This is a genomic window from Qipengyuania pacifica, assembly GCF_019857205.1.
Taxonomy (GTDB): Bacteria; Pseudomonadota; Alphaproteobacteria; order Sphingomonadales; family Sphingomonadaceae; genus Qipengyuania; species Qipengyuania pacifica.
Window position 1 is genome coordinate 307,501 of the sequence record NZ_JAHWXO010000004.1, and the last position, 54,250, is coordinate 361,750.

The window sequence follows — 54,250 nt, forward strand, 5'->3', positions numbered from 1 at the left end:
ATCGACGAACACATATGTTTGCGCATCCGGCGCATCGTCGAGGACGAACCTGTTCCAGCTCCGTGATTTGCCGCCTTCGGCATAGTCAACCAGCCGCACACCGCGTGCGGCATAGCCTCGGACGATCTCAGCCGTGGAATCGCTGCTGCCGTTGACCACCACCCAGATCTGCACATCGGGATCTTCCAGCGGCAGACTGTCGAGACAAAGGGCAATCCTCGCCTCTTCATTATGGGCAAGGACAGTGACGAGAACCGGTTTGGATTTTTCAGTCATGAAACGAATGCGCCAGGCTGCCGAAGGCATGGCCAATACGCGCGGCAGAGGGCGGCGTCAGCAAATATCCATGCACCTGTCCCAGAGCGGTTTACGTTCATCCCGTAAAGGCGGTGTACCTTGCCCTGCCCGTGCCGCGCCCCCAAGTATGCGCCCGAATGCCACCCGATACTGCCAATTCCGCCCAGCGCGACGATCCGGAAGGCTGGGCAACCGTCCAGCGGTTCCTGCCGTATCTCTGGCCAGCCGATAATCCGGCCCTGAAACGCCGCATCGTCGGCGCCATGATGTTCGTGCTCGCGGCCAAGGCGACCACGCTCGCCCTGCCGTTCGCCTATAAGAGAGCGGTCGATTCCATGACGACGCCGGCCAATCAGGCGGTCATGGTCGCTCTGGCATTCGTGATTGCCTATGCAGCCGGGCGGTTCGCCGCGGTCGCTTTCGACAATCTGCGCAATATCACCTTCGAGCGTGTCGGACAGGATGCCACGCGCAAACTTGCCGAAGACACGTTTTCGCGGCTGCATCAGCTATCGCTGAGATTCCACCTGTCGCGCCGCACCGGGGAAGTGACCAAGACCATCGATCGCGGGACGAAGAGCATCGACGTCATGCTCTACTTCCTGCTGTTCAACATCGCGCCCACAGCGCTGGAACTGACTGCGGTAGGAGTCATCTTCTACCTCAACTTCGGATGGGAACTGGTTGCCGCCACCGCGCTGGCAGTAGGGGCGTATATCTTCGTCACGCGCACGATCACCGAATGGCGCAACGAATTGCGACGGCAGATGAACGAACTCGACGGGACGGCCCTCGCCCGGTCGGTGGACAGCCTGCTGAATTACGAAACGGTCAAATATTTCGGCGCGGAAACGCGCGAGCGCGACCGCTACGCCGAATCGACCCGTGCCTTCGCCGAAGCGGCGATCCGGTCCGAAAACTCGCTGGCCCTGCTCAACATCAGCCAGGCGGTCATCATGAACCTGCTGATGGGCGCAGCGATGGCCTTCACCGTCTGGCAGTGGAGCAAGGGCGCGCTGACCACCGGCGATCTGGTGCTGGTGAACACCTATCTCATCCAGCTTTTCCGTCCGCTCGACATGCTGGGAATGGTCTATCGTACAGTTCGCCAAGGTCTGATCGACATGGCAGAGATGTTCCGCCTGATCGATACCGACGCCGAGGTAAAGGATGCTCCCGGCGCCCCTGCCCTGCTGATCCGCAAGCCAACCGTTGCCTTCGACAATGTCGTGTTCGGGTATGAGCAGGACCGGACGATCCTGCACGGGCTGAGCTTCGAGGTTCCGGCGGGCAGTCATGTCGCGATCGTCGGCCCTTCGGGCGCGGGCAAGAGCACGATCGGGCGATTGCTGTTCCGGTTCTACGACCCGCAGGAGGGCCGCATCCTGATCGACGGACAGGATATTGCAAAGGTTACCCAGCACAGTCTGCGCGAGCAGATCGGGATCGTCCCGCAGGATAGCGTGCTGTTCAACGACACCATCGGTTACAACATCGCCTATGGCCGCGGCGGCGCCGGGCGCGAACAGGTGATCGCCGCGGCACAATCGGCAGCAATCATGCCGCTGATCGAGCGCCTGCCCGAGGGGCTGGATACCGAAGTCGGCGAGCGCGGACTGAAACTGTCCGGCGGCGAGAAACAGCGCGTCGCCATTGCCCGCACCCTGGTGAAGGATCCGCCGATCCTGTTGCTGGACGAGGCGACAAGCGCGCTCGACAGCCGGACCGAACAGGAAATCCTGGCCACGCTCCGCCGGGTTTCCGAGCATCGTACCACGCTGGCCATTGCGCACCGGCTGTCGACCATCGCCGATGCGGACAAGATCCTGGTGCTGGAGCATGGTCGCCTGGTCGAAAGCGGTCACCACACGGATCTGCTGCGCCGCAAGGGCCTTTACGCAGAGATGTGGGATCGCCAGCGCGCAGAGAAGTCGGATAGCGACTGAACAGCGCCGCCGACCTTGCGGCTTGTGCCGCGATGCAACATTATTCATAATGCGCTGATCAACGGCGCCGATGCCGCGCCATTCCCGGATTAGACGAACGGAATTCTCGCATGCTCGACCGCAGCACGCTTCATCGCGACTGGTTTTCAAACATCCGGGCAGACCTGCTCGCCGGCCTGGTGGTGGCGCTCGCCCTGATCCCCGAAGCAATCGGCTTTTCGATCATCGCAGGGGTCGACCCGCGGGTAGGCCTCTATGCCTCGGTCGCAATTGCTATGGTCATCGCTTTCACCGGCGGGCGACCCGGCATGATCTCTGCCGCGACGGCGGCAGTCGCCGTCGTGGTGGTGCCGCTGGTACGCGATTACGGTGTCGATTATCTCTTCGCGGCAACGATCCTGATGGGCGTCTTTCAGGGCATCGCGGCGCTGTTACGTCTGGACCTGCTGATGCAGTTCGTGTCGCGGTCGGTCATCACCGGCTTCGTCAACGCCCTGGCCATCCTGATCTTCATGGCCCAGTTGCCCCAGCTCGACCCGACGGCAGCGGGCATCGGCTGGACGACCTATGCCATGGTCGCGGCGGCGCTGGCGATGATCTACCTGATCCCGAGACTGACGTCAGCCGTTCCGAGCCCCCTCATCGCCATTGTCGTGCTCACCGCGCTGACCATCTGGCTCGATGCTCCGGTCAATACCGTTGCGGACATGGGGAAGCTGCCGGAAGGCCTGCCCTATTTCGCCCTTCCGAACGTGCCTTTGACGTGGGACACCCTCCTCATCATCGCGCCCTATTCGGCGACAATGGCGGCGGTCGGCCTGCTGGAATCGCTGCTGACGGCGCAGATCGTCGACGACATGACCCACACGGGCAGCAACAAGCGCAGGGAAAGCGCGGGGCAAGGCGCCGCGAACGTCGTTGCCGCGCTATTCGGCGGCATGGGCGGCTGCGCGATGATCGGCCAGTCGGTCATCAATGTGACGAGCGGGGGACGCGGCCGGCTATCGACCTTCACGGCGGGCGCAGCGCTGCTGATCCTGCTGGCGTTGCTTGGCGACCTCGTCGGGCAGGTGCCGATGCCGGCGCTGGTAGCGATCATGATCATGGTTTCGATCGGTACCTTCAGCTGGAATTCGATCCCCAACATCGCAAAGCACCCGTGGCAGAGCAGCGTCGTCATGCTCACGACCGTCGTCGTGGTGGTGGCGACGCATAATCTCGCACTCGGTGTGCTGGCAGGCGTGATCCTGTCGGGCGTGTTCTTCACACACAAGGTGATGACCATGTTCGAAGTAGTGCGCGAGCGGGAGGGAGATACCGCGACCTATCGTGCCAAGGGGCAGATCTTCTACGCCAGCGTCGAACGGTTCGAAGCCGCGCTCGGCCCAGAAAGCATCCAGCCCGATCCGGCACCGCATGTGATTATCGATGTGCGCAAGGCACACTTCTGGGACATCAGCGCGGTCGGCGCGCTCGACAAGGTGGTCGAACGAATGCGCCGCAACGGGCGCAGTGTGCAGGTCATCGGGCTAAACCGGGCAAGCGCTGATCTGGTCGACAAGTTCGCCCTGACCGACAAGACCGGTGTGGAAAGCGGGCTGGCCCCGCACTGAGAAAGATATGAACCTCGAAGCGATCATTGCGCAGTACGGCATCTGGGCGGTTGCGCTGGGTGCCGGCCTAGAAGGCGAAACCGCGCTCGTGCTAGGCGGGATCGCAGTCCATCGAGAGCTCATTGCCTATGCGAGTACAATTCTGGCCGGAGCAGCGGGATCGTTCATCGCTGACCAATCCTTCTTTGCCATCGGCCGAAAGTTCCGCGACGGGCCGCGGATCAAGCGTTTCAGGCAGAAGAAAGGATATGCCCGCGCGGTGGCTGCATTCGAACGACATCCGACGCTGTTCGTTTTCGCGTTTCGGTTTCTCTATGGAATGCGCACGGTGAGCCCGATTGCGATCGGCACCACCACCCTGCCCGCGCGGCGCTTTCTCGTCATAAATGCGCTCGCTGCGCTTGTATGGAGCGCTGTCTTCGTGAGCCTTGGCTATGTCAGCGGACAGGCGATTGAAGCTGCATTCGGGCGAGTACGATCCTTCGCCCACGTGCTGATGCCGGTCGTAGTGATCGCGATTGTCCTGGCCCTGGCGGCACGCGCACTGCTGCGCCGCCGCGGCACGAGCAAATAGGGTCCCCGCCGCAGGAGCGGCAGGGACCCTGTCTTACAGGATATACTTGCTAAGGTCGGTATCGCCCGCGAGCGTTTCCAGCCGTTCCCGCACGTAAGCAGCATCGATCATGATCGTTTCGCCAGCGTGATCTTCCGCTTCGAAGCTGATTTCTTCGAGCAGGCGTTCCATCACGGTCTGCAGGCGGCGGGCCCCGATATTCTCTACCGTTTCGTTCACGCGAGCGGCCAGCTTGGCAACTTCGGTGATGGCATCTTCGGTAAATTCGAGAGTGACGTTTTCGGTACCGATAAGCGCTTTGTACTGTTCGACGAGATTGGCCCGCGTTTCCTTGAGGATACGCACGAAGTCTTCTTCGGTCAGCGCACGAAGTTCAACGCGGATCGGCAGACGTCCCTGAAGTTCAGGAAGCATGTCCGAAGGTTTGGAAACGTGGAAGGCGCCGCTGGCAATGAACAGAATGTGGTCTGTCTTCATCGGGCCGTATTTTGTCGCGACCGTCGTGCCTTCGATGAGCGGCAAGAGATCGCGCTGAACGCCTTCGCGGCTGACGGATCCGCCCCGCACATCGGAGACTGCGATCTTGTCGATCTCGTCGAGGAATACGATCCCGTTCGTTTCCGCATTTTCCAGCGCGACGCGATTGACGTCATCCTGGTCCATACGTTTTTCGGCTTCTTCGTCGACGAGGCGATCCCAGGCATCGGGCACCTTCAGCTTGCGACGCTTCATCGAGTTCTTGCCCATGGCCTTGCCGAGCATATCGGACAGGTCAATCATGCCCACTCCGCCGGGCATTCCGGGAATATCCATCTGCTGGCCGGGCTGGTCGCGAACCTCGATTTCCACTTCGGTATCGTTCATCGCATTTTCGACGATACGCTGGCGGAAGGCTTCACGCGTCGCTTCGCTGGCATTTTCGCCAACTAGTGCATTGAGAAGGCGGTCCATCGCCGCCTTGCTGGCCGCATCGCGCACCGCTTCGCGGCGGCGTTCCTTTTCCAGACGGATCGCCTCTTCTGCCAGATCGCGCGCGATCTGGTCGACATCGCGGCCGACGTAACCGACTTCGGTGAACTTGGTCGCCTCGATCTTGATGAAGGGTGCCTCTGCCAATTTGGCGAGACGACGGCTGATTTCGGTTTTGCCGCAACCGGTCGGGCCGATCATCAGAATGTTCTTGGGCGTGACCTCGTCGCGCAATTCCGGGCCGAGACGCTGGCGCCGCCAGCGATTGCGTAGCGCCACGGCGACGGCGCGCTTGGCCTCTTTCTGGCCAATGATGTGTTCGTCCAGTGCAGCGACGATGGCTTTGGGGGTGAGGTTGTCGGTCAATTCATTTTTTCCAATATCGCGCTCGTGCACGAGGCTTGAGCGGGGTTATGTGGAGTTGCCCGTGGGCTGATCCATCACACCGTTTCGAGGGTGACGTTGCCATTGGTGAAAACGCACACGTCTGCGGCGACCGCCATGGCCTTGCGCGCGATGGTTTCGGCATCGGTTTCGTAATCGACGAGAGCCTTTGCGGCTGACAGCGCATAGTTGCCGCCCGAGCCGATTGCCGCGATCCCGCCTTCGGGTTCGAGCACATCGCCATTGCCGGTGAGGACGAGGAGGTTTTCCTTGTCCGCCACGATCATGAGAGCTTCGAGATTGCGCAGATATTTATCGGTGCGCCAATCTTTGGTCAGCTCGACCGCGGCGCGCAGGAGCTGGCCATTGTGCTGTTCAAGCTTGCGTTCCAACCGTTCGAACAGAGTGAAGGCATCGGCGGTGGCGCCGGCAAAGCCGGCGACGACCTTGCCGCCTTCGCCGATCCGGCGAACCTTCTTGGCATTGGGTTTCATCACCGTATTGCCCATGGAGACTTGTCCGTCCCCGGCAATCACGATCTTGTCATCGCGCTTGACGCCGATGATTGTGGTTGAATGCCACTGGGCCAGGCCGTGGCGATTGTCGTTTGCGTCCATGCCGCGCGATATGGGGGGCATGAAGCGGGGGTCAAGCGGCAGGCGTGTCAGCCCGGCCCCTGACCACCCACACCCGGCGCGCCGACCGCACCGATATTGCCGAACAGGTCTTCGAGGAACGTGCGCTCCCGGCCCAGGGTCGGCGTGGTTGCGCCATCGGGGCTGAGATTGACGACCCTGTCCATCCCGGTGCGTTCGGCGGACACGACGTTGCCTGTCTGGTCGAACTTCACTGCCAATACGGAATGTTCTTCGATGCGCGGACGCACGAACGGCTTACGCCCGGTGGTGCTGGACACGTAGTACCAGGTTTTTTCGCCATACTGGCTTTCGAATGTCGGGCGGCCCAATGTGCCGGCCACGCTCTGTTCGTTATCGATGCCCGGCTGAACCGACTGCACCAGCGCCGCATCGACGATGTATCCGCGCGGTTCGCGAATGGAGGTGCAACCGCTTGCGGCCACGGCAGCCACGCCAATGGCGGCGAGACCCAGAATTTTCGACCTGTTCATGGGAACAGCAAATCTCCGTATTCCGGCAGGTGCTTGGCCGCGAGCGGCCACCTGCCTATATGCTCGGGCAACGCCTTAATCCCAAAGCGTCACCCCATGCAACTCGGCAATGCGGGGCGCTTGGGGATCGCGGCCTGTATTGCCGCTGAACGGAGTAGTCTCTTGTCTTTCCTCGCCCGCCTTTTCGGCACCAAACCCGACCCGCGCGAAGAGTGGCGCGTTCTGTGGCACCGCACCGTTGCCGAAGCCCGCGACCCCGACTGGTATCGCATGTGCGGCGTCGCCGATTCCATCGAGGGTCGATACGACATGATCACACTGGTGTTGACCCTGGTCATGCTGCGGCTGGAAGACGAAGGCGGCCAAGGACCGGCGACGGCACGGCTGACCGAATTGTTCGTGGACGATATGGAAGGACAGATGCGTGAGGCGGGGATCGGCGATCCGACTGTGGGCAAGAAGATCAATGCCCTGATGGAGAGCATGAACGGCCGCATCGGCGCCTATCGCGAAGGACTGCGCAGCGATCCCAAAGTGCTGATCGATGCCGTCCGCCGCAATGTGACGATGGCCCAGCCCGACGAGGCCGAGGCGCTGGTGCAACGCATGGCCGCGCTCCACGCGCGGCTGGCCCGATCGAACCTCGATCAGTTGAAGGCCGGGGAGATCGCGGCATGAGCGCACCCGAACTGAGCCGATTGGTAAAGCCACGCGCCCTGCCAAGTGAACCGATGCAAGTGGACACCAGCGAAGCCGAGCGCGCCGCGCTGGCTGAAAGGTTTGGCGTGACGTCAATTCCCGCACTTCACGCCGCCATCGAGTTCGGCATGAAGGACGAGGCCGTCCTGGCGAATGGCACCCTGACCGCGACGATCGAACAGCCTTGCGCCGTTACTCGGGAGGAACTGACCTACGAGGTCGCAGAGCCGCTGACACTGCGCTTCGTTGCAGCGGGATCGACGCCCGATTTCTCACCGGACGAGGAAATCGAGCTGGAAAGCGAGGACCTCGACGAGATCGAATACGAGGGCGAAACCTTCGATCTGGGCGAAGCAATTGCCCAGACGCTGGCGCTGGCCATCGATCCATATCGCGAAGGTCCCGGGGCCGATGAGGCACGCCGGAAGGTGGGGATCAAAAGCGATGAGGATCGGGTCGCAAGCGGACCGTTGGCCGAAGCACTGGCATCGCTGACCACGAAAAACGACTAGGGCGCCGCGTCGAAGCAGATTGACAATTTCCGCAGACTGTAAATATACGAATCATATATGTTTTGTATAAGGGCGATGACGTGGGCTTGGTAAAAATCGACGATGAACTACACGAGAGCGTGCGCCGGGCGAGTGCGGTCATGTGCCGCTCGATAAATGCGCAGGCCGAGTTCTGGATGAAGATAGGCCGCCTGGCCGAAGCCAATCCGACCCTGACTTTCAGCGAGATCGTGAAGCGCGAAATGGCGCACGTCCACGACGACGCAGAAGGTGTGGCCGAAGCTGCCTGAAATGGTCAAAACCGCAGACGAAATCACCCTTATGCGCATATCGGGCCGACTGCTCGGTTCGGTGTTCGAGATGCTGGACACGATCAAGCTTTGCGGCATGTCCACGATGCAGATCAACGACCTCGTCGAACGCTTCATTACCGAGGATCTGGCGGCCCGCCCGGCCAGCAAGGGGCAATACGGCTTTGCTTACGTCCTCAACTGCTCGATCAACGATGTCGTCTGTCATGGGGTGCCGTCGGAGGATGAGATCGTAAGAGACGGCGACATCATCAATCTCGATATCACGCTGGAGAAGAACGGCTTTATTGCGGATTCGAGCAAGACCTATGTCGTCGGCAACGCCCCTGCGCCTGCCAAGCGGCTCGTGCAGATCGCGGAAGGCGCCATGTGGGCCGGCATCCGGAAAGTGCGGCCCGGGGCGCATCTGGGCGACGTCGGTTACGCAATCGAGAAACATGCCAGAAAACACGGCTGTACGGTCGTGCGCGAATATTGCGGCCATGGCATCGGCCGGGAGATGCACGAAGAACCCCAGGTGCTGAATTTCGGGCGCCCCGGAAGGGGATTACGGCTGCGCGAGGGAATGACCTTCACAGTCGAACCGATGGTCAATCTGGGTAGTCGCCAAACCGTCACCCTGGACGACGGCTGGACCGTGGCGACCCGGGACGGAAAGCTGTCGGCGCAGTTCGAACATACGGTCGCCGTGACGGCAAGCGGCGTCGAGGTTCTGACGTTGCGAGAGGGCGAGCGAAACCGCGCCTGATCCGCCCGAAAGTGACAAAAGGACTATGGGTCCGATCAGGACAGCTAATATTATCCAACCGGATGACTGAATGGCACGCTTTACGTTTCGGCCCCGCGCCGCAGAGCTGAAACGGGAGACTGCAGCCTAGAAGGGAATATCGTCATCCAGATCGTCATAATTGGAACCGCCGCCGGAACTGCGCGCGCCGCCACCCGACGATTCGCCGCCTTGGTTCCAGCTGCCTGAGCTTCCGCCCCCGCCCTGATCCCACGAACTGCCACCGCCACGCTGGCCACCGCCGCCACCGCTGGCGCCCTGTGCGCCATCGAGCATGGTCAGCGAGCCGTTCATGCCGCGGATGACCACTTCGGTGCTGTAACGATCGTTGCCGGATTGGTCCTGCCACTTGCGCGTCTGCAGCTGGCCTTCGATGTAGACCTTGCTGCCCTTGCGCAGAAAGCGCTCCACCACGCCCACGAGACCTTCGGAGAAGATCGCGACAGTGTGCCATTCGGTCCGTTCCTGGCGTTCTCCGGTGTTACGATCCTTCCACGTTTCGCTGGTTGCGATGCGCAGGTTCGCGACCTTGCCGCCGTTCTGGAAGCTGCGGATTTCCGGGTCTGCGCCCAGGTTTCCGATCAGCATGACTTTATTGAGGCTTCCGGCCATCGAATCGTCCCTTCGTATTCTGTTGGCGAAGGGCCTAACCGAGCCTTCGCATCGCTTCTAGGCCCGCCACCGAATTTCCACGGGTGTAGATGGGGTTCGCTATAACCCCAGCGCGGTAGCAATCCAGAAGGTCAGCCCGGCGAACACATAGGCCAGGACGAACAGATAGCCGACCATGAAGGCGGGCCATTTCCATCCGTTGGTTTCCCGCCGGGCGACCGCAATGGTCGATATGCATTGCGGCGCAAAGACGAACCACGCGAGGAAGGCAAGCGCCGTGGGCAAGCTCCACGATGCAGCGATCCGGTCGGTAACACCTTCTGCAGCAACATCTTCATCCGAGGCATCGACCGCGTAAGTCGTGGCGAGCGCGGACACCGCAACTTCGCGTGCGGCCATTGCCGGCACAAGGGCAAGGCTCATCTCGCGGTTGAAGCCGATCGGCTCCAGCACGGGATGAAGCCCACTCGCGATCATGCCAGCAACGCTGGCATCCATCTGGCTTTCGCCCGGCTCTGCCTTGGGAAAGCTGAGCATCAGCCAGAGGGCGATAGTGACCATGAAGATGATCGTCCCGGCACGGCGCAGGAAAACCCAGGCGCGCTGCCACAGACCGATCGCCAGGTCCTTGAGGCGGGGGAGCTGGTAGCGCGGCATCTCCATGATGAAGCCGCTCGCCGCGCCCTTGGCGACCGAGTGACGCAATACCAGAGCCACCACCATCGCACCGACTATCCCGGCAAGGTAGAGCGCAAAGAGCACCAGACCCTGAAGGCCAATGCCGGGGCCGATCGTGGTAGACGGAATGACCGCGGCAATGATCACGGCGTAAACCGGCAGGCGGGCCGAACATGTCATGAGCGGCGCGACGAGAATGGTCGTCAGCCGGTCTTTCGCATCGGGGATACTGCGCGTCGCCATGATGCCGGGGATGGCGCAGGCGAAGCTGGAGAGCAGCGGAATGAAGCTTTTGCCCGACAGGCCCACGCCCGCCATCAAGCGGTCCATCAGAAAGGCCGCACGGGCCATGTAGCCTGTCGCTTCCATGATCAGGATGAAGAAGAACAGGATCACGATCTGTGGCAGAAAGACGACGACGGAACCGACGCCGGCCAGTACGCCTTCGGTCAGGAAGTCCCGAACGAAGCTGGATGGCATAGTGTCGACAACGGCGCTCGAGATTACCCCGACTCCGCCTTCCAGCGCATCGGCGAAAGGCGTGGCCCAGGCAAAGACCGCCTGGAATATGACGAACAATAGACCGAACAGGATGACCGGCCCGATCCAAGGATTGAGCAGGATGCGATCAGCGCCATTTTCAACCGTGTGACGCGCCGATTTCGACAGGATCGCGCCGCGCGCGATATGCTTGGCAGCCAGGCGGCGTTCCGGCAGCGTGATGTGCCAGCGCGTATGCGCTTCCTCGTCCGCATGGGTTTCTGCCTCGGCAATGGCGGCGGCGAGATCTGTCAGACCTTTGCGCCTGACGGCTACCGTGGGGACAACGGGCACGCCCAAAGCTTCGGAAAGTGCGGCAGGATCGAGCACCAGCCCGTCACGCTCCGCCAGATCGACCATGTTAAGCGCCACGACTGTCGGACGCCCGAGCTCAAGGACTTCCTGCGCGAAGACAAGGTGCTGTTCGAGATTGGCCGCATCAATGACGAGGACGATGACGTCGGGAAGCGCTTCGCCATCGAATTCACCATGGATGACCTTGCGGGTTACCTCCTCATCCGGGCTGGCGGCATCGAAACTGTACGAACCGGGTAGGTCGATCAGTTCTACCGGCTCGCCGCTGGGAAGGGTCAGTCGCCCCGCCTTTCGCTCGACCGTGACGCCCGGATAGTTGGCGATCTTCTGACGCGCGCCCGTAAGCGCGTTGAACAAAGCCGATTTGCCCGCGTTGGGATTGCCGACGAGTGCTGCGGTACGCTTGCGGCTCATGCGGGTTCCACCTCGATCGCGAGGGCGTGCGAGCGCCGCAGGGCAATTGTCATCCGCCCGATTCGAATGGCGATCGGATCGCGCGTGCCGAAAATACCGCGGTGGATGACGGCGACCTCCGCGCCTTCGTCCACGCCGAGCGCTTTGAGACGCTTGCCTTCATCCTCAGCCAGCGCAGTCCAGTTAACCGCGACGATACGGGCGGTCTTTTCGTGATCAAATCCGTCGAGCGTCATGCTGGAGCCGCTGCCAGATGCGCAGCTTTATTGCAACCGATTATCAATAGCGCGCTAACGAGCTGGATAACGCAATCGTCCAAGAAAACGTGAAACACTGAAATGCTCGCGATCGGGGCTAAACCACTTCGCCTTCGTCCGCTCGAACTTCATGACCCCTTCTATGCGCCGATCGAGAAAGGCTTTGGTCTCGGCCTTTTCCTCGCCCTCGTCCTCGACGAACACGGCCAGCGTGGCCGCGTAGATAGAAGCGAGGATCGCGCGCTTGGTGTAGTGATTGTAGTCGGTGGCGGTATCCCCGGCGAGCCGCCACATCACATCGGCGCTGTGCCAGCCGGCCTTCAAAGCGCGCCTCGCATTCTGCGGCATAGCCATGATGGAGAGGGCGCGGCGGAGGGATTCTTCCTGCCCGTTCACCGCTTCGAGACGGAATTGCAGAAGGCTGCGGATACGCTCGCGTATCTTCATCGCAGCCAGTTTTTCCGGCGGAAGGTCCAGAATCATTTGCCGATCGATGGTTTCGATCCAGGCGCAGATCATGCCCATTGCGCCATCGTCCTTGAACGCCAGTCGCGCTACGTCGCGATCCGCGCCAAGCTGATCGGCCGCCATATCGAGCGCATCGGCACTCCAGCCATCGAACACGGCTGCTTGCGCGATGCCAGGGGCAAGTGCCAGGCGCAATTCGTCGAGCGTGAGATCGGCAATATCCATGAATCAGCTCGGTCCGTACGATTTTGTCTGTTCGCCGCGCGAGGATTCGGCGCGTTCGATTTCGTCCAGCATGGCCGAGCGCGCGCCCATGAGTGCGGCATAATCGCGCGCCGTACGGCCTGAATTATCAGCCCGGTCGGGGCTAGCGCCCTTTTCCACCAGCAGGCGAACAAGGCCTGTGTCGCGGCGATGGACAGCGGTAATCAGCGGGGTTTCCCCGGTGCTGTTCGGAACATCGAGTGCTGCCCCGCGATCAGCCAGGATTTCCACCCCCTCGGCAAAGCCGAGTTGGACTGCGAGCTGCAGCGGCGTGCCACCACTCCTGTTGGCGATGTTGGGGTTAGCGCCTTTCGCCAGCAGGAACCGCAGCCAAACCGGATCGCGCCGCTGCGTGACGATGTGAAGCGCGGTGTCGCCACTGGATATATCACGGGAATTAACGAGGATACTGCCAGGTTCTTCGAGAAAACGGGTAACCTCGTCACCATTGCGCTTTTTGACTGCCTCGAGGAATTTGTAACCGTCGCTCTGGGATTGCGCATGGAGAGGCGAAGTTGCCATCATCCCCGCAAGCCCAGCCAGAAGTATGTTTGTCGCGAAACGCTTCACAGTGCGAAAACCCCTATTATTCGCAAATGGATCGATGACTCGCCCTTGCCGAAGGACGGTTAGCAGACCATGAACCGTCAGACCATGCTACACAACCGAACCCTTGTTATAGCGGGCCTCCTTGCCTTGGCTGCCTGCAACCAAACCCCGCCCGCCGAACCGCCCCTGGCAGGTGCCGCCATCGGCGGAGATTTCACACTTACGGGCGAAGACGGCAAACAGGTCAGCTGGGAAGATTTCGACGGCAAGTATCGCACTGTGTATTTCGGCTACACCTATTGCCCCGACGTCTGCCCCGTCGACACACAACGCGCGATGGCGGGGCTGAAAGCGTTCGAAAAAGAAAATCCTGCACTGGGTGCGAAGATCCAGCCGCTTTTCATCAGCATCGATCCCGATCGGGATACGCCGCAGGCACTCACAGAATTCACCGACAATTTTCACCCACGCCTGATCGGCATGACTGGGACCAAGGAACAGCTCGATAAGGTAACGGACCAATTCGCTGCCACCTATTCGATAGGCGAGAAGCAGGAAGGCGGCGGCTATCTGGTCGGCCATACCAATATCACCTATCTGTTCGGCCCCGACGGCGAACCCTTGGCCATGCTTCCGACCGATGAAGGCGCAGAGGCGGTCACAGCGGAACTGGAAAAATGGGTGCATTAAGGGACCGCTTCTGGGAGCGACCGCTAGCCGATCTCAATACGGAAGAATGGGAAGCCCTGTGCGATGGCTGCGGGCGCTGCTGTCTGCACAAGGTAGAATATGAAGACACCGGCGAGATCGAGCACACGAATGTGGCGTGCAAGCTGCTGGATACCAAGACGGCAGCCTGCACGGACTATCGCCGGCGCAAGACTTTCGTGCCGGAGTGTCTGCGGCTCACCCTGAAAATCGTTGACAAGGTAAGCTGGCTACCGCCGACTTGCGCCTATCGCCTGCGCGCGGACGGGATGCCGCTCCCGCGCTGGCACTACCTTATCTCGGGCAGTCGCGAGGATGTGATAAGCGCGGGCATGTCGGTAGCCGGGCGCGTGATCAGCGAGGATGTGGCCGGCCCTTTGGAGCATCATGTCGTCGACTGGGGCGACGATGATGAGGAGGCAGCATGATCGACTGGCTCCGCCGTGAAGCACTGGAGCCTACGATCAAGCTTATCGGGCGCGACGTACCGATCGATCTGGTCCGCAACCGCCGCGCAAAGCGGCTGACCCTTCGACTGGCGCACGATGGCAGCGCCGTGCGCATAACCCTTCCCCAATGGTGCCGCAGTGCCGATGCGATCGCCTTTGCCCATGCCCGGCAAGAATGGTTGAGCGCGCAGCTCGCCAAGGTGCCCGAGCGGCGCGATCCCGCCCGCGATGGCACGATGCTCTTTCGCGGCGAAGACATCGCGGTCGAATGGCGTGAGGATCTGCCCCGCAAACCGGATTTCAAAGATGGCGCGTTCAGGGTTGGAGGCCCGAGGGAAACACTCGGCGCACGCCTGCAGCGCTGGCTCGAACGTGAGGCACTGGATTTATTCGGCGAGGATGCGGCGCAATATTGCACACGCGGCGACCTTGATCGCGCCGATGTGAAACTGACCCGGGCCAAGCGCCGATGGGGCAGTTGCTCTTCCGAAGGCGTGCTGCGGCTCAACTGGCGGCTCGTCCAGGCCCCGGATTTTGTCAGGCGTTCGGTCGTTGCTCACGAAGTCGCACATCTGGTCCATTTCGATCATTCGCCCGCGTTTCACGCGCTGCTAGACCGGCTGTACGAGGACGACATCGAACGAGCGAACCGTTGGCTGAGCGTACACGGCCGGACGCTTTATGCGACATTCGGATAGCCTATACTGGCGCGGTTCATCGAAAACCTCTATCTTGAACATCATGCGCCTCAAGACACGTTTCGATGCCAAGGCCGGGGCCGCCGACCTGTGGGACTATATTCGCGAACCGCGGCCGTATCGCTGGACCTTCCTGACGATTTCCATTTTGATCCCGCTTGCCGGGATCGCAATGCTGGCTCAGGAATCGCATTTCCGCCCGCCGGACGCCCCCAAGGTCAGCTTTATTTCCACCTTCGCCGAAGGCCGAAGCGACGAGGAAATTCGCCAAAGCAACCTTGAGAACCAGAAACGCAAGGACGCTCGCGAGGCGGAGTTGGCCGAACTACGCCAGCAGAAGGTCGACGCCTACAAGACCCTCGGACGCGCAACCGGGCTCGACGTGGATGAGATGGCACGTCAGGCGGCCATAGAAAACGCTCGCGAAGCGGCGGAAGCCGAGGCTCGCCGCCGCGAGCTATATCGGGCGGGTTCGACGGTTGACGACAGCGGCGAGTGATTGGCGCTGGCTGGATGCGGCCGCGCGGCTTGCCTGTCGCGCGCGCCCCGCAAGCTATCCCAACCCCGGTGTTGGGTGCATCCTTGTAAAAGATGGCATGGTCGTGGGCCGCGGATGGACAGCCGTGGGTGGGCGCCCTCACGCCGAAGCGGCTGCCCTGGACCAAGCTGGGAAGCGCGCTCATGGGGCAACCGCCTATGTAACACTGGAGCCTTGCGCACATCGCTCAGAGCGGGGTCCGGCCTGCAGCGAACGGTTGGTCGACGCCGGTGTGGCCCGCGTTGTCGCAGGAGTAGAAGATCCTGACCCGCGAACCGCAGGGGCCGGGTTCGCTCGGCTTCGCGACGCCGGCATTTCCGCCGAACTGGTCCATCATCCCGCAGCCGAGGCCAGCCTCGCGGGTTATCTCAAGCGCGCGCATACCGGTCGCCCGCATGTCACGATGAAGCTGGCCATGTCGCTTGATGGCTGTATCGCGACGGCGGGTGGCGAGAGCCAGTGGATATCGGGCGAAGTGGCGCGTGCACATGTGCATTCGCGCCGCGCGATTGCCGATGCAATACTTGTCGGCGGCGGCACGTGGCGGGCGGACAGACCGCGGCTCGACGTGCGGCTGCCTGGGCTGAAAGATCGTGGCCCACAGCGAGTGGTCCTCACCCGCGGAATAGCGCCGGACGGGGTCAAAGTCATCAACACCCCCGATCAGATTGCGCAACTCGATGCACTCTACCTCTACATCGAGGCAGGTGCGAATATCGCGGCGAGCTTTATGAAGGCCGATCTCGTCGACCGCCTGGAAATCTACCGCGCCCCTATTGTGATCGGTGGCGGCCGCGGCGCAGTGGCCGATGTCGGGCTGACAAAACTTGAAGATGCGCATGATCGCTGGTGTCAGGTCGAGCGGCGTCAGCTTGGCAGCGACACCTTCGCAGCCTACAGCCGCACGCGTTAACCAGGAGCACTCATGTTTACCGGGATCGTAACCGCCATTGGCACCATCACCAAGGTCGAGAACAAAGGCGACTTGCGCGTCGTAGTTTCGTGCCCCTGGGACCCGGCAGGTATGGACATCGGCGCCTCCATTGCCTGTTCGGGTGTCTGCCTGACTGTCGTTGAAAAAGGTGGCGAACCGGGCGATGCCTGGTTCGCGGTGGACGTGTCGGGCGAAACGATCAGCCGGACACCCCAAGACCAGTGGCGCGCCGACCGGCGCCTGAATCTCGAGGCGGCTCTGCGGCTGGGCGATGAACTGGGCGGGCATCTCGTTACCGGTCATGTGGACGCTGTGGGCCGAATTGCCCTTGCCGAGGATATCGGTGGTTCAACCCGTCTTGAAATCCTCGCCAGCGAAGAGATCGCGCCTTTCATTGCAGAGAAGGGTTCGATCACCGTCGATGGCGTGTCGTTGACAGTCAACGATGTCGAGGACGAACCCAATGGCGATGTCCGCTTCTCGCTCAATATCATCCCGCATACGGGTGAAGTGACGACGTTGGGCGACCTTTCCGAAGGCGACGCCGTCAATCTGGAGATCGATGTACTTGCGCGGTATCTAAAGCGCATGCAGAGCCTCGCTGTCTGACACTGCGGGCACACATGTGTTGAAAGCTGCCGCAAATTCCCGCCCTGTTTTGTGTTTCGTCCTGGCGCTGCCGGGATTGTGGATTGCCTGGCGCTGGATCGCGACACCCCAGCTCTACGGCTATGGTCATGCGATCGGCGACAGTGGCGATTGGGCTGCCTGGTTACTGATGGCGACGCTTGCGGTAACTCCGCTGCGCCTCATGTTCCGCAAGCAGGCCTGCACGATCTGGCTCATGCGCCGCCGCCGCGATTTGGGCGTTGCAAGCTTTGCTTACGCGCTGGCCCACACAGTAATGTATCTCATCAGGAAGAGGTCGCCCGAATTCGTGTTCGCCGAACTCTCGACACCTTACATCCTTGCCGGCTGGATAGCGCTCGCCCTCTTCCTGCCGCTTGCCATGACCTCAAACGATTTCTCGGTTCGGCGACTGAAGCGATCATGGAAGCGGCTGCACCGACTGGTCTATCCAGCGGCGATACTGGCCTTCCTTCATTGGGTCTGGTCGGCATTCGATCCGACCACGGCCTGGATACACGTAGGCATCCTGGCCGCGATCGAGATCGTCAGAGTTGCCTTGCAGCAGCGTCAGAGAGTGACGTAGTTCCGGAAGCGTGCGACTTCCGCTTCGTCGACATATTTGCCGATTTCGCGATCGAACACACCCATGTCGGCATAGGGACGATACTCTTCGAATTCGTGTACCATCTTGTCGGTCATGCCGGGGATCAGGCGAATTTCTTCCTCCGTACCGGTGTTGAGATTTACCGGTACGAAGACGCTGACCAGAACATTTGCGGCCTCGTCCTGACTTAGGGTTTCAAGCAGTTTTGCATTGAGATCGGTCACGCTGGCATAAGGCTTTCCGGCTACGATTGCTTCGGCGAGTTCGGGAGTGACACCTGCAGTGCCGGCGAGTTGTTCAGCGGTAGCGGTATTCGCATCCACAACAGTCGTGGCCTCGCTCGCCATGTCGCCGGCAGCCGCTTCGCCGGTCGCCACGGTGTCGATTGGTTCGTTCGCGTTATCCGCGCTGCCGGAACAGGCGGCCACGGTAGCAAGGCTGCCAGAAAGGGCAGCAGCAAGGATGAGTTTACGCATAAATCAGGTCCTCCTTTTGAGAAGGGCTCGCACTAACAGGTTGAGGCTCGATAGGAAGGGGTTCGGTCAATCGTCTTGATTTGAAGAGCTTCCTTTGGTTGCCGGAGCGTTATCTGTCCGCCAGTAGCTCGCGTTCAGCATCCGCGATATAATCGCGCGTTACAGGAAGCGCCCGGCGATCCCGCGCGAACTGGATCTGGTAATTTACCATTCCGCCCCACTCAAACGCCGCTGTCGCGCCAGCCAGATAGAACGTCCACATTCTGTAGAAACGTTCGTCGTGCATGGCGACGATCGCCTCGCGATTGGCTTCGCAGTTGGCATACCACGCCCGCAGGGTCTTCGCGTAATGAAGGCGCAGCGTTTCGATATCGGTATGGATCAGGCGAGATTTCTCGCTTGCCCGGAGCGTTTCCGAAAGCGCAGGAATATAGCCGCCTGGAAAGATGTATTTGCGAGTGAATGCGTCGGTCGTGCCCGGCCCGCCGATGCGCCCGATGGTGTGGACCAGCATGACGCCATCATCTTCGAGCAAATTCGCGGTGGCCCGGAAAAAGGTTTCAAACTGCGGACGTCCGACATGTTCGAACATCCCGACAGAAACGATCCGGTCGAACCTGTCCCCCCGCAGTGGCAAGTCGCGATAGTCGATCAGTTCGAAGGTAACCCGATCCGCGACACCGGCGGCCTGTGCCCGATCCCGCGCAAGAGCCAGTTGCTCTTCTGAAAGAGTGATGCCGCGAACGCGCACGTCGAAGTGCCGCGCGAGGTAGATCGCCATGCCGCCCCATCCGCAGCCGATGTCCAACACGTTTTGCCCACCGGATAGCGCCAGTTTGGCAGCGATATGGGCAAGCTTGGCTTCCTGTGCGGCGCCGAGCGTTTCGGTGCCGTCATCCCAGTAGGCACAGCTGTACTGCATGTGTTCGGGATCGAGCATCAGTCGATAGAGATCGTTGCCGATATCGTAATGGTGCGCGACATTGCGTCTCGATCCAACGCTGTTGTTGACCGATTCCATTGCAAAGGCCGCCCGATTGCGCAGTCGCTTGGCCAAACTTGGCGCGCGTAACTGACCGCCCCTTTCGAACGGAGCATTGGACCGCAGGAGCTGAACCAGTTCCATGATGCCGCCCCGGGTCAATTGCAGTCGGCCATCCATATAGGCTTCGGCCGCCCCGAGCCGCGGGTCGAGCAGAATATCGCGCGGAACCTTCCGATCTGTCAGCCGCAGGGCAACGTCGGGAAAGCCGCTTTCAGCCTGGCCCATCGTCACGACCTCGCCGTCGGCAAAGGTCATGCTCAAGGTTCCACGTTCGATGACCCGCCCCAGGAAGCGCTTCAGCAGGCGTTTGCTCATCACCTTTTCTCCAGCATGTGGCGTTCAAAACGGTCGCGGGTGATTTCGTAAACGAGGTGCACCACGCGTTTCCCTTGATACTTCTGAAGTTCGTAACGGTCGCTGCGCATGGCTCCGATTGCTTCCAGAGCATTGCGCGAGCGATAGTTGGTGTCGCCGACACGAAATTCCACAAGTTCTACGCTGGCGAAAGCATGGGCGAGCATGGCACGTTTCATCTCGGAATTGATGCCCTTGCCCCAGTGGCGCGTTGAGAGAAAGGTCCAGCCGATTTCGACCACACCGCCCTCTTCAGGGTCGAATGGGCCGAACCGGGTCGAGCCCAGAAGCGAGCCGGTCGTTCTGTCTTTTACGGCCAAGGCACCGCCGCTCGCCATCCCGTCAGCGAAGAAAGCATCGAACACCTCACGCCGCCAGCGGTCATGAATGGGATGCTGCTCCCACACTGCCGGATCTGAAGCGATCTGATAGAGTGCCTCGTAATCGGTCTGCACCAATGGACGAATGATCAGCCGATCGGTCTGTAAAATCGGCTGGCGGTTCATGGTGGCTTATCCGGCGGTCACGTCCGCCAACGCGGCGATGAATTTGTCCGTGTTGCCAGCGTGGAGACCGGCCACATTGATTCGGCCTGAGCCGGCCATGTATACGCCGTGGTCTTCGCGCATGCGCACGATCTGCTCTTTGGTGAGCGGCAGCATCGCGAATAGACCATTCTGTTCACCCAACGCGGCAAGGTTGAGACCTGGCACTTCATTGTCCGCTGCGGCCAACCGCTCGCGTACGCGGCGCATTCGCGCCCGCATTTCGTCGAGTTCATCCAGCCATTGCTGGGTCAGCTCTTCGTCGGTCAAAACCGTGCGCACCGCAGCACCGCCGTGGTCCGGCGGCATCGACCAGTTGGCCCGCGCCAGCGCATTGGCGTTGGAAACAATTGCGGGCAAGTCAGCAGCCTGCTTCGCAATCATGTAGAACGCGCCGACGCGATCACGGTAAAGGCCGAAATTCTTGTCGCAACTATATGCGACAAGCGCTTCTGGGACCTTGGCCAGGACCTTGCGTACACCCGCAACGTCTTCTTCCAGGCCCTGCCCCAGACCATGATAGGCCACATCGAGGATCGGCAGGATTCCCTTGTCGGCAAATGCATCTGCAATTCGGCCCCACTGTGCCTCGCTATAATCGACACCACTGGGGTTGTGGCAACATCCATGCAGCAGAACCGCATCCGTATCGCGCGCATCGGCAATTGTTTGCAGCAAGGTATCGATATCGGCGGCCCCATCTGCTTTCGCGTGTTGAAAGGTGACAGCTTCGAGACCAACATCCTGCAGGATTTGCGCATGGTTGGGCCAGCTCGGCACACCAAGATGGATGCGTGTGACACCGGCTGCTTTTGCAAGTGCGGCCGCAAGACGCACCGCGCCCGTGCCCCCGGGCGTCTGCATCCCTTCGACCCTTCCCCCCATCGTCGGATCGGCTCCGAACACATATGGTTTCAGAGCATCGACAAAGCCCAGGTCGCCTTCGGGGCCGAGATAGCTCTTGGAATCCTGCGTATCGACCAACCGCTGTTCGGCAGCCTTGATCGAGCGGAAGACGGGTGTTGCCCCGTCATTCGTGCGGTAGACGCCCACCCCGAGATCAATTTTGTCGTCGCGCGGATCCTGCGCGTACATCTTGATGAGCGCGAGCAGCGCGTCGGGGGCCTGGGCTTCGAGTTGGTCAAGCATGCCCGCCTAATTGCCGGATATGGAAAGGGCCGCAACAGGAAATCCTGCTGCGGCCCCGGAGCTCTTCAGGAATTATCGTTGGGCGACCCGAAGGGCTCCTTTCGCCAAACTCTTAAAAAGGCAGCCAGCGCTGCTTCTTGGAAAACTTCATGTAACCCGCATTGATGCCCAACCGCAACCCTGCACCCATCCTTATAGGTATGAGCACTACGTCGCCCTTGCGCATATAACTCGCCGTAAGACCGCCGATCACATAGGCCTGACCTTCACCCGCAGGATACCGCTCGTAAAGCTCCTCGCTATCGTAGAGGTTGTAAACCAGGACGAATGTGCTGCCCGCGTTGGCCCCCGCGTCAAATCCGATTGACGGTCCGGTCCAGTAAACGGGCCGTTCGCCTTCGACCTTGTGGAATAGTGTGCCCGATCCGTAACGCGCGCCGACGATGAATGCGCCGCCCGCTTCGCGCCCGACGATATAGGCGTTGGGTTCGCCCTGCTTCGACAGCAGATTCTTGATCATGTCCGCGACACCCTTGGCGCCTTTACCGAAGACCCCTTCGGCGGCACCGATAAGATCGTCTTCGCGATAGGTCGTGGCGGGATCATCGGTACCCGCCGTTCTCACAGCCTCGCCAGCGGCTTCTTCGGCGGCCTTTTCCGACCACTGAGGCTGATCCGGATAGGCATCGACCGGAGCAGCAGCATCGGGTTCTGGCGTATAAGTCGTGCCAACATCAGTTTGCTCAGAGTAGGAATTACCGGCATCAGGCTCGGCGTATACCGGCTGATCGCCGGGCTGCTCCATCAAGTCGCCATCGATCGCCGAGTTGGGATCGATTGTTTCGACCTGCGCGGCCAACGGGCTGGTTGCCATGCCGAAAGCGGCAATTACCAAGCCAAAGCGCGGTAGTTTCTTGTTGAATATCGTCATCGATCCCTCCGTGTCGGCGATCCGAGCGCAGACAGCTGCGCCACGAGAAGAATCCTCTTTGAGCAGAGGGGCAATGAAACGGCGATGAACCGAATCGAAAATGCGGCGAGGCGAGTCGTTCAGTGCGGTGAACCACCTTTCGCAATCGAGCGTAAAACTCCCCTTGATGGCATGCAGGGCCATGGCTATAGGGCGCCCCTCGCAGTGAACGCTTCCTCATTGCGACATGCGGAGACGTGGGTGAGTGGCTGAAACCAGCTCCCTGCTAAGGAGCCATACCTGGTAACGGGTATCGAGGGTTCGAATCCCTCCGTCTCCGCCACCACCCTTTCCCCCATTTTCCACCGATGACCTGAAAAAGCCAAGCATTTGCGCGGCTTATCAGGTGATTCGGGTCCCACACTGTCCTTGCTCATCCATCGGTGTCCGATTGGATTTGTGGGAATAAATGTGGGAGAATTTGCAGCCATGGGTAAGCTTTCGGCAACAGCGGTAAAGGCCGCCTCGAGACCCGGCAAATTAGGCGATGGCGATGGGCTTTACCTCGTGGTGAAGTCGTCGGGCACGAAGAGCTGGATGGTCCGGGTGCAGAAAAACGGCAATCGCCGCGATTTCGGTCTCGGAGGCGCATCGAAGATATCGCTGGCGGTCGCACGTGAGCGGGCCCGCGAGGTTCGAACCTGGGTCGAACTGGGACTGGACCCGCTGTTCGAGCGCCGGAAAGCGGAAGGCATTCCCACATTCCGGGAAGCTGCCGCCAAGGTACTCGCCCAGCATCGCGCGACATGGCGCAACGAGAAACACGAGAAGCAATGGATCAGGACGCTGGAGGCCTATGCCTTCCCCCATCTTGGCAACGTGCAGGTCAACGACATCACGGGGCCGATGATCCGCAATGTGCTGGCCGAGATCTGGCTGGCAAAGCCTGAGACGGCGCGCCGGGTGCGTCAGCGGATCGGGACCGTGCTCGACTGGGCCTATGCCTCGGGATACCGCGACAGCGAGGCACCCATGCGCGCGATCACCAAGGGCCTGCCGCGCCAGCCGAAGAAGGAAGGCCACTACGCGGCCATGGCCTATGCCAAGGTGCCGGACTTCATTCCGCGGCTACGCGAGCGTGAAAGCTACAGCAGGCTGGCGCTGGAGTTTGCGATCCTGACGGGGGCCCGCTCGGGCGAAGTGCGCCATGCTGTCTTCGATGAGTTCGATCTCGATGAGAAGCTATGGACCATCCCGAAGGAGCGGATGAAAGCCAATCGCGAGCATGTCGTGCCGCTGTGCGATCGGGCAGTACGGATCATCGAGCGCTGCATGGAACTGCGCGTGAGAAACTGCGAGCTCGTCTTTCCCGGCATGCGAGGGAGGAAGGCGATGTCCGATATGACGCTGACCAAGCTGCTGCGCGAGATGAAAGAGAGTTGCACGGTTCACGGCTTCCGCTCGGCGTTCCGCGACTGGGCGAGCGAGGAGACCAGTCACCAGAGCGATGTCGCAGAAGCAGCGCTGGCGCATGTGGTGAAGGACAAGACCGAGGCGGCCTACCGGCGCGGTAATCTGCTGGAGAAGCGCAAACTGTTGATGGAAGACTGGGCTGCCCACTGCTGCAAGGGAAGCTAAAGCGATGAAACGTAGCCCAATGCAGAAAATCATGCACCGTGAGGCATCCAGGTCGCCTTCGATCAGGCCGCCTTTTCCACTCTCCCGTTACCGCATAGCCACGCCGGTCCCTGTGGATAAACCTGTCACCTGTTCGGACTATCAGGAACCGCAGCGTTCGGACTATCAGGAACCGAAAGTTCGGACTATCGGGAACCGAAACAGGCGGCAAACCCGCAGGATTGCTGGGCTCCAGCGTCCTTTAACTATCCTAACGACAATCCTTACCGGATTGTTGCTAACGTGGAGCGCTCCGCGCGCGGCTCCTCAGCGCTATGGATGGCGCCGTCGCCGCGCGCTGCTGCACTCGGCACGTGCAAGCGGCCGAACAGCTTGCTAGGGTTTGACCGATGAAGACGGACCTTGATCATCTTCCCCCTCAAAAGCAGCGCGAGATCGAACGCGTCGTGCAGCTCATCTTTGAAGAGTTTGACGATGCCTTCGCGCTCGCCAAGCACGAGTGGAAGAAAGCCGGACGGATACTCAAAGTCATTCTCTACGGAAGCTATGCTCGCGGGACCTGGGTCGATGAGCCGCACACTGCCAAAGGCTATCAGTCGGATTACGACCTGCTCATCATCGTCAACGACAAACGGCTGGCCGACAGGGTCAAATACTGGTCGAAGCTCGACGACCGCTTGATGCGCGAATACGGTGTGACCAGCACACTCAAGACGCCGGTCAACTTCATCGTCCACACGCTTCAGGAAGTGAACGATGGACTGGCGCACGGCCGCTACTTCTTCATGGATGTGAAGGCCGAGGGTGTAGCGCTCTACCAGTCCGACGACACCGAGCTGCACACGCCCAAGCCCAAGACGCCGACACAGGCGCTGGGCATGGCGCAGGAGTATTTTGAGGAATGGTATCCTAGCGCCATGAAGCGCTTCGAAAGCGCGCGATTCCTGATAGGCAAGGAGTACTCGAAGCAGGCTGCCTTCGATCTACATCAAACGACTGAGACGCTTTATCACTGCGTCCTGCTAGTCTGCACATTTTACACTCCCCACGTTCACAACCTCGGCTTCTTGCGCACGCAGGCCGAGCGCATCGATCCCCGCCTGACCTACGTGTGGCCGCGCGAGCTAAAGCGGGATCGCGCGCGGTTCGAGAAACTCAAAGAGGCCTATGTGAAGGCACGCTACTCGAAGCACTACCGCATCACGAAGGAAGAGCTCGAATGGCTTGGCGAGCAGGTCGAGCAGCTTGGACGCGTCGTGCACGAAGTTTGTATGGAACGGCTGGAGAAACTCAAAGCCGAAGCGCTCGCGAGCTCCGACAAGGCATAGCGACTTCCAATGACCGCCCGGAGGACGGCTTTTCACTCCCACTGCCCTAAAAGCTGCCATTCCGCTTACGACGCCATTGCCGACGTCGGCAAACTGCGCCAGTGTGCACCCGTTAGAGGTGCCGGTTGGGGGTCAAAGTGGGGTTTCTTGCGAGGTTTGATGGCTGGATCGAGCAATGGGCAATCCGCGACGAGGTCGTTCGAAAAGAGCGAGCTTATTGGAAACAGATGTTGCCCCATGCTGCGTTTTGGAAGTTGTTCGGCACCTTTGTTTTCCCCAGCATCCAAATAGTGCTCGCACTTCAATACTTCGCTGGCGATCGGGCGGGCACGATCTTCCTGTTCATTATAGGGTCGTTTTTTTCTTCTATATTTATGTGGCGTTACCTTGTTCACTTAAGGTCGATCCGATCCGAGGCGTGAGAGGGCTAGTGTAAGTGTCGGACCGCTGACCGGTTTCCACCCCGTTCTTGCCATCTCCGCCCGGCGGAATGATCACCAAATCCGGACCTTCCGCTGCCGACGCCGTTTACGACATCTTGGCAACGCGCATCAGTTTCCGTCCAGTAGCCCTACCGTGTTTCCCTCTGGATCGCTGAAATCTGAATAGCGGAGGGCTTTGTATCCATCGATTTACTCGGCTTCGGAACACTTCTTCGGCCTCGTTTCTCTTGGCCCAGGGACCTCGCACAATATCTAGCAAATGTCCCCGGCCAAGATCCAACTCAGCTATCCTGCCTTGATCACTGAAAGTCGAATGTCGCGAAAAAGGACGTTCGTAGACCTTCCACAATTAGGTTTCGGATCATAGAAAATTGCCTTTCAGTACCGGATTTGGAACACTCTTTATTGGAGTCGCCCTAAGGTGCGACTTCCAGCAACTCGTCATACTTGCAACCGTATTCCCCGCGATCGGGTGTCGCGAGAAGATCGCCAGTGAAGGTCAGTCTCTGACCCAGTTTGAGCTCAAGGTTCCTGTAGCGCAATACGCGGCCATCGAAGGAAGAATTCGCCGGCAGTATCAGACCGGAACGCCCCCCGTCCCGTTCGACAAAAAGGCAGCCTTGCTCATATCCGAGAACGCCCTCTGCGCCCTCAAGAGCGGATTGGCCAGGCGTTCCGTCGGCGGCGCTCAACGCGCCGTGACGGTCGAATGGGTATTGCTCTTCTGCGGTGTTAACGGGCGCCTCTTCTGACGCACAGGATGCGAGGCCCAAGGCGAACGCGAGACTCAGAATTTTTTTAGTATGCAAGGCGATAATCCCACGAATATACGTCGTCGATGCTCGTATAGGTGATGCTGAGCGACTGCGCCGAACCGAGATAATGCGCGGAAGTCAGCAACTATTCCGAAGTTGCGCAATCGGGTGAACGTCCGCTTCCTTAACCCAAGATCCTAAAAGCAGCCTGTCGGCAAACCACCCCAGTTCTCGCCGTTAAGACCAAGTGTGGATTGTGCCAGAAGCGGACCAGCAGATTGCAACGCCAAAGCGGCCATGTGAGACAGCCTCCTGCTTCCCGATATCTGCCGTCGACTCAGCTTATGCGCTTCAGCCATTTTGGGGCCGCTTCGAGACAGTCTGGTTTCGGGCGTTTTCCTAAGGAAACGGACAATCCGTTCGCAACCCAAATCGCATTCAAAGGCAACCCCGTAAAGTTAACGACATAACTCACGTCCCGGCCATTTCGAAGACAATGCCTGTCGCAATGAGGTGCAAGCGATCGCTGCCTTACTGATTTTTATCGGAATGGTTGCGCCTATCCGGTTTCGGCCTGTGCGTTACGGGCAGCAGCAATCGCCGCTGCAAGCTCTTTTGCTGGACCCACTCCCCAGTAGTGGAGGAAGTAAAACATCGGTTCACCGCCGATCATGTGGTTATGCAATGCTACGATATGGATATCCCGCTCGCGCAGTGCGCGGAGCACGGGCTGGACTTCGTCCTCGGTCATGATGAAGTCACCATCCACGGCGGCAAGGTCGTTGGTGCCCGAGAACGCCGCCCAGGTCGTAAGCCCCATCGAACCACCGATCTCAACGCCGTGCATGCGGCCTTGGCGAGCGAAGGTGTATTTCACGACACCATCGGCGATGCTTGGCTCGGTGCCCAAGATTTCGCTCAGCGCCAGGGCTTCGATCGTGCCGTTTGCATCCGGCGTCATGCCACCGAAACTGCGCTGCGGCGTCGGCGAGGCGGCGCGCACTTCCTTGATGGCATCCCAGACGGCTTTTACACCCGCTGCCATCTTGGCGGTTTCCCCATGCCCGCCGATATGCATAAAATAGACCGGCGGATCGTCGAATATGAAATGATTGTGCAGCGCGGTGACGGTCAACCCGTTGGCGAGGGCAGCGTCCATCGCGGCTGTTATCTCATCCTCGAATACGACCGTGTCGCCCATGACCATCACTCCGCCATCGACGGGTTTGAAGGCAGCCCATGAGCCGAGACCTGCCGGGGGATCGAGGCGCATGCCGTCGACCATCACCGGCACGTCGGCGCGCGTCCAACCGATGCGTGCGACCCCATCGTCGGTCATGGTGACCTCCGAGTGCGATGCCTCGAAAATCAGTGCCTCGAGATTGCCGAGATTATCCTGCGCGTGAAGAGCCGCCGACATCGCTGATAGCGATAGAGCCAAGCCGCCGACGAACAATGTTCTGGGTAATTGCTTCATCTTAGTTCTCCTTGGATGTGATTTCAGGTGCCAGCCATCATTGCGAGGTAATACAGCGACCCAATGAGTGCGCTCACGAAGAGAACGAGCAACATCCCGATCTTGAAGCGCAGCATGGCGATCAGGGCCGCAGCGGCAATGACGACGGAGGCGACGTCGATCGTGGCGAAGTCCGGCACGAGCAGACGTGCGCCGTAACCTCGAACCTCGTCAAGCCGTGCGAAGGCAACGTGCAGCGCAAACCAGATGGCAAGGTTTAGGATCACACCGACGACTGCTGCCGTCACCGCCGAAAGCGCCGCTGTCAGAAGCTTCACGCCGCGCAGTTTTTCGATAAATGGCGCACCAAGGAAAATCCATAGGAAGCACGGCACGAACGTGACCCACGTGACGATGACCGAAGCCGCGATGCCCGAAGCCACCGGGCCTAACATGTCTGCTTCGCGATATCCCCCCATGAACCCCACGAATTGGACGACCTGGATCAGTGGACCCGGCGTGGTCTCCGCCATGCCCAACCCATCGAGCATTTCACCGGGGGCAAGCCAGCCATGCGTCTGCACGGCTTCCTGCGCCATATAGGCCAGCACGGCATACGCGCCCCCGAATGTCACGACCGCGAGCTTGGAGAAGAAAACCGCCAGTTCCGTGAACACGTGATTTGGGCCAACAAGAAGGATCAGCGCAATTATGGGAGCTGCCCAGATGCTGCCCCAGATCAAGGCCGTGCGGACTGCTCCGCGCCATGTAGGCTGCGCTTTCGCCATACCGCCTGTATGAAGCACGGCTTCCGGCTCGCTCTCCCCGTCCTCGGTCGTTTCACGGGCGCGAATGACCAGAAACCGTGCAGGATCGAAATGCCCTCCAAGAAAACCAACCAGCGCGGCGGCCGCGATAATCAGCGGGAAAGGTGCATCGAATGCGAATATCGCCACGAAGGCTGCGGCGGCAATCAGATACATGGGCCAAGTTTTCAATGCCCTTTTCCCGATGCGCAGCAGGGCCTCGATGACTATGGCGAGCACCGCCGCCTTAATGCCGAAGAAAATCGCCTGGACGAAGCTGGCCTCCTGAAAACTGGCATAGAGCACGCTAAGCGCCATAATGCTGAGGAAGCCGGGAAGGACGAACAGGCATCCTGCGACGAGGCCACCGCGAACGCCGTGGAGCAACCAGCCAATATAGGTGGCGAGCTGCATGGCTTCCGGTCCGGGCAGGAGCATGCAGTAATTGAGCGCATGCAGGAACCGGTTCTCGCCGATCCAGCGCTTTTCATCGACTAGAATGCGGTGCATCACCGCGATCTGGCCGGCTGGCCCACCAAAGCTCAACGCGGCTATGCGCGCCCAGACACGCACCCCATCGGAAAACGGGATCGGAGTTTGTTCTACGGAACCTGAATTAGCGGGAGAATTCATCAACGCGTCCTTCGCACACAGCTCATCGAGCCGGACTTGGGCGCATTGCCTTACCGGGCGCCGGAATAAGTGCCCGAAGTCAAACTGCTAGATCATTGATCTGGTGTTGTCAAAAGCCTTACGCGAACAGTCTGCCTTGCCCTTGGAGAATGTCGGCTTTCGAAATCTGGATCTGTATCTTCAATTTCCGGAATGAGGGCGCGTAGCTGCCGGGGCTTGCTACTTGCCTCGACGGCGGCTTTCGCGGCTTAGCCTCCTGAAAGCGGACCGGAAGCTTTCCACCCCGTTGCGGACATTCGCCTGGGCAGAATTCCTTACCGCAAGCTGCCGTCAATTAGGCTCATCCTGATCGAATTCGCTGGCATCCGAGCTCGAGTAGACTTCCTTGGCGGCTTGCATCCCGTTCAACGCTGCTGGAAATCCGGCATACACGCTCATCTGGATGATAATTTCCTCGATCTCGCTCTTCGTAAGACCGACATTGAGTCCGGCTTGGATGTGGACCTTCAACTGGGGCTGTGCCGTGCCCATCGCCGTAAGGGCTGCGATCGTCGCGATCTCTCGTTCGCGGAGGCCAAGACCGGGCCGTGCGTAGATATCGGCGAACGGGTATTCGATGGTGTAGCGGGCAAGATCCGGCGATATGTCCTTTAAGCTTTCAACCACCTTCTCTCCGGCTTCACCGTCGATTCTGCGAAGATTCTCGAGGCCTCTTTCGAACCTGTCAGTCATGACCATTCCTTCATTAAGCGAGTTGCCAGCGAATGCATCGCTGGAGCAAGCAGCAGACTGATGAGGGGAACAAGGATTGCCGTCAGAATGAGTGTCTGAAATCCAAGCGCCATATCGCTCGCGATGAACCTCAGCAGCTTGAGCATCCCGGTCACAAGCGGCCATACGACGAGCCAGACGAGCATGGTCCGCAATATAACGATCCGGAATGTCATTTGTCGGCTGCTGGATCGGGACGGTGAAGGATGGCGAAGTATCCCGGCAGAACCTCGTCGAGCTTGGCTTTCCCCGAGAGAGTAAGGGTCACGTTCCGGGAGCGAGCATCTTCTGAGTTTTCCGAAATCGCGATCAGGCCAGCCCGTTCCAAGCCCTGCAAGGTGCGCGTGACGACGGGCCGCGATACGTCCAGCCTTTCGGCAATTTCACTTGCAGCGAGGCAGTTTCGCTCGGGTTCGCGGTCGATAAGGATCATCATCAAAAAGCGAAGCTGCGAGAGGTCATGGCGCGCGAAGTATGCTTCCAGCTCGCGGATCAGCAGGCTCGCGCGTCGCATCAACCGAAGCGCGTCGAGCACTCTGTCGACATCGACATCGGCGAATTGGTCGGCATAACCGTCGACCATTTGTCGGCTGGGAAGTTCTTTAAGAAAGAACATCAGCCTTACCGAACCGGACGGAGATGAAGGATTTGCGGCTCTTCTGCCAGCCAGTCCCGGTAGGCTTCAAAGACGGCCCGGGTGTATGGTTGATCGTGGTGCGATGCCAGTGCCGCCTCGTCTCGCCATTCCTCATAGAGATACAGTGTTCCGTCCTGTGCATTTTCGCTGAGACGAAACTCCATGCAGCCGGGTTCGGCGCGCGTCTGTTCGATGATCTCGCAGATGGCCTCGCGCGCCTTGTTGTAGTGCGTTGGATGCGGCGCGATCCGTGCGATGATGTTCAACTGATGGATCATGACATTCCTTTAGTTATCATGCTAACTATATAATTCAGGGTGATGGCTGGTCAAGTCCAGAACTTCCTGAAAGCAGACCGTCCGCTAACACCCAATTCACGACATTAAAGCGTCACGATTATTGACCCAAAAGCTGACACAAAGGCCGTCCACGAGCGTGGCTGCAACCAATCGTCGAACATCCAGTGTGCGCTCGCAATGCGAATATCTGGCTCTTGGTGTGCGATGACCGCGTCGTTTTGCTGCCATGGCGTTGCATCATTCAGCGACGCTCTTAGACACTGCCGCTCCAGAAATTTTGCCGCTTGGTTGCAGATCAGAAGCACACCCGCGACCCTATCACGGCAGGTCGCTGGCAGCGCCGGATGCAGTCGCGATGCATTCCGCTTGCAGGCGTAATCGGAGTAATTATTCGTCCGTAAGCGTCTGATTTGAAGCGAGAAAATGAGGGCGAGATAAAAGCGCCGCCGTCGGTCGGGGCGCAGGTGGTTGGTTTCGTTCAGTAATATGCGACGGCACCCGTAGTGCTCCTGCGGCGCTCCTTTCGAAAAGTTCTTTTTTATCAAACAGATTGGCGACGGCGCTTGGCGTTCTGTGCTGTTTTCGTTCGGAAACCCGCTTTCGCCCGGACGTCCTTTGCCGTCCAGATGAGCATCGGTGCATTTGACTGGAGTGCTTGCCCCAGGCCTCTGCGCTGCGGCGAAAGAACGGCAGCTGCAGCGTAGGAACGTCATGTGGCCCAGGGTGCCCTAATCGGCCGATACTCGGTGCCGATGGCGGGCCGGCCTGTCCCCTCCATGCTCCCCAAGGTCGGTCCGTCATCACCCGACAGATGAAAGGATCGACCGCTATGCCATCTGCAAGCACGACAGAGCATCTTCGCGAGCAATGCGGGCCCCAGGCCATCGAACCGATCGCCATGCGCGTACCCGAAGCCTGTCGCTATCTCGGGATCGGACGCAGCACACTCTATGTGCTCATTTCCAGAGACGAGATCGAGATCATCAAGATGGGGAGCGCAACCCTCGTGCTCACCGCCAGCCTGCGCTCGCTGGTTGAGCGGCTGCGTCGTCCTGCCGATCAGGTAACGGGGACCACTTTATGATTACGGCGCATCCTGACTTGCTGAAAGCTGTGGTGCTTGCCGCAATCGTGAGCATGCCAGATCATTCCAAACGTCAGCTGGTCTCGAAGATGAAAGAGCGGCGTGCAAACGCAGAAGAAACACTGGCCGCCAGATTGGTGATTGCGCTTTCGCAGCGGTCCTAGGCTTTCTGACTATGGCAGCTACGCGCCCCATCTCGGTCATTCAACGTTCTGTGATCGCTGCCCGATAGCTGCCTTTCGAACGCGCGGACGATGCCACTGCACCCTTCGCACTTGCAACATTTTTGCTTAGCCGCTAAGTGCCCGCAATCCACCGGACCCGGCCGCGCCGGGTGGCTCGGCCCGGCGCCTATCCCCGGGACAACCTTTCAGACCGGCATTCTGGCCGCACAAAGTGTTCGCAGCTGAGCGATGCTTCCGCGCATCGTGCCGGTCGTGTGAGTCGTGTTAGGGTTCACATGTTCGATATTCCCACGCTTAGGCGTGAATGGCTTTCCAATCCCCGGCGCGACATTCTCGCCGGCATCGTCGTCGCGCTTGCGCTCATTCCCGAGGCAATCGGCTTCTCCATCATTGCCGGGGTCGATCCGAGGGTCGGCCTTTACGCGTCGTTCTCGATCGCGGTCATCATCTCGCTCGTAGGCGGGCGACCGGGCATGATCTCGGCAGCCACCGCAGCTATCGCCGTTCTCGTTCTGCCGCTCATCCAACAATACGGCGTCGAATACCTCTTCGCAGCAACGATCCTGATGGGCGTCATTCAGGTCATCGCAGGTTTCCTACGGCTGCACCTGCTGATGCAATATGTGTCGCGCTCGGTCATCACAGGGTTTGTCAACGCATTGGCGATCCTGATCTTCATCGCACAGCTGCCGGAACTCACCGGCGTGCCGATGCTGACCTACGTGCTGGTCGCCGCGGGACTGGCGGTCATCTACATCCTTCCGCGCCTCACGAAGGCCATTCCCTCGCCGCTGGTCGCGATCATCATCCTGACGACGGTAGTCTACTACATGGGCATGGATGTGCGCACGGTGGGCGATATGGGTGAGTTGCCCTCGTCGCTGCCTTCGTGGCTCATTCCCGACGTTCCGTTCACGCTTGAGACGTTGCAGATCATCCTGCCCTACTCGGCAACGATGGCGGCGGTCGGCCTGCTCGAGTCCATGCTGACCGCGCAGATCGTCGACGACCTGACCGATACGGGGTCCGACAAGCGGCAGGAGATGAAGGGCCAGGGCATCGCAAACTTCTTCACCGGCTTCCTCGGCGGGATGGGCGGCTGCGCCATGATCGGCCAGTCGGTCATCAACGTGAAGTCGGGCGGCGAAACGAGACTTTCGACCTTCGTATCGGGCGTCTTCCTGCTGTTTCTTCTCCTGGTGCTCGGCCCGCTGGTCGCGATCATTCCGATGGCATCACTGGTTGCGGTCATGATTATGGTATCGATCGGCACCTTCTCGTGGCGCTCGATCAAGGACATCCGCACCAATCCCTGGCAGTCGTCGGTGGTCATGATCGTCACGGTAGTCGTGGTCGTGTGGACGCATGACCTGGCGCAGGGCGTGCTCGCTGGTGTGATCCTTTCGGGCCTGTTCTTCGCCAGCAAGGTGAAGCGGTTGTTCACGGTCGATACCGACCTGTCCGCCGACGGCACGACGCGGACCTATCGCATTGGGGGCCAGGTCTTCTTCGCTTCTTCCGATCGCTTCGTCGAAGCGTTCGACTACAAGGAAGTGCTCGACCGGGTGGTGATCGACGTCAGCCGCGCGCACTTCTGGGACATCTCGGCGGTGGGCACGCTCGACAAGGCGATCCTCAAGTTCCGCCGCGAGGGCACCGCGGTAGAGGTCCGCGGCCTGAACGAGGAGAGCGCCGGGATGATCGAGCGCTATGCTATCCATGACAAGCCCGGCGCCGATGCGCAGCTGGGAGGACACTGATGGGAGATACAGCAATGGAAAACGTCCTCGCGGCGATAGATGCCTCGGCCTACGCCACCAGCGTTTGCGGTTATGCCGGGTGGGCGGCAAAGCGGCTGTCGCTTCCGGTCGAACTGCTCCACGTCGTCCAGAGACAGGACGCCATCACGGCGCGCAAGGACCTGTCCGGTGCCATTGGCTTGGGCGTCAAGAGCGACCTCATGGAAGAGCTTGTCCGCCTTTCCGAAGAAGGCAGTCGGACCGAGATCGAGAAAGGCCGCGTCATGCTAAAAGCGGGCGAACAGTTGCTGCGTGAATCGGGCATTACGGACATCTCGACGCTTCATCGCCACGGCGGGGTGGTCGAGACCATTCTCGAGCGCGAAGATCACGCCCGCGTGGTTGTCATGGGCAAGCGCGGCGTCGGCCACGAATATGCCTCGGACCATATCGGCTCGATGATCGAGCGCGTGGTGAGGTCGAGTGAAAAGCCGGTGCTGGTCGCATCGCGCGAATATGCAGAACCGGAGCACGTCGTCTTCGCCTATGATGCCAGTCCCGCCGCGGAACGCGCGCTGGAGCGTCTGGCCAACTCACCGCTGTTCGACGGTCTGCCGGTCACCATCGTCATGGCAGAGGCGGATGGCGAAGCGCAGCGTGAGATGCTGACCAGGGCAGAAGCGGGATTCGCTTCCGACCACCCCGTTACCGTCGTGATGGAGCGGGACAAGGCCGAAAAGGTCATTCCCGGCGTCGTTGCCGCCACCGAGCATTCGCTGCTGCTTATGGGTGCCTATGGGCATTCGCCAATACGTCGCATGATTGTGGGCAGCACGACCACTGAAATGGTTCGCACCGTCAAGGCTCCGGTGCTGATGGTGCGCTGACGTGTCGATCGATCCTGCAACGTTCCGCAATCCTTTGCTGCAAAGGCTCGCCGAACTGGACGAGCAGGATCGCATCTCCGCGAAGGATCGCGATCCGGTGACGCTGGACCAGGAGAGCGTGGGCCGACTTTCTCGCATCGATGCGATGCAGGTGCAGGCAATGGCGCTGGCGCAGAAGCGGCGGCGGAAGGCCGAACGTGCAGGCATCGCGGCAGCTCTCCAGCGGATCGAGGAAGGGGAGTTCGGCTATTGCATCGAATGCGGCGACCAGATTGCCGAGGGTCGGCTGCGGAATAATCCGACGGTGATAAAGTGTCTGGAGTGCGCTGCCGGGAGTGCCTGAGACGAGCGGTTTACGGTAGGTTTACCCGAGCCTGTCAGGTTCTCCAACCATGACAGCCTATATCGAAAGCGACGGATTACGGCTGCGCCGCAAGGTGCGGGCCCTTGTATTGAACGAGAACGACGAGGTGCTCCTCGTGCGGCCGCATGGATATCGCGATGGGGAATGGACCCTTGCGGGCGGCGGCGTGGAAGAGGGCGAATCTCCCGTCGAGGCTATGCGCCGAGAGCTAGCGGAAGAATTAGGCGTCGGGCTGGAGGCCGAGTTATCGGAACTGCCGGTAACCAACCGGTTCATTTACTCGGCAGAGCACAAGGTGAAACGCAACCTTGACCATGACGGGCAGGACGCGGTGATGTTCGCGTGCCGTATTGATCGCAGCCACCCGCTCCACTTGCAGGCTGAAGAGATAGCCGACGCCCGCTGGTTTCCCGCAGATGATGCTCTTGCAGCGTTTCCCGTGCAAAAGCAGCGCGACATTTACATCCGCTGCCTCAGCGAGCTTTCTCGCTCTGCTTAACGGTCGGTCGGCTTAATCTTCGGACTGTGAATGTGGAGCGCATGCTCGCCGCGGATACTGGTCCTGATCTCCGAGCAACTCTTGAGCCGGAGCAATTCCTTCATCGCCGTCAGATTGGCTGCTTCCACAGGCGTGGCGCGAAGGTCTTGAAAACCAGCCCCGCGCCAATCAATCCGAGGCCCAGCACCCAGATATCGACCGGAACCCAGAAGGCGAGAAAAAGGCACGAAGCGAGGCCCAGGACGGAGATCCATCTCGGATATAGCCGCTGATCGTCGGGCAGGCGCAGCGCCGCGAGGTTGGAGATCGCGTAATAGATCAGGACCGTGAAGGCGCTGAACGCCCAGACCGTCTCGACGCTGCCAATTGCTGCCAGCCCGGTTACGAGCACACCAACCAGTATGACTGCAGAAGCTGGTTCCTTTTCCGCTTCGGTCAATCGGCCGAAGACTGGCGGAATATCGCCTCGTCGCCCCATGGCGAGCACCACGCGCGACAGTCCGAGGATCAGGTTCAGCAACACGCCAAGCATCGCAGTGATAGCGCCTATTGCCACCAACAAGGCAAGCGAACGCGACCCCATGGCGGTGGCGGCGGTCTGGAGGGTAGTTGCCTGCCGGTCCGGCGCGTCCGCAAAAACGGCAGTTCCAACGATGCCCACGACCACCGCCGCCACGCATATGTAGAGGGCCGCCGTCACCGCAACCGTGACGATGATGGCCCGGGGGATCGTCCGATGCGGCTCCCGCACCTCCTCGCCAAGAGTGGCAATGCGACCGTAGCCCGTGAAGGCAACGAACATTAGCGCTGACGCATAGAGGAACGCCGATGCTGGAGATTCTTCACGGTCCGAGAAAAAGGGCGTCCAATTTGAACTACCGGTTGCGAACGCACTCGGAGAACCGAAGAGGATGAAGCCGCCCAGCGCCGCGAGCGTCACCGAAACGATTGCGATATTCACCCAGCTTGAGCGCTTGATTCCAGCGAGCACCAAAAGCGTGAAAAACAAGACCGAACCCATCGCGACCCAAGGCATTGCCGCCGCACCTCCGCCTGCCATCGGCAGCGCATAGCCTGCGAAACCCAGCGCTGCGGTGGCGGCGGAAGCCGATTTCGCACAGAGGAACATCCAGCCTGCGGTGAGCCCGAGGCGCGGGTTGAGGTAGCGATAACCGTATTCATAAGTGCCACCACTCACGGGGTGACTGGCGGCGAGCTGCGCGCTCGACAGGGCGTTGCAGGTCGCAACCAGCGCGGCAAGCGCGATCGCCAGGAGGACCGATGGGCCAGCAACCCCAGCGGCGATACCGATGCTGACGAATACGCCGGTTCCGACCATCGAGCCGAGGCCCATCATGATCGCGCCTCCTATGCCGAGGTCACGCGATAGTCGGTGGCTCGATTCGTTCATCTATATAACCTTGGTATCGTGTGCGAACTCCCAACGGGAGCCCGCGCAGAGAGCGTTGGGTAACTGAAATGGGCGGCGGGATTTCGGTAAACCGCCGGGCCTATGTTACATGATGTCTAGCGGTATTGGCAGCGCACCACTCATCGAACTCCATCAAGATGAGGGGTTCAAGGCAATCGCCGATATGTCCTTTTGTGGATCGATGGCGCGACCTGCTTCCTTGCGTTCCGAGTAGCGGTCGACCAACTGTTCGGCGTGCGGCCGCAGCAGCACCGTGAAGCGGACGAGCTCCTCCATGACGTCCACGATGCGGTCGTAGAGCGGCGAGGGTTTCATCCTGCCCGCCCCGTCGAACTCCTCGTATGCCTTAGGCACGCTGGACTGGTTTGGAATGGTGAACATCCGCATCCAGCGGCCGAGCAGACGCAGCGTGTTGACGGTGTTGAAGGACTGTGAGCCCGCCGACACCTGCATGACTGCCAGCGTCCGCCCTTGGGTAGGGCGCATTCCCCCGATGCTGAGCGGCAGGTGATCGATCTGGGTCTTCATGATGCCGGTGATCTGGCCGTGCCGCTCCGGGCTGCACCACACCATGCCGTCGGACCAGAAGGCGTGCTCGCGCAGTTCGTGGACGGCAGGATGGTCGTCACCGCCGATCTGGTCAGGCAGCGGCAGATCGGAGGGATCGAAGATGCGCGTCTCAGCGCCAAACAGCTGGAGCAGTCGCGCGGCTTCCTCGACCGCGAGACGCGAATACGAGCGCTCCCGCAGGGAGCCGTAGAGCAGCAGGATTCGCGGCGGCGGCTGGTCGGCGCCAAGACCAACGGCAGGGCGGGCATGGATGAAGGCGGGGTCGAGCGACGGGAAGGTGTCGGGATCGGTGAGTGGGCGTAAACGGGACATGAGCGAGCTCCGTAGATCAGGCCAGCGTCAGGCGAAGAGCTAGCGCGGCCAAGGTCACCAGCAGGATCGGCGTGGTCAGCGTGATGCCGACGCGGAAGTAATAGCCCCAGCCGATTTTCACGCCCTTCTGTCCCAGCACATGCAGCCATAGCAGGGTCGCGAGCGAACCGATCGGGGTGATCTTCGGCCCGAGGTCGCAGCCGATTACGTTGGCGTAGATCATCGCGTCGCGAACGGGGCCGGTGGCGCCCGTAGCGTCGATCGACAGCGCGCCGACGAGGACGGTTGGCATGTTGTTCATCCCTGAGGAAAGCACGGCCGCCAGGATGCCCGTCCCGAAGGTAGCGCCCCACACACCGCCCTCTGCCGAGCGTTCGAGCAGTTCCGCTATAGCGGCGGCGAGCCCGGCGTTGCTCATGCCGTAAACGACCAGATACATGCCGAGTGAGAAGATCACGACCTGCCAGGGGGCCTCGCGGATCACCTGGCCGGTCGGAATGACTCGTCCGCGCGCGGCGATCGCGATCAGCGCCAGCGCGCCGACGGCGGCGACCGCGCTGATCGGAACGCCGAGCGGATCGAGGACGAAGAAGCCGACCAGCAGCAATGCCAGCACCACCCATCCGGCGCGGAAGGTCGCTCGGTCGCGGATCGCCTCTGCAGGAAGGCGAAGCTGGGCGACATGGTAGCTGGCGGGAATGTCCTTCCGGAAGAACAGCATCAAAGCCACTAGCGTGGCCGCGATGGCGGCAAGATCGACCGGCACCATGACCAGCGCATACTCGCCGAACCCAATGTCGAAGAAGTCGGCCGACACGATATTGACAAGGTTCGAGACGACCAACGGTAGGCTGGCAGTATCGGAGATGAATCCCGCTGCCATGACGAAGGCCAATGTCGCCTTGGCATTGTAGCCCAGCGCCCGGAGCATCGCGATCACGATGGGGGTTAGAATCAGCGCGGCCCCATCGTTGGCGAAGATGGACGCAACGCCTGCACCGAGCAGCACCACGAGCACGAACAGCATGCGCCCGTTTCCGCGGCCCCATCGTGCGACATGGAGCGCGGCCCACTCGAAGAATCCCGCCCGGTCGAGGATGAGGCTGATGAGGATGATCGCAACGAAGGCGCCGGTCGCATTCCAGATGATGTTCCACACCACTGGAATGTCGGCGAGTGAGATGACGCCGGTGGCAAGCGCCAGCAGTGCTCCGCCGATCGCGCTCCACCCGATGCCGAGCCCACGCGGCTGCCAGATCACCAGCGTGATGGTGGCAATGAAGATCGCGATCGCGAGCAGCATCAGGCGATACGCTTGCCCGCTACGTCCGCGACCTGCTCGCCGTCCTCCTTGGTGAAGGCGCCCTGCTGTGGGCTTGGCAAAATGTCGAGCACCGCCTCGGACGGACGGCACAGGCGGACGCCGAGCGGGGAGACGACGAGTGGTCTGTTGATGAGGATCGGGTGCTCCATCATCGCGTCCACCAGCGCTGTATCGCCCAGGCTCTCATCGCCGAGCCCCAGTTCGGCAAAAGGCGTGCCCTTTTCGCGCAGCACCTCCCTCGGACTTAGCCCGGCGCGCTCCATCAGGCTTTCCAGCATCGCTCGCGATGGCGGTGTCTTCACATAATCGACCACATGCGGCTCGATTCCGGCATTGCGGATCATCGCCAGCGTGTTGCGCGAGGTGCCGCAGTCGGGATTATGATAGACGACGATGTCGGTGGTCATTCAGGATTCCTTGGCCTTGGCGCTCGCGCCTTCTTCGCGGCCGATGGCGGCCAATTTGCTGCGCACAGACATTTCGTCGATGCTCGGGAGCGGCAGCATCAGGAACAGCTCGATCCGGCGTTTGAGATAGCTGAGCGCATCGACGAAAGCCTGCCGCTGGCCATCGCCCTCGACCGTGGCGGGATCTTCTACGCCCCAATGCGCGGTGAGCGGCTTGCCTGGCCATATCGGACAGCTCTCGCCCGCTGCGTTGTCGCAGACGGTGAAGATGAAATCGAACTCGGGTGCGCCGGGCTTGGTGAACTCGCTCCAGTTCTTCGAGTGCAGGCCATCGGTCGGATAGCCGAAGCTCTCCAGCACATCGAGCGACATCGGATGCACCTCGCCCTTGGGTTGGCTACCCGCGCTGTAGGCACGAAAACGACCTCCGCCCATTTTGTTCATCAACGCTTCGCCCAGGATCGAGCGGGCTGAGTTGCCCGTGCACAGGAACAGGACATTGTAAGGTTGGTCAGGCACTGTCGGCTCCATCAGCAGCAATGGGAGAGTTCGGCCACGAGCGGCTCGCAAAGCTCTGCGCGGCCCTCACAACAATCCTTGGCGAGGAACAGCATCAGGTCGCGCAGGACCTCGATGTTCGCGCGCTGGATCATCTGCCGCCCCCGCTTTTCCGGCAAGACGAGACCAGCGCCGACGAGGATCGCGAGGTGACTTGAGAAGGTGCTCTGGGTCAGACCCGAGGCGTCTACGAGCTGGCCTGTGGAGAGCCCGTCGGGCTCGCTGCGCACGAGACGGCGGAACGCATCAAGCCGCGTTGGGTGCGCCAGAGCAGAGAGTACATCGAGTGCCGAGGTCGACTTCATACATCGGCAATTATCGATGGATTGATCGGCCGTCAATTCCCATCGATATTTGCCGATGAATAGAGGGTGGATTCGACGGAACTGCGCAATGACACTTCGCGGTCCGGACGACCGGATGCGGCTTTCTAAATCCCATAACCGGACTGTCTGCTGCCGGCCCCGTTCCAGCCATTTCGCGTATCGACGTTGCACCGAGAAACAAACCTGTTCGAAGCTTGCTCATCCTTGCAATCGACGACGGATAGCGGTGGAAAATTCTGGACATTCAGTGCCGCAATGAGGCATTGTTTAACCGTCGAACATCAATGACGACTTGGACGTGTGGTAACGACTGTGGGTACGGGCTAGGCGGCTGAAGGATAAGAAAAAGATTTCAATTCATTAGGTTGAGACCTAAGAAATCCTCCGTCTCCGCCACCACCCTGCAAGACCCGATCGCTCTTGGCGCTGCGAAACCACCTCGCGGAAGGGTGGCCCGTCCCGAAGGACGAGCCTTCGTCTTCAATCCGCCTTCACTATCCGGTCAACTCCGGCGCGTGCTACCGCGTGATAGCTATCGCGTGTTTTGGCGTAGATGCGCCGCGCGATCGGCTGGCCCCATTCGCCTTCGTCCCACAAGACCTGAAACAGCGGGCGCACGAATTTTGCCCGGCCGACCTCAGCCAGAAACTCCTCTGCTTTCGGAACTGCGGGCTCGTATCGGTTCATCAATCCAAGTTCGAGCCAGAGGAACAGGATCTCGTTGTTTCCAGCGTCAGACAGACCGAGCGCGCTGTCGAGCGCGGCGAGTTGTTCGGCACTGCGTGTTTTTGGAATGTTGTCCAGGAACCGCATCTGCTCCGCCGCGCTCCAGCCGCTATAGGCGGCAGGGATCGACCCATCGGCTGTGTAAGCCGATACGGCCGCATCGACTTCAGCGAAAGCGGCAGGATCAGGGCGCACGACATTCGATGGCAAGCCTGGTTCGAAAATCCACTCACGAAGCTTCAGCGCTTGTGCTTCGGCTGGCGAAGAAACGAGGTTTGCAAGCATGTCTTCATAAATGAGCTCGCTCGTAGCAGGCTGGAAAGCGTGGTTGTCGAACCACTGGCGCAACCAGGCATCGAAGCGTTCGCGGCCTATGGTGCGTTCCAAGGTCCGCATGAAGAAATGGCCCTTGTCGTACGTGATCGCACTGCCGAGTTCGTCGGCACCGGGTTCGTGATGCAACGCACTACCAGGCGCGTCCATGCCGACTTCGGCCAACGTCTCTTCGATCGCAGCGAATGAAAGAGCGGCCTCCTGCTCGGCGCGCTTCCTGCCGTAGACCGCCTCGACGATCCGGTTTTCGAAGTATGAGGTTACGCCTTCGTTGAGCCAGCTATCTTCCCAGACGGCATTGGTCACGAGGTTGCCGGACCAGCTATGCGCCAATTCATGGGCGACGAGGCCGTTATTCGAACGGTCGCCCGCAATGAAAGTCGGTGTCAGAAAGGTCATGACCGGATTTTCCATTCCGCCATAAGGGAAGGAAGGCGGAAGCACGATCATGTCGTAGCGGCCCCAGCGATAATCGCCGTAAAGCTGCTCGGCAGCGACAACCATGTCTTCCGTATCGCCAACCTCTTTCCATGCGCGATCCAGCGTTGCAGGCTCTGCCCAGACGCCTGTGCGCGGTCCGATGGCTTTGAAATCGATATCACCGGCCGCGATAGCGATCAGATAAGGGGGGACCGGCTTGTCCATCACGAATTTGAACGCGCGGCGGCCATCGCCGAGATCTTCGGGCTCGCCCTGCCGCACGCCGCTCATCACAACATCGAGCGGCTTAGGTGCGGTGATGCGCGCCTCCCAAGTCTGACGGATGCCGGGGCTATCCTGAGTTGGTATCCACGTGCGATTGAGAATGGCCTGACCCTGGCTGAACAAGAACGGATGGACGCCGCCCTTGGTCTGTTCGGGGCTCAACCATTGCAGCGCGTCCGCGTCAGCAGGCGCGCGGTACTCTATGCGCAGCTTTTGCGCGCCGTCCAGCGCGATTGTCAGCGGTGCGCCCTTGCCTCCTTCGGCGATCGTCTCGCCGATCTGATATTGAAGCTCACGCCCCGCACCATCGGTTACACGGGCGATTTCCAACCCATTCGAGTCGAGCACAATCTCTTCGGCGCCGGGCTGTGCGAGCACATCGAGTTCGGCGGCGCCACTTACGCGTTTAGCGTCGAAATCGAGCGCCAGATCGAGCGCAACGTGGGTAACTCGCGCTATCTGGGGCTTTGCATACGTCGCGCTGTCGACGGCATCCGGACGGGTCAGAATTGGTGAAACCATACGATCCGATGCAGAGTTGGCCATGGGCGGTGCGGTCTCCATCGTAGTGCAGGCGGTGCTGGCAAGTAACAGGGCGAGCGGGGCAGCTAGACGACGCATGGGGAAACTCCGGCTTGTTATGGTACCGGATGCGCGATCCGGCCTCTTTTCGGTTTCGGGACTTTATTGCCGATCTGTCGAATGCGCGCCAGCCCTGCAGCCGAAATCATATCGAAGACACTGGCCAAATCCCTGATCCCATGCGATGAGAACGTTAACAAAAGACGAGGGAGAGATATTGTGATCCGAACTGCACTCATATGCGCAGCGGCAGCCTGCCTTGCTGCATCATCGCTGGCGGCGCAGGAGCCAAGCGATGATCGTACGCTCGTATGGTCGGATGAATTCAACCAGGCCGAACTCGATCGCACGAAGTGGGGCGTTATCGGCACGGACTTCTGGGTCAATAACGAACAGCAGGCTTATGTGGATGACTCTGCCGTACTGTCGATCGTCGATGGGGTGTCAGGCGCCGATGGAGGCGCACTCATTCTACGCCCCGTATTCAAGCCGGGCGTAGATCCCCATCCCGAACGCAAAGCGGATTTTCTATCCGGCCGGGTGGAAAGCCAAAACAAGTACGAATTCACATATGGCCGTGCCGAAGCCCGCATCAAAATGCCAGACGCCGATGGCGTTTGGCCAGCGTTCTGGCTACTCGGCAACGATGCTTGGCCCGGCACCGGCGAAATCGACATCATGGAATATGTGGGCGAGAAGGACTGGGTTGGTGTCGCCCTGCACGGCCCTGGTTACTCCGGCGAAACTCCGCTGGTGAACAAGTTCTACTTTCCCGAAGGTGAAGATGTAACGGGCTGGCACGTCTATGCGGTTGAATGGAAAAAGAATGAGATCCTGTTTCAGGTCGATGGCCGCACGCTGTACCGCGTGACGCGCCCTATGGTCGAAAATTACGGAAAGTGGGCATTCGACAATCCCAAATACCTGATCCTGAATTTCGCGATGGGCGGGGCCTATCCGTTCAAGACAAACGGCATAGAAAAACCCTATAACGGCGTTCCGCAATCTACGGTCGACAAGGTCAAGTCGGGCGAAGTGGCGATGCTCGTCGATTGGGTCAGGGTTTACGCGCCTGAAGAATAAGGTTGCGTTGCGCGCAACATGAGGTGCGTGCACATAGCTGGAAATGATTGGGGCGACCGGCTAGGGCGATAAACCATGTTCGATGGCTTTGACGCTTTGCTGCTCGCCCGGATCCAGTTCGCCTTCACGGTGAGCTTCCATTTCATATTTCCGGCCTTGTCGATCGGGCTGGCGAGTTACCTCATGGTGCTCGAGGGCTTGTGGCTGAAAACCGGCAAGCAACTCTATCTCGACCTGTTCAAATACTGGCTCAAGATCTTCGCAATCACTTTCGCGATGGGCGTCGTGTCCGGCATCGTGATGAGTTATCAGTTCGGGACGAACTGGGCCGTGTTTTCAGACAAGGCCGGCCCGGTAATCGGGCCATTGATGGCTTACGAGGTGCTTACGGCCTTCTTCCTCGAAGCGGGTTTTCTCGGAGTCATGCTGTTCGGTATGAACAGGGTTGGGAAAGGCCTGCACTTCGCGGCCACATTCATGGTCGCGTTCGGCACCTTCGTATCTGCATTCTGGATCCTCTCGGTCAATAGCTGGATGCAGACCCCGGTCGGGTTCGAGATGGGCGCCAATGGGCAGTTCCTGCCCGGCGAGAGCTGGTGGGATATCGTATTCAGCCCGAGCTTTCCCTATCGCCTGGTCCATACGGTGCTGGCTGCCTACCTTACCACCGCGTTCGTCGTTGGAGGTGTCGGCGCATGGCACCTGCTGAAAGATCGGACGAATGCGCACGCACGCAAGATGTTTTCGATGGCCATGTGGATGGCGGCACTCGTGGTGCCGATCCAGATATTTGCGGGCGACATGCACGGCCTCAACACTCTAGAGCATCAGCCACCAAAGGTGATGGCGATGGAAGGGCATTTCGAAAGCCATCCGGACGGTGCCCCGCTGTACCTCTTCGGCATTCCGGATCAGGATGCACAAGAACTCAGATATGCCATCGGCATCCCCAAACTCTCGTCGCTCATCCTCAAGCATGATCCGGACGCGTCGCTGGATGGGCTGGACACTGTTCCGCGCGACGAACAGCCGCCAGTGGCTGTGGTTTTCTGGACCTTCCGCATTATGGTCGGCTTAGGATTCGCCATGCTTGGAGTAGGCCTCTGGAGCCTTTTCGCCAGAATGCGGGGCAAACTATACGACTGGAAATGGTTGCACCGTGCCGCCCTGCTCATGGGGCCGAGCGGCTTTATCGCTGTCATCGCCGGCTGGGTCACCACCGAAGTCGGCCGGCAGCCGTGGGTGATTTACGGTCTTTTGCGAACAGCCGATGCGGCCAGCCCGCTTGATGCCCCGGCAGTCGGGGCATCCTTGCTCGCTTTCGTTATCGTCTACTTTACGGTTTTCGGCGTGGGCGTCTGGTATATCCTGCGACTGATGAAGGCACCGCCTCATGCCGGGGAAAAGGGCGTGAAGCGAACCGAGAAGGGGCCCGTGCGGACCGCCGGTATTACACCCGGGCCGACGCAAAATCCGGGTCACAATCCCGACACCCTCCCTTCGAACCACGAGGAGGCAGACGATGGACGTTAACGTCGATCTCACCGTCGTCTGGGCTTTTATCATCGCCTTCGCGGTTTTCGCCTATGTGGTCATGGACGGCTTCGATCTTGGAATCGGCATCCTGTTCCCAAGCTTCGAAGTCGGACGCGAGCGAGACCGCGCGATGAATTCGATAGCACCGGTGTGGGACGGGAACGAGACGTGGCTCGTACTGGGCGGCGGCGGACTGTTCGCGGCGTTCCCCCTCGCCTACGCCGTAATTCTTCCCGCCACCTATCCACTCATCATTGCGATGCTACTCGGGTTGGTCTTCCGAGGGGTGGCTTTCGAGTTCCGGTGGCGCGACCCTTCCCATCGACGCCTCTGGGACTTCGCGTTCACCGGCGGCAGCCTGGTGGCTGCGATGGCACAGGGGATGACCCTTGGCGCGCTGCTGCAAGGCATTGATGTCGTCGACCGGGCCTACGCGGGCAGCTGGTTCGACTGGTTCACCCCATACACGTTGCTGACCGGAATTGGTACGGTAGCCGGTTATGCGTTACTCGGCGCTTGCTGGCTGGTCTGGAAGCTCGATGGCGAAGCGCAGGCGCACGCCCGCACCCTCGCAAAGCGCGCAGCATGGGCCACTCTCATCCTCATGGGCGGCGTAAGCATCTACAATCTCGGGCTGCGACCCGAATATGCAGACCGCTGGCTGACCGCACCCGAAATCTATTTCGCTGCTCCCGTGCCGATCCTGACAGGACTTATAGCGCTCGCACTGCTTCGCTCGCTGTCGGTGGAGCGTCATTCAAAGCCATTTTGGCTCAGCCTTGCGCTGTTCTTTTTCGGCATGGCAGGACTGGGCGTTACCATGTGGCCGTACGTGGTCCCACCGGGGCTCACCATATGGGATGTTGCCGCGCCCGAACGCAGCCAGGTATTCATGCTGATTGGCGTCGGCATTACCATGCCGCTGATTATCGCCTATACCGCCTGGGCCTATTGGGTGTTTCGTGGCAAGGTCGGAGACGAAGGCTACCATTGACGCAGGCTCCGCTCTGGAAGCGCCTCGCCTGGATGGCAGCGATCTGGCTGGCGAGCGTAAGCGTCCTCGGCGCGGTCGCTTACGTCCTGCGCTTTTGGCTTAGCTGATCAGCTCCACACCGCTTCGGGCGGCAGGCTCATCAGAATGGCGTCGATATTGCCCCCGGTCTTCAGTCCGAACAAAGTCCCGCGGTCGTAGACCAGATTGAATTCGGCGTAACGGCCGCGCCATTCCAGCTGGGTCTGCTTGTCTTCGGGCGTGAATTCGGTTTCCATTCGGCGGCGGACAAGCGAGGGAAAAACATCCAGAAAGGCCTCACCCACGTCCTTCGTGTAAGCAAGATTCCGTTCGAATGCAGCCTCGTCTTCGCATTCCAGGTGATCGTAGAAAATGCCGCCGACCCCGCGATGCACACCACGATGCGGGATATAGAAATAATCGTCGGCCCATTTTCTGAAGCGTTCGTAATAGGTCGGGTTATGTGCTGCGCAGGCGGCACGAAAACGCGCGTGAAACTGTTCCGTATCCTCTTCATACGGGATCGGGGGATTCAAGTCCGCCCCGCCCCCGAACCATGCCTTCCCTGTGGTCAGGAAGCGCGTGTTCATATGTACCGCGGGAACATGCGGATTGGCCATATGAGCTACCAGACTGATACCCGTCGCAGTGAAGCCGGGGTTTTCGGCGCTGGCGCCATTGATCGTACCTGCAAACTCGGGCGCGAAATTTCCGCGAACAGTCGACACGTTTACGCCGACCTTTTCGAAGACCTTGCCTTTCATCAAACCGCGCGTACCGCCGCCAGGATCTGAATTGCCTTCTTCCTCACGGCTCCAGCTGTCGTATCGGAAACTCGCCTCCGAACCTGCCTCGCGCTCGATCGCTTCGAACTCGGTGCATATGCGATCGCGCAGGTTTTCGAACCATTTGCGGGCGGCGTCGGTTTGCTGTGTCCAGTCGGTCATGCCAAAGGCCTTGCCATCGCACTTTGGCTACGGCAATAGCGCGCTATGGTTCCCCTTTCGTTCGCCGGTGAGGAATGGCTCCTGACAGAGGGCCGCGCGCTGTATTGGCCGAGTGAACGCGCGCTACTAGTCGCCGACCTGCACCTCGAGAAAGGGAGCTTCTTTGCGGGCCATGGGCAGATGATCCCGCCTTACGATAGCAGAGAGACACTGGAACGTGTTGCACTCGCCATTCGCGAAACAGGCGCGCGCCGTGTTATTACGCTTGGGGACAATTTTCATGATTCCGACGGATCTACGCGGCTCGAGCCTCATGCCTGCGGGATGCTGGAAGCTTTGACGAAGGCCGTCGATTGGGTGTGGATCACGGGCAATCACGATCCGCACATGGATGCGCGATGTGGCGGTGTTCTGGTGGAAGAACTCGAATTGGGGGGCGTTGTCTTGCGCCACCGAGCGCACAAGGGTGAGACCCGACCTGAGCTGTCGGGCCATTACCATCCGCGTCTGCAACTCAAGATCCGCCATCGCAACATCCGTCGGCCATGCGCTGTCGTAAGCGCGAACGACGGGGCGGATGGGAAGCCATCCGGTCGGATGATATTGCCGGCCTTCGGTGCTTATACGGGTGGGATGAATGCGGCCGATCCAGCCATCCTTGCGGCGCTTCAACCGGCCGAGCGGATCGATGCCGTCGTACCCGCAAAAGGCCAGTTGGCCCGCTTCAATTTGTGGAAACGCGCTGCTTAAGCGCAACGCCGCAGCGATAAACTGCGCCCCATTCGTATAACACACTTCCGAATCCTCGGAACAATGCCTACATGCGCCCTTTCTAGTACGGCCACCAAAGGAGATTGCCCCATAGCCCGTCCACCCCGCCGTAGCATGCAGATGCCCGTGAAAAGCGGCCCTCGCTACGATAACATGATCAATGTGCCGAAGGTCCGCGTGATCGATCACGAAGGTGAGAACCTCGGCGTTATGTTCACCCGCGAAGCTGTCGAGCAGGCCAACGAACTCGGCCTCAACCTCGTCGAAGTGTCCCCCAACGCGGACCCGCCGGTGTGCAAATTCCTCGACGTCGGCAAATATCGCTACGAGGCGCAGAAAAAGGCGAACCTCGCGCGAAAGACGCAAAAGACGCAGGAAATCAAAGAGATCAAGATGCGTCCGAACATCGATGATCACGATTACGATGTGAAAATGCGCAACGTCGTCAAGTTCCTCGAGAACGGTGACAAGGTGAAATGTACCCTGCGTTTCCGTGGTCGTGAAATGGCCCATCAGCAACTCGGCATGGACCTGCTCAACCGCGTTCGTGACGATGTTGAAGAAATCGCCAAGGTCGAAGCCTTCCCGCGTCTGGAAGGCCGCCAAATGGTCATGGTGCTGGCTCCCAAATAGTCAGCCGACAACGCAATCAAAAGCGACGAACCGGGGAACGCGAATGGCGTCTCCCCGGTTTTTCTTTGCATGAAACAAGCGTCCATTCTCGCCATGGCCTGCAGTCTCGCGCTAACGGCATGCAACCAGTCCGAAACAGATCAAGACAGCCCGGCGTCTACTCCGGCAAGTGGATCTTCCGTGGAGGTCGCCCTTCCTGCTCCGACCCAGGCTATTGGGCAGGTGACAGGTGGAGAGAACGATGGTTCGCCAGATCTCTCCCCCGCCCCCCTGACTCCCGAAGCGGAACGCGGTGAAACAGGCGCCCGCAACGTTCTGCTGTCCTTTGCCCGCGCCATCGAGCTGCGCGAGTTTGATCAAGCGTGGGAAATGCTTGATGAGGGTGATCAGCAAAGGTGGAGCAAGGCTCAATGGCGCGCCCTATTCGCCGATCTCGGCAAGATTACGGTCGCAGTCCCGGATGGCTCCATGGAAGGCGCGGCCGGATCATCCTATTATACCAGTGAAGCGACAATAACGGCAACCGACAAGGATGGCCGTCCCGTTCGATATGAAGGACCCGTCGTCCTTCGCCGCGTCAACGACGTCCCCGGCGCCAGTGCCGCACAACTGCGCTGGCATATCGACAGCGTCCAGCTCGACTGGACACACTAGACTGTTGCAGATGCAAGCCCGATCCTGCTCGCCACGCGCAGGCCTAGTTGAACGCGATCACGAAGCAAACTAGTGGGATCGCTACAAGCAACGATTGGCGGAGAGGCGTTCCTGCGGAGGTTAGGAACGGGTGCCGCGATCCATTCGATTAGCTCCCGCCTTCCTGGGAGCGTGTTTTAGGAAGGATGCTCCCCACAATGAGCGATCACGATATCGACCCCACCTCGCCCCGCATGGCGCCCAAGCCGGAAGTGACCAAGATCGGCGGCCGCGAACTCAAGCCCAGCACACTGATGATGGGTCACGGCTTCGACCCCGTGCTGTCGGAAGGTAGCCTCAAACCGCCGATCTTCCTGACGTCGACCTTCGCTTTCCCAAGCGCGGCCGATGGGAAACGCCATTTCGAAGGCATCACCGGCAAGCGCCCAGGCGGTTCGGACGGTTTGGTCTATTCGCGCTTCAACGCACCCAATCAGGAAATTCTCGAGGATCGCCTTTCCGTTTGGGACGGCGCCGAAGACGCGCTGAGTTTCTCGAGCGGCATGACGGCGATCTGTGTCCTGATGCTGGCCTACGCCAATCAGAATGATGTCATCGTGCATTCTGGTCCGCTTTATGCAGCGTCTGAAGGCTTCGTCGCCAAGGTGCTTGCACGCTTCGGCATCACCTATGTCGATTTCCCCGCCGGTGCCACGCGCGAAGACATCGACGCAGTGCTCAGCAAAGCGAAGGCGCAAGCCAAATCGCAGGGCGGCAACGTCTGCATGGTGTATCTCGAAAGTCCCGGCAATCCGACAAATGCTCTGGTCGATGTCGAAGCCGTCCGTGCGGCCGTCGACGAGGCCGGGCTCGAATGTCCGATTGCCATCGATAACACCTTCCTTGGTCCGCTTTGGCAGCGTCCGCTCGACCAGGGCGCGGACATCGTGGTCTATTCGCTGACCAAATATGTCGGCGGCCATTCCGACCTCGTCGCGGGCAGCATCGCCGGAGCGAAGAAATGGATGGACCCGGTCCGCATGCTTCGCAACACGATGGGCGGCATCTGCGATCCCAACACCGCATGGATGCTTCTGCGCTCGCTCGAGACGGTCGAACTTCGCATGCAGCGGGCCGGAGACAATGCAGCGCGGGTTTGCGATTACCTTGCCAAGCACCCCAAGGTCGAAGGCCTAGGCTATCTTGGCATGATAAAGGATGCCCGCCAGCAGGATATCTATGATCGCCATTGCAAGGGCGCTGGCAGCACTTTTTCACTACTGCTAAAAGGTGGAGAGGCCGAGTGCTTCCGCTTTCTCGACAGCCTGAAAATTGCCAAGCTCGCCGTCAGCCTTGGCGGAACAGAAACTCTGGCAAGTCACCCGGCTTCGATGACTCACCTTTCGGTCGCGGAAGGACGCCGCGCGGAACTCGGAATTTCCGATAATCTGGTACGGATCAGTATCGGGATCGAGGATCCGGACGATCTGATCGCCGACTTCGAACAGGCGCTGGAGGCAGTCTGACACGCATCGGTTTTCTCGCCTGCGCGGAAACGCTTCCCAATGGCGGCCCCCGTCGCGGGGATGCATTCGAACACGATCTCGAAGTCGGCGCCTTGCGACCGGCCTTCGAGACCGTGGGGCTCACGCTGGTCGAGATCGACTGGCGAGCCCCGCTCGAATGCTTCGACGACATCGCCTTGGTGCTGCTCGGAACGGCATGGGACTACCAGGATCACGCTCAGGATTTTCTTGCCAAACTGGATGCTCTTGCGGATCGCGGCGTCCTAATATGCAACTCCCCCGAGATCGTTCGCTGGAACGCGAACAAGCGGTATCTGGAAGAGCTAGCGGATAGAGGCGCCACGACGGTCCCGACACTCTGGCTCGACGATGTCGATCGTGCCGGCATCATCCGCGCGATGGATGAATTCGACACCGATCGCATCGTCGTGAAGCGACAGATTGGTGCTGGGGCTCTCGGCCAGCATAGCTTCCGCCGAACTGAACTGCCCAAAGAAGATTGGGCCATGAGGCATGCCTGCATGGTGCAGCCCTTCCTCCCGAGCATTGTACAGGAAGGCGAATATACCTTCGTCTTCATCGAAGGGTGTTTCAGTCACAGCGTGCTGAAGCGCGCAGGAGAAGGGGACTACCGGATCCAGTCGCTCTACGGCGGCATCGAATGCGATTATGTGCCGGGCGAACAGGATCTCGCGACAGCAGAGGCAGTGGTAGCTGCGCTACCCTTCGACCGCCCACTCTACTGTCGCATCGATATGGTCCGGCTCGCTTCAGGCGAACTTGCGGTCATGGAAGCGGAAATGATCGAACCCTATCTCTACCCCGTGCAGGGACCGCAGTTCGGTGAGAAGATGGCCAAAGCGATTCTCACGCGCCTGACTGACTTGCCCTGAAAGAAGACGCCAGGAACCGAACCCCAAAGATGCCTAAGTAACACTAGGCACCAACTCAGCTTGCCGCCGAGCGCTAACGTATTAGCCCCGCCATTCGCGGCGCTCTTCCGCCGATTTCAGCACTTCGTAAGCCAACTGCAGCTTCTGGAACTCTGCCGCGGCCTGCTTGTCGCCCGGCTTCACGTCGGGATGCACCGTTTTGGCTTTTTCCCGCCAAGCTTTCTTTATCGCACCGAACTCGACATCGGCTTCGAGTTCGAGAACTTCGAGCGCGCGCATTTCATCCGCGCTGCGCGAACCATCGCCGCTGCCGCTCCAGCCATAATGTTGGGCTTCGGCATAGCCTGCGTTCTCACTGCGCTCGGTCTGCGCGCGAGCTTCCTTTTCGGCTTTGTCGAGTCCTTCGAAATAGTCCCACTTCTGATTGTATTCGGCGGCATGCTTTTGGCAAAACATCCATCGTTCTGGGCTGTTCGGCGCCTTCGGGGCGGGACAATTGCCAGGCTCTTCACAGCCATGCCGATCGCACAGCCGCACGGTGGTAGCTTCGCGGGCGGAGCCATATCCGCGCCAGCGCGGAAATCCCCAATCGTTGGACCTACGCGGTTTAGCCACGGCGAATATATGTCGTTTGTCGATTGGGCATCGCGGTCAATCTAGGGGCGCTGGCAAAAGGTACAAGATCGGTTAATTCAGTTTCATTATGAAATGCTGCAATGCAACCAAGACAAATTATATGATTGGCAGCAATGCATCGAACGGATGATACAATGAGCAGACAGCTGACGATTTCCGCACTGGCGGCATCGATATCGATGGCATTGTTCGCACTAAGTGCAGGTTTCGGCGCATTCGCCATCGAAAATCCGGCGCACATTGCCGGCAAAGCGCCGCTTATCGAACTTTACGCAGGTCGGTGACCCGTCATTACAATTCAACCGACTGCAAAAGGGCTCCCAACTCGGGAGCCCTTTCGTCTTAGTCAGTTGATCGTGACCGTCGCTGCGCGGCGGTTCTGTGCCCAGGCAGCCTGGTTCGACCCCAGGGCAACCGGACGTTCCTTGCCATAGCTGATCGTGCGGATGCGGTTGGCCGGGACGCCGACCGAAACGAGATAGTTCTTTGCGGCATTTGCGCGGCGTTCACCCAGCGCGAGGTTGTACTCACGCGTGCCACGTTCGTCGGCATGTCCTTCGATGGTGAAGTTCACCTGCGAATACTGGCTGAAGTACTGCGCCTGGCGCTGCAGTTTAGCCTGGTCTTCGGCATCGATATTATATTGGTCAGTGTCGAAGTAGACGACCGTGTTCTGCTGTCCCACCGCATCGATGAAATGCTGCTGCGAACCAACACCCGGACCCGAGGGTGCCGGTGCCGGAGCCGGCGCAGTTTCTGTCGGCGGCGGCGGAAGTTCTTCCGGTGCTTTCTTCTGGCAAGCGGCAAGCGCGATGGTCGATGCAAGCATCAGGCCGGTGGCAACACGAGTATTCATAGGCTGTCCCCTTTTAAACAGCTTGGTTGATCGTTATCCGCCAAGGATCCATTCCCTGTCATAACTCAATGCAGTTATGGCAGAATCGGTCCCCAAGCCGGATCGGATGCATCGACGGGCGTCGGGAGCTGGCGTAGGTTTTCACCCGTAAGATCGACTTGATACAGCGCTGCCTTGCCGCTGTTGCGTTCGGTACGGAAGAACTGGATGATGCGGCCGTTCGGCGCCCAGGTCGGGGCTTCATCCTGCCAGCCATTGGTCAACACCCGAACATTGCCGCCGGATGGTGTCATGACAGAAATGTTGAACGTGCTTGAGTTGGTGAAAGCAATCTGGTCGCCGCGCGGGCTCCACTCCGGGGTCGCGCAGCGCGAACCGCCGAAGCTGATCCGGCGCTGGTTCGTCCCGTCGGCATTCATGACATAGCATTGCTGTGCGCCGGACCGATCGCTTTCGAACACGATCTGGCGGCCATCGGGCGAATAGGAGCCGCCGATATCGATGCCTGGCGTGTCGGTCAGGCGAATGCTCTCGCCCCCACGTGCCGAAACGCGATAAATATCCGTA

The 54,250-nt window shown here is 60.0% G+C and carries 64 protein-coding genes, 1 tRNA gene and 1 other annotated feature (2 of these 66 running past the window's edge); of the genes, 32 read left to right on the top strand and 33 right to left on the bottom strand.

Features of this window, described 5'->3' with window-relative positions; genetic code table 11:
• Positions 1 to 276, bottom strand: partial view of a glycosyltransferase family 2 protein gene (locus tag KYK83_RS08720; protein ID WP_222827936.1) — the start only. Its footprint begins 591 nt before the window's first position; 276 of the gene's 867 nt are visible here — the first part of the coding sequence; its start codon is at positions 274 to 276; its stop codon lies off the left edge, out of view.
• A 158-nt stretch (positions 277 to 434) separates the two neighbouring features.
• Here KYK83_RS08720 and KYK83_RS08725 point away from each other — a divergent pair, with 158 nt between their 5' ends.
• The 3 genes from KYK83_RS08725 (at position 435) to KYK83_RS08735 (ending at position 4,430) form a co-directional block, all read left to right on the top strand.
• Positions 435 to 2,243, top strand: coding sequence for an ABCB family ABC transporter ATP-binding protein/permease (locus KYK83_RS08725; RefSeq protein WP_222827937.1), 1,809 nt, complete (start codon positions 435 to 437; stop codon positions 2,241 to 2,243).
• Positions 2,244 to 2,353: 110 nt separating this feature from the next.
• A complete protein-coding gene (locus KYK83_RS08730; RefSeq protein WP_222827938.1) occupies positions 2,354 to 3,856 on the top strand; it encodes a SulP family inorganic anion transporter in 1,503 nt (500 codons plus the stop codon).
• Positions 3,857 to 3,863: 7 nt separating this feature from the next.
• Complete coding sequence (locus tag KYK83_RS08735; protein ID WP_222827939.1) at positions 3,864 to 4,430, top strand: DedA family protein; 567 nt, start codon at positions 3,864 to 3,866, stop codon at positions 4,428 to 4,430.
• Positions 4,431 to 4,463: 33 nt separating this feature from the next.
• Here the strand turns inward: KYK83_RS08735 and hslU are convergent, their stop codons facing one another.
• The 3 genes from hslU to KYK83_RS08750 form a co-directional block, all read right to left on the bottom strand.
• Complete coding sequence (hslU, locus tag KYK83_RS08740; protein ID WP_222827940.1) at positions 4,464 to 5,765, bottom strand: ATP-dependent protease ATPase subunit HslU; 1,302 nt, start codon at positions 5,763 to 5,765, stop codon at positions 4,464 to 4,466.
• 74 nt (positions 5,766 to 5,839) lie between these two features.
• Positions 5,840 to 6,400 (bottom strand): ATP-dependent protease subunit HslV, encoded by a 561-nt coding sequence (hslV, locus tag KYK83_RS08745; protein WP_283249933.1) that lies wholly within the window; start codon positions 6,398 to 6,400, stop codon positions 5,840 to 5,842.
• Between the two features lie 47 nt (positions 6,401 to 6,447).
• On the bottom strand, positions 6,448 to 6,912 hold the full coding sequence (locus KYK83_RS08750; protein ID WP_103025220.1) for an outer membrane protein assembly factor BamE: 465 nt from the start codon (positions 6,910 to 6,912) through the stop codon (positions 6,448 to 6,450).
• Between the two features lie 96 nt (positions 6,913 to 7,008).
• Between KYK83_RS08750 and KYK83_RS08755 the strand changes: the two genes are divergently transcribed.
• The 4 genes from KYK83_RS08755 (at position 7,009) to map (ending at position 9,182) form a co-directional block, all read left to right on the top strand.
• Positions 7,009 to 7,590, top strand: a complete 582-nt coding sequence (locus KYK83_RS08755; protein ID WP_248284346.1) for a ubiquinol-cytochrome C chaperone family protein — start codon at positions 7,009 to 7,011, stop codon at positions 7,588 to 7,590.
• Positions 7,587 to 8,123, top strand: a complete 537-nt coding sequence (locus tag KYK83_RS08760; protein WP_222827941.1) for a YceD family protein — start codon at positions 7,587 to 7,589, stop codon at positions 8,121 to 8,123. The genes KYK83_RS08755 and KYK83_RS08760 overlap by 4 nt, the downstream gene beginning before the upstream one ends.
• A gap of 80 nt (positions 8,124 to 8,203) precedes the next feature.
• Entirely contained in the window at positions 8,204 to 8,413 is a 210-nt protein-coding gene (locus KYK83_RS08765; RefSeq protein WP_196848034.1) for a ParD-like family protein, read from the top strand.
• Position 8,414: 1 nt separating this feature from the next.
• A complete protein-coding gene (map, locus tag KYK83_RS08770) occupies positions 8,415 to 9,182 on the top strand; it encodes a type I methionyl aminopeptidase (protein ID WP_222827942.1) in 768 nt (255 codons plus the stop codon).
• 126 nt (positions 9,183 to 9,308) lie between these two features.
• On the opposite strand, the gene ssb is transcribed toward map, so the two are convergent.
• The 5 genes from ssb to KYK83_RS08795 all read right to left on the bottom strand — a co-directional run bounded on the left by ssb (position 9,309) and on the right by KYK83_RS08795 (position 13,294).
• Positions 9,309 to 9,833, bottom strand: a complete 525-nt coding sequence (ssb, locus tag KYK83_RS08775) for a single-stranded DNA-binding protein (RefSeq protein WP_222827943.1) — start codon at positions 9,831 to 9,833, stop codon at positions 9,309 to 9,311.
• 99 nt (positions 9,834 to 9,932) lie between these two features.
• Positions 9,933 to 11,780 carry a ferrous iron transporter B gene (feoB, locus tag KYK83_RS08780; protein WP_222827944.1) on the bottom strand — a complete coding sequence of 616 codons (1,848 nt, stop codon included), beginning with the start codon at positions 11,778 to 11,780 and terminating at the stop codon, positions 9,933 to 9,935.
• Positions 11,777 to 12,016, bottom strand: a complete 240-nt coding sequence (locus tag KYK83_RS08785; protein ID WP_103025216.1) for a FeoA family protein — start codon at positions 12,014 to 12,016, stop codon at positions 11,777 to 11,779. The genes feoB and KYK83_RS08785 overlap by 4 nt, the downstream gene beginning before the upstream one ends.
• Positions 12,017 to 12,070: 54 nt before the next feature.
• Complete coding sequence (locus KYK83_RS08790) at positions 12,071 to 12,730, bottom strand: COQ9 family protein (RefSeq protein WP_222827945.1); 660 nt, start codon at positions 12,728 to 12,730, stop codon at positions 12,071 to 12,073.
• Between the two features lie 3 nt (positions 12,731 to 12,733).
• Positions 12,734 to 13,294, bottom strand: coding sequence for an ankyrin repeat domain-containing protein (locus tag KYK83_RS08795; RefSeq protein WP_222827946.1), 561 nt, complete (start codon positions 13,292 to 13,294; stop codon positions 12,734 to 12,736).
• 114 nt (positions 13,295 to 13,408) lie between these two features.
• Here KYK83_RS08795 and KYK83_RS08800 point away from each other — a divergent pair, with 114 nt between their 5' ends.
• Genes KYK83_RS08800 through KYK83_RS08830 form a run of 7 tightly spaced genes read left to right on the top strand, consistent with a single transcriptional unit; the run spans position 13,409 to position 17,858 of the window.
• Positions 13,409 to 14,008, top strand: coding sequence for an SCO family protein (locus KYK83_RS08800; RefSeq protein WP_222827947.1), 600 nt, complete (start codon positions 13,409 to 13,411; stop codon positions 14,006 to 14,008).
• Positions 13,996 to 14,454, top strand: a complete 459-nt coding sequence (locus KYK83_RS08805; protein WP_222827948.1) for a YcgN family cysteine cluster protein — start codon at positions 13,996 to 13,998, stop codon at positions 14,452 to 14,454. The genes KYK83_RS08800 and KYK83_RS08805 overlap by 13 nt, the downstream gene beginning before the upstream one ends.
• Positions 14,451 to 15,173: a M48 family metallopeptidase gene (locus KYK83_RS08810; protein WP_103025212.1), complete on the top strand. Its 723-nt coding sequence runs from the start codon at positions 14,451 to 14,453 to the stop codon at positions 15,171 to 15,173. Before KYK83_RS08805 ends, KYK83_RS08810 begins: the two co-directional genes overlap by 4 nt.
• Positions 15,174 to 15,207: 34 nt before the next feature.
• Positions 15,208 to 15,672: a hypothetical protein gene (locus tag KYK83_RS08815; RefSeq protein WP_103025211.1), complete on the top strand. Its 465-nt coding sequence runs from the start codon at positions 15,208 to 15,210 to the stop codon at positions 15,670 to 15,672.
• A complete protein-coding gene (ribD, locus tag KYK83_RS08820) occupies positions 15,653 to 16,624 on the top strand; it encodes a bifunctional diaminohydroxyphosphoribosylaminopyrimidine deaminase/5-amino-6-(5-phosphoribosylamino)uracil reductase RibD (RefSeq protein ID WP_248284347.1) in 972 nt (323 codons plus the stop codon). Before KYK83_RS08815 ends, ribD begins: the two co-directional genes overlap by 20 nt.
• Before the next feature lie 12 nt (positions 16,625 to 16,636).
• Positions 16,637 to 17,254, top strand: a complete 618-nt coding sequence (locus KYK83_RS08825) for a riboflavin synthase (RefSeq protein WP_222827949.1) — start codon at positions 16,637 to 16,639, stop codon at positions 17,252 to 17,254.
• A 19-nt stretch (positions 17,255 to 17,273) separates the two neighbouring features.
• Positions 17,274 to 17,858 carry a protein-methionine-sulfoxide reductase heme-binding subunit MsrQ gene (locus tag KYK83_RS08830; RefSeq protein WP_248284348.1) on the top strand — a complete coding sequence of 195 codons (585 nt, stop codon included), beginning with the start codon at positions 17,274 to 17,276 and terminating at the stop codon, positions 17,856 to 17,858.
• Here KYK83_RS08830 and KYK83_RS08835 read toward each other — a convergent pair.
• The 5 genes from KYK83_RS08835 to KYK83_RS08855 all read right to left on the bottom strand — a co-directional run bounded on the left by KYK83_RS08835 (position 17,843) and on the right by KYK83_RS08855 (position 22,379).
• Positions 17,843 to 18,355 carry a helix-hairpin-helix domain-containing protein gene (locus tag KYK83_RS08835; protein WP_222827950.1) on the bottom strand — a complete coding sequence of 171 codons (513 nt, stop codon included), beginning with the start codon at positions 18,353 to 18,355 and terminating at the stop codon, positions 17,843 to 17,845. The genes KYK83_RS08830 and KYK83_RS08835 overlap by 16 nt on opposite strands.
• 109 nt (positions 18,356 to 18,464) lie before the next feature.
• Positions 18,465 to 19,715 carry an SAM-dependent methyltransferase gene (locus KYK83_RS08840; protein WP_222827951.1) on the bottom strand — a complete coding sequence of 417 codons (1,251 nt, stop codon included), beginning with the start codon at positions 19,713 to 19,715 and terminating at the stop codon, positions 18,465 to 18,467.
• Positions 19,715 to 20,260: a GNAT family N-acetyltransferase gene (locus tag KYK83_RS08845; RefSeq protein WP_222827952.1), complete on the bottom strand. Its 546-nt coding sequence runs from the start codon at positions 20,258 to 20,260 to the stop codon at positions 19,715 to 19,717. The genes KYK83_RS08840 and KYK83_RS08845 overlap by 1 nt, the downstream gene beginning before the upstream one ends.
• 6 nt (positions 20,261 to 20,266) lie before the next feature.
• Positions 20,267 to 21,448 carry an amino acid aminotransferase gene (locus KYK83_RS08850; protein ID WP_222827953.1) on the bottom strand — a complete coding sequence of 394 codons (1,182 nt, stop codon included), beginning with the start codon at positions 21,446 to 21,448 and terminating at the stop codon, positions 20,267 to 20,269.
• Positions 21,449 to 21,560: 112 nt separating this feature from the next.
• Complete coding sequence (locus KYK83_RS08855; protein ID WP_103025227.1) at positions 21,561 to 22,379, bottom strand: DUF1134 domain-containing protein; 819 nt, start codon at positions 22,377 to 22,379, stop codon at positions 21,561 to 21,563.
• Positions 22,380 to 22,609: 230 nt separating this feature from the next.
• On the opposite strand from KYK83_RS08855, the gene KYK83_RS08860 reads away from it, so the two are divergent.
• From KYK83_RS08860 to KYK83_RS08870, 3 genes are all read left to right on the top strand, one after another.
• Positions 22,610 to 22,701 (top strand) — tRNA-Ser (locus KYK83_RS08860).
• Positions 22,702 to 22,847: 146 nt separating this feature from the next.
• The gene (locus tag KYK83_RS08865) at positions 22,848 to 23,996 is read left to right on the top strand and encodes a tyrosine-type recombinase/integrase (RefSeq protein ID WP_119593911.1); all 1,149 of its coding nucleotides are present in this window, start codon (positions 22,848 to 22,850) and stop codon (positions 23,994 to 23,996) included.
• 389 nt (positions 23,997 to 24,385) lie between these two features.
• On the top strand, positions 24,386 to 25,324 hold the full coding sequence (locus KYK83_RS08870) for a HEPN domain-containing protein (RefSeq protein WP_063505939.1): 939 nt from the start codon (positions 24,386 to 24,388) through the stop codon (positions 25,322 to 25,324).
• 65 nt (positions 25,325 to 25,389) lie between these two features.
• Here the strand turns inward: KYK83_RS08870 and KYK83_RS08875 are convergent, their stop codons facing one another.
• The 8 genes from KYK83_RS08875 to KYK83_RS08910 all read right to left on the bottom strand — a co-directional run bounded on the left by KYK83_RS08875 (position 25,390) and on the right by KYK83_RS08910 (position 31,103).
• Positions 25,390 to 25,719, bottom strand: a complete 330-nt coding sequence (locus KYK83_RS08875) for a hypothetical protein (RefSeq protein WP_147367444.1) — start codon at positions 25,717 to 25,719, stop codon at positions 25,390 to 25,392.
• Between the two features lie 464 nt (positions 25,720 to 26,183).
• Positions 26,184 to 26,576 carry a hypothetical protein gene (locus tag KYK83_RS08880; RefSeq protein ID WP_158246659.1) on the bottom strand — a complete coding sequence of 131 codons (393 nt, stop codon included), beginning with the start codon at positions 26,574 to 26,576 and terminating at the stop codon, positions 26,184 to 26,186.
• Between the two features lie 505 nt (positions 26,577 to 27,081).
• Complete coding sequence (locus tag KYK83_RS08885) at positions 27,082 to 27,999, bottom strand: DUF1259 domain-containing protein (protein ID WP_224801820.1); 918 nt, start codon at positions 27,997 to 27,999, stop codon at positions 27,082 to 27,084.
• A gap of 23 nt (positions 28,000 to 28,022) precedes the next feature.
• Positions 28,023 to 29,417: a chromate efflux transporter gene (gene chrA, locus KYK83_RS08890; protein ID WP_041685277.1), complete on the bottom strand. Its 1,395-nt coding sequence runs from the start codon at positions 29,415 to 29,417 to the stop codon at positions 28,023 to 28,025.
• 330 nt (positions 29,418 to 29,747) lie between these two features.
• Entirely contained in the window at positions 29,748 to 30,149 is a 402-nt protein-coding gene (locus tag KYK83_RS08895) for a carboxymuconolactone decarboxylase family protein (RefSeq protein ID WP_081096823.1), read from the bottom strand.
• On the bottom strand, positions 30,146 to 30,364 hold the full coding sequence (locus tag KYK83_RS08900; RefSeq protein WP_063505802.1) for a putative antibiotic biosynthesis monooxygenase: 219 nt from the start codon (positions 30,362 to 30,364) through the stop codon (positions 30,146 to 30,148). The genes KYK83_RS08895 and KYK83_RS08900 overlap by 4 nt, the downstream gene beginning before the upstream one ends.
• Positions 30,361 to 30,804 (bottom strand): MarR family winged helix-turn-helix transcriptional regulator, encoded by a 444-nt coding sequence (locus KYK83_RS08905; RefSeq protein ID WP_062342972.1) that lies wholly within the window; start codon positions 30,802 to 30,804, stop codon positions 30,361 to 30,363. The genes KYK83_RS08900 and KYK83_RS08905 overlap by 4 nt, the downstream gene beginning before the upstream one ends.
• Positions 30,805 to 30,809: 5 nt before the next feature.
• Complete coding sequence (locus KYK83_RS08910; protein WP_062342971.1) at positions 30,810 to 31,103, bottom strand: putative quinol monooxygenase; 294 nt, start codon at positions 31,101 to 31,103, stop codon at positions 30,810 to 30,812.
• A gap of 850 nt (positions 31,104 to 31,953) precedes the next feature.
• On the opposite strand from KYK83_RS08910, the gene KYK83_RS08915 reads away from it, so the two are divergent.
• The 5 genes from KYK83_RS08915 to KYK83_RS08935 all read left to right on the top strand — a co-directional run bounded on the left by KYK83_RS08915 (position 31,954) and on the right by KYK83_RS08935 (position 35,882).
• Entirely contained in the window at positions 31,954 to 32,208 is a 255-nt protein-coding gene (locus tag KYK83_RS08915; RefSeq protein ID WP_063505803.1) for a helix-turn-helix domain-containing protein, read from the top strand.
• Positions 32,209 to 32,522: 314 nt separating this feature from the next.
• Positions 32,523 to 32,576, top strand: a sequence feature (sul1 is cis-regulatory element that is thought to sense ions involved in sulfur or methionine metabolism; They are found in Alphaproteobacteria).
• A 92-nt stretch (positions 32,577 to 32,668) separates the two neighbouring features.
• Positions 32,669 to 34,153 carry a SulP family inorganic anion transporter gene (locus tag KYK83_RS08920; RefSeq protein WP_103024581.1) on the top strand — a complete coding sequence of 495 codons (1,485 nt, stop codon included), beginning with the start codon at positions 32,669 to 32,671 and terminating at the stop codon, positions 34,151 to 34,153.
• Entirely contained in the window at positions 34,153 to 35,019 is an 867-nt protein-coding gene (locus KYK83_RS08925; protein ID WP_233457382.1) for a universal stress protein, read from the top strand. Before KYK83_RS08920 ends, KYK83_RS08925 begins: the two co-directional genes overlap by 1 nt.
• A 1-nt stretch (position 35,020) precedes the next feature.
• Entirely contained in the window at positions 35,021 to 35,362 is a 342-nt protein-coding gene (locus KYK83_RS08930; RefSeq protein ID WP_103024580.1) for a TraR/DksA family transcriptional regulator, read from the top strand.
• Between the two features lie 49 nt (positions 35,363 to 35,411).
• Positions 35,412 to 35,882, top strand: coding sequence for an NUDIX domain-containing protein (locus tag KYK83_RS08935; RefSeq protein ID WP_103024579.1), 471 nt, complete (start codon positions 35,412 to 35,414; stop codon positions 35,880 to 35,882).
• A 109-nt stretch (positions 35,883 to 35,991) separates the two neighbouring features.
• Here the strand turns inward: KYK83_RS08935 and KYK83_RS08940 are convergent, their stop codons facing one another.
• The 7 genes from KYK83_RS08940 to KYK83_RS08970 form a co-directional block, all read right to left on the bottom strand.
• The gene (locus KYK83_RS08940) at positions 35,992 to 37,293 is read right to left on the bottom strand and encodes an APC family permease (RefSeq protein ID WP_103024578.1); all 1,302 of its coding nucleotides are present in this window, start codon (positions 37,291 to 37,293) and stop codon (positions 35,992 to 35,994) included.
• Between the two features lie 153 nt (positions 37,294 to 37,446).
• Complete coding sequence (arsH, locus tag KYK83_RS08945; protein ID WP_119593915.1) at positions 37,447 to 38,196, bottom strand: arsenical resistance protein ArsH; 750 nt, start codon at positions 38,194 to 38,196, stop codon at positions 37,447 to 37,449.
• Positions 38,197 to 38,212: 16 nt separating this feature from the next.
• A complete protein-coding gene (locus tag KYK83_RS08950) occupies positions 38,213 to 39,499 on the bottom strand; it encodes an arsenic transporter (RefSeq protein ID WP_103024576.1) in 1,287 nt (428 codons plus the stop codon).
• Complete coding sequence (gene arsC, locus KYK83_RS08955) at positions 39,499 to 39,927, bottom strand: arsenate reductase (glutaredoxin) (protein WP_103024575.1); 429 nt, start codon at positions 39,925 to 39,927, stop codon at positions 39,499 to 39,501. Before arsC ends, KYK83_RS08950 begins: the two co-directional genes overlap by 1 nt.
• A complete protein-coding gene (locus tag KYK83_RS08960; RefSeq protein ID WP_103024607.1) occupies positions 39,928 to 40,458 on the bottom strand; it encodes an arsenate reductase ArsC in 531 nt (176 codons plus the stop codon). It abuts the gene before it with no gap.
• Entirely contained in the window at positions 40,458 to 40,790 is a 333-nt protein-coding gene (locus KYK83_RS08965) for an ArsR/SmtB family transcription factor (RefSeq protein WP_103024574.1), read from the bottom strand. The genes KYK83_RS08960 and KYK83_RS08965 overlap by 1 nt, the downstream gene beginning before the upstream one ends.
• Positions 40,791 to 41,291: 501 nt before the next feature.
• Positions 41,292 to 43,196 (bottom strand): M1 family metallopeptidase, encoded by a 1,905-nt coding sequence (locus KYK83_RS08970; RefSeq protein ID WP_222827954.1) that lies wholly within the window; start codon positions 43,194 to 43,196, stop codon positions 41,292 to 41,294.
• A gap of 180 nt (positions 43,197 to 43,376) precedes the next feature.
• Here KYK83_RS08970 and KYK83_RS08975 point away from each other — a divergent pair, with 180 nt between their 5' ends.
• From KYK83_RS08975 to KYK83_RS08990, 4 genes are all read left to right on the top strand, one after another.
• Positions 43,377 to 44,240 (top strand): glycoside hydrolase family 16 protein, encoded by an 864-nt coding sequence (locus KYK83_RS08975; RefSeq protein WP_346729442.1) that lies wholly within the window; start codon positions 43,377 to 43,379, stop codon positions 44,238 to 44,240.
• Positions 44,241 to 44,315: 75 nt separating this feature from the next.
• Positions 44,316 to 45,773 carry a cytochrome ubiquinol oxidase subunit I gene (locus KYK83_RS08980; RefSeq protein ID WP_222827956.1) on the top strand — a complete coding sequence of 486 codons (1,458 nt, stop codon included), beginning with the start codon at positions 44,316 to 44,318 and terminating at the stop codon, positions 45,771 to 45,773.
• Entirely contained in the window at positions 45,763 to 46,770 is a 1,008-nt protein-coding gene (gene cydB / locus KYK83_RS08985) for a cytochrome d ubiquinol oxidase subunit II (protein ID WP_222827957.1), read from the top strand. The genes KYK83_RS08980 and cydB overlap by 11 nt, the downstream gene beginning before the upstream one ends.
• A complete protein-coding gene (locus KYK83_RS08990) occupies positions 46,767 to 46,877 on the top strand; it encodes a DUF2474 family protein (protein WP_234003235.1) in 111 nt (36 codons plus the stop codon). The genes cydB and KYK83_RS08990 overlap by 4 nt, the downstream gene beginning before the upstream one ends.
• Here the strand turns inward: KYK83_RS08990 and hemF are convergent, their stop codons facing one another.
• Complete coding sequence (gene hemF / locus KYK83_RS08995) at positions 46,878 to 47,735, bottom strand: oxygen-dependent coproporphyrinogen oxidase (RefSeq protein ID WP_222827958.1); 858 nt, start codon at positions 47,733 to 47,735, stop codon at positions 46,878 to 46,880.
• Between the two features lie 45 nt (positions 47,736 to 47,780).
• Between hemF and pdeM the strand changes: the two genes are divergently transcribed.
• The 5 genes from pdeM to KYK83_RS09020 all read left to right on the top strand — a co-directional run bounded on the left by pdeM (position 47,781) and on the right by KYK83_RS09020 (position 52,191).
• Positions 47,781 to 48,485, top strand: a complete 705-nt coding sequence (gene pdeM, locus KYK83_RS09000; protein WP_222827959.1) for a ligase-associated DNA damage response endonuclease PdeM — start codon at positions 47,781 to 47,783, stop codon at positions 48,483 to 48,485.
• A 135-nt stretch (positions 48,486 to 48,620) separates the two neighbouring features.
• Positions 48,621 to 49,139: a translation initiation factor IF-3 gene (gene infC / locus KYK83_RS09005; protein WP_103024566.1), complete on the top strand. Its 519-nt coding sequence runs from the start codon at positions 48,621 to 48,623 to the stop codon at positions 49,137 to 49,139.
• A gap of 69 nt (positions 49,140 to 49,208) precedes the next feature.
• Complete coding sequence (locus KYK83_RS09010) at positions 49,209 to 49,793, top strand: hypothetical protein (RefSeq protein WP_222827960.1); 585 nt, start codon at positions 49,209 to 49,211, stop codon at positions 49,791 to 49,793.
• 197 nt (positions 49,794 to 49,990) lie between these two features.
• Complete coding sequence (locus KYK83_RS09015; protein ID WP_222827961.1) at positions 49,991 to 51,298, top strand: cystathionine gamma-synthase family protein; 1,308 nt, start codon at positions 49,991 to 49,993, stop codon at positions 51,296 to 51,298.
• A gap of 5 nt (positions 51,299 to 51,303) precedes the next feature.
• Positions 51,304 to 52,191: an ATP-grasp domain-containing protein gene (locus KYK83_RS09020; RefSeq protein ID WP_488153867.1), complete on the top strand. Its 888-nt coding sequence runs from the start codon at positions 51,304 to 51,306 to the stop codon at positions 52,189 to 52,191.
• Positions 52,192 to 52,272: 81 nt separating this feature from the next.
• Here KYK83_RS09020 and KYK83_RS09025 read toward each other — a convergent pair whose 3' ends face one another.
• On the bottom strand, positions 52,273 to 52,806 hold the full coding sequence (locus KYK83_RS09025) for a J domain-containing protein (protein ID WP_103024563.1): 534 nt from the start codon (positions 52,804 to 52,806) through the stop codon (positions 52,273 to 52,275).
• A 155-nt stretch (positions 52,807 to 52,961) separates the two neighbouring features.
• On the opposite strand from KYK83_RS09025, the gene KYK83_RS09030 reads away from it, so the two are divergent.
• On the top strand, positions 52,962 to 53,111 hold the full coding sequence (locus tag KYK83_RS09030; protein WP_222827962.1) for a hypothetical protein: 150 nt from the start codon (positions 52,962 to 52,964) through the stop codon (positions 53,109 to 53,111).
• A 62-nt stretch (positions 53,112 to 53,173) separates the two neighbouring features.
• Here KYK83_RS09030 and pal read toward each other — a convergent pair whose 3' ends face one another.
• Together pal and tolB are read right to left on the bottom strand one after the other, a co-directional pair.
• Entirely contained in the window at positions 53,174 to 53,683 is a 510-nt protein-coding gene (pal, locus tag KYK83_RS09035) for a peptidoglycan-associated lipoprotein Pal (RefSeq protein WP_103024562.1), read from the bottom strand.
• Between the two features lie 74 nt (positions 53,684 to 53,757).
• Positions 53,758 to 54,250 carry the final stretch of a Tol-Pal system beta propeller repeat protein TolB gene (gene tolB, locus KYK83_RS09040; protein WP_346729443.1) on the bottom strand. 905 nt of this gene lie beyond the right edge of the window, so only the last 493 of its 1,398 coding nucleotides appear in the window; the start codon falls outside the window, past its right edge — the gene reads right to left on this strand; it ends in the stop codon at positions 53,758 to 53,760.

Excerpts from the sequence above, each read along its gene's own strand:
- KYK83_RS08725 (WP_222827937.1), top strand. The coding sequence starts at position 435 with ATGCCACCCGATACTGCCAATTCCGCCCAGCGCGACGATCCGGAAGGC.
- KYK83_RS08730 (WP_222827938.1), top strand. The coding sequence starts at position 2,354 with ATGCTCGACCGCAGCACGCTTCATCGCGACTGGTTTTCAAACATCCGG.
- KYK83_RS08735 (WP_222827939.1), top strand. The coding sequence starts at position 3,864 with ATGAACCTCGAAGCGATCATTGCGCAGTACGGCATCTGGGCGGTTGCG.
- hslV (WP_283249933.1), bottom strand. The coding sequence starts at position 6,400 with ATGGACGCAAACGACAATCGCCACGGCCTGGCCCAGTGGCATTCAACC.
- KYK83_RS08750 (WP_103025220.1), bottom strand. The coding sequence starts at position 6,912 with ATGAACAGGTCGAAAATTCTGGGTCTCGCCGCCATTGGCGTGGCTGCC.
- KYK83_RS08755 (WP_248284346.1), top strand. The coding sequence starts at position 7,009 with ATGCAACTCGGCAATGCGGGGCGCTTGGGGATCGCGGCCTGTATTGCC.
- KYK83_RS08760 (WP_222827941.1), top strand. The coding sequence starts at position 7,587 with ATGAGCGCACCCGAACTGAGCCGATTGGTAAAGCCACGCGCCCTGCCA.
- map (WP_222827942.1), top strand. The coding sequence starts at position 8,415 with ATGGTCAAAACCGCAGACGAAATCACCCTTATGCGCATATCGGGCCGA.
- ssb (WP_222827943.1), bottom strand. The coding sequence starts at position 9,833 with ATGGCCGGAAGCCTCAATAAAGTCATGCTGATCGGAAACCTGGGCGCA.
- feoB (WP_222827944.1), bottom strand. The coding sequence starts at position 11,780 with ATGAGCCGCAAGCGTACCGCAGCACTCGTCGGCAATCCCAACGCGGGC.
- KYK83_RS08785 (WP_103025216.1), bottom strand. The coding sequence starts at position 12,016 with ATGACGCTCGACGGATTTGATCACGAAAAGACCGCCCGTATCGTCGCG.
- KYK83_RS08790 (WP_222827945.1), bottom strand. The coding sequence starts at position 12,730 with ATGGATATTGCCGATCTCACGCTCGACGAATTGCGCCTGGCACTTGCC.
- KYK83_RS08795 (WP_222827946.1), bottom strand. The coding sequence starts at position 13,294 with ATGATGGCAACTTCGCCTCTCCATGCGCAATCCCAGAGCGACGGTTAC.
- KYK83_RS08800 (WP_222827947.1), top strand. The coding sequence starts at position 13,409 with ATGAACCGTCAGACCATGCTACACAACCGAACCCTTGTTATAGCGGGC.
- KYK83_RS08805 (WP_222827948.1), top strand. The coding sequence starts at position 13,996 with ATGGGTGCATTAAGGGACCGCTTCTGGGAGCGACCGCTAGCCGATCTC.
- KYK83_RS08810 (WP_103025212.1), top strand. The coding sequence starts at position 14,451 with ATGATCGACTGGCTCCGCCGTGAAGCACTGGAGCCTACGATCAAGCTT.
- KYK83_RS08825 (WP_222827949.1), top strand. The coding sequence starts at position 16,637 with ATGTTTACCGGGATCGTAACCGCCATTGGCACCATCACCAAGGTCGAG.
- KYK83_RS08835 (WP_222827950.1), bottom strand. The coding sequence starts at position 18,355 with ATGCGTAAACTCATCCTTGCTGCTGCCCTTTCTGGCAGCCTTGCTACC.
- KYK83_RS08840 (WP_222827951.1), bottom strand. The coding sequence starts at position 19,715 with ATGAGCAAACGCCTGCTGAAGCGCTTCCTGGGGCGGGTCATCGAACGT.
- KYK83_RS08845 (WP_222827952.1), bottom strand. The coding sequence starts at position 20,260 with ATGAACCGCCAGCCGATTTTACAGACCGATCGGCTGATCATTCGTCCA.
- KYK83_RS08850 (WP_222827953.1), bottom strand. The coding sequence starts at position 21,448 with ATGCTTGACCAACTCGAAGCCCAGGCCCCCGACGCGCTGCTCGCGCTC.
- KYK83_RS08855 (WP_103025227.1), bottom strand. The coding sequence starts at position 22,379 with ATGACGATATTCAACAAGAAACTACCGCGCTTTGGCTTGGTAATTGCC.
- KYK83_RS08865 (WP_119593911.1), top strand. The coding sequence starts at position 22,848 with ATGGGTAAGCTTTCGGCAACAGCGGTAAAGGCCGCCTCGAGACCCGGC.
- KYK83_RS08870 (WP_063505939.1), top strand. The coding sequence starts at position 24,386 with ATGAAGACGGACCTTGATCATCTTCCCCCTCAAAAGCAGCGCGAGATC.
- KYK83_RS08885 (WP_224801820.1), bottom strand. The coding sequence starts at position 27,999 with ATGAAGCAATTACCCAGAACATTGTTCGTCGGCGGCTTGGCTCTATCG.
- chrA (WP_041685277.1), bottom strand. The coding sequence starts at position 29,417 with ATGAATTCTCCCGCTAATTCAGGTTCCGTAGAACAAACTCCGATCCCG.
- KYK83_RS08895 (WP_081096823.1), bottom strand. The coding sequence starts at position 30,149 with ATGACTGACAGGTTCGAAAGAGGCCTCGAGAATCTTCGCAGAATCGAC.
- KYK83_RS08900 (WP_063505802.1), bottom strand. The coding sequence starts at position 30,364 with ATGACATTCCGGATCGTTATATTGCGGACCATGCTCGTCTGGCTCGTC.
- KYK83_RS08905 (WP_062342972.1), bottom strand. The coding sequence starts at position 30,804 with ATGTTCTTTCTTAAAGAACTTCCCAGCCGACAAATGGTCGACGGTTAT.
- KYK83_RS08910 (WP_062342971.1), bottom strand. The coding sequence starts at position 31,103 with ATGATCCATCAGTTGAACATCATCGCACGGATCGCGCCGCATCCAACG.
- KYK83_RS08915 (WP_063505803.1), top strand. The coding sequence starts at position 31,954 with ATGCCATCTGCAAGCACGACAGAGCATCTTCGCGAGCAATGCGGGCCC.
- KYK83_RS08920 (WP_103024581.1), top strand. The coding sequence starts at position 32,669 with ATGTTCGATATTCCCACGCTTAGGCGTGAATGGCTTTCCAATCCCCGG.
- KYK83_RS08925 (WP_233457382.1), top strand. The coding sequence starts at position 34,153 with ATGGGAGATACAGCAATGGAAAACGTCCTCGCGGCGATAGATGCCTCG.
- KYK83_RS08935 (WP_103024579.1), top strand. The coding sequence starts at position 35,412 with ATGACAGCCTATATCGAAAGCGACGGATTACGGCTGCGCCGCAAGGTG.
- KYK83_RS08940 (WP_103024578.1), bottom strand. The coding sequence starts at position 37,293 with ATGAACGAATCGAGCCACCGACTATCGCGTGACCTCGGCATAGGAGGC.
- arsH (WP_119593915.1), bottom strand. The coding sequence starts at position 38,196 with ATGTCCCGTTTACGCCCACTCACCGATCCCGACACCTTCCCGTCGCTC.
- KYK83_RS08950 (WP_103024576.1), bottom strand. The coding sequence starts at position 39,499 with ATGCTGCTCGCGATCGCGATCTTCATTGCCACCATCACGCTGGTGATC.
- arsC (WP_103024575.1), bottom strand. The coding sequence starts at position 39,927 with ATGACCACCGACATCGTCGTCTATCATAATCCCGACTGCGGCACCTCG.
- KYK83_RS08960 (WP_103024607.1), bottom strand. The coding sequence starts at position 40,458 with ATGGAGCCGACAGTGCCTGACCAACCTTACAATGTCCTGTTCCTGTGC.
- KYK83_RS08965 (WP_103024574.1), bottom strand. The coding sequence starts at position 40,790 with ATGAAGTCGACCTCGGCACTCGATGTACTCTCTGCTCTGGCGCACCCA.
- KYK83_RS08970 (WP_222827954.1), bottom strand. The coding sequence starts at position 43,196 with ATGCGTCGTCTAGCTGCCCCGCTCGCCCTGTTACTTGCCAGCACCGCC.
- KYK83_RS08980 (WP_222827956.1), top strand. The coding sequence starts at position 44,316 with ATGTTCGATGGCTTTGACGCTTTGCTGCTCGCCCGGATCCAGTTCGCC.
- cydB (WP_222827957.1), top strand. The coding sequence starts at position 45,763 with ATGGACGTTAACGTCGATCTCACCGTCGTCTGGGCTTTTATCATCGCC.
- hemF (WP_222827958.1), bottom strand. The coding sequence starts at position 47,735 with ATGACCGACTGGACACAGCAAACCGACGCCGCCCGCAAATGGTTCGAA.
- pdeM (WP_222827959.1), top strand. The coding sequence starts at position 47,781 with ATGGTTCCCCTTTCGTTCGCCGGTGAGGAATGGCTCCTGACAGAGGGC.
- infC (WP_103024566.1), top strand. The coding sequence starts at position 48,621 with ATGCAGATGCCCGTGAAAAGCGGCCCTCGCTACGATAACATGATCAAT.
- KYK83_RS09010 (WP_222827960.1), top strand. The coding sequence starts at position 49,209 with ATGAAACAAGCGTCCATTCTCGCCATGGCCTGCAGTCTCGCGCTAACG.
- KYK83_RS09015 (WP_222827961.1), top strand. The coding sequence starts at position 49,991 with ATGAGCGATCACGATATCGACCCCACCTCGCCCCGCATGGCGCCCAAG.
- KYK83_RS09030 (WP_222827962.1), top strand. The coding sequence starts at position 52,962 with ATGAGCAGACAGCTGACGATTTCCGCACTGGCGGCATCGATATCGATG.
- pal (WP_103024562.1), bottom strand. The coding sequence starts at position 53,683 with ATGAATACTCGTGTTGCCACCGGCCTGATGCTTGCATCGACCATCGCG.